Raw genomic sequence first — 55072 nt, 5'->3', positions numbered from 1 at the left:
CGGACGAACTCTATGCACGGACGCTCGAGCACTTCTCGGAGGAGGAGTTGGTCAAGCTGTCCGTCGCGCTCGGCATGATCAACACCTGGAACCGGCTGTGCGTCCCGTTCCAGGCACTTCATCCGATGCCGGCGGCCAAGGCCGCCTGATCGTCCTGATCCAGTTTTGGAGCGCCGTCGATCGGCGGCGCTCCAATTGTTTCTTCAAGGGGAGAGTTCGATGCCTGCCGATTTGCCTTCGACCTTATTGTTCCTCGGCCGCCTGCTGCTCGGCGGCGTCTTCGTTTTCGCCGGCTTGCGCAACATTCAGAATACGGCGTTCCTGACCCAGTTGATGGCCGCGCGCGGCGTGCCGCAGGCGCGGCCGGCGCTGTGGCTCGGCATCGTGCTTCAGGTCGGCGCCGGCGTGCTGGTGATCGCCGGCTTGTGGACGGCAATCGCGGCAGCGGTACTGCTGGCATTCCTCATCGTTGCCACGCCGATGTTCCATAATTTCTGGGACCATCAGGGCGCCGACCGGGCGTCGCGCATCAACGGCTTCGTCGGCAATGTCGCGCTGAGCGGCGGTTTCCTGTCGCTGATCGCGCAGTCGTTTTAGCCGCAGTTCCATGCCGACTGCGGCACTGTAGCGCCGACAGTATGGATCATTAAAACGGAACCAATCGAGCGGTTGACGCATTTCGCCCCTGTATGCCGAACATCCCGGGATGAAATATGAAAATTGCCCATGTAGCGCCGCTCTATGAATCGGTGCCGCCCAGACTCTATGGTGGCACCGAGCGCATCGTCTCGTATCTCACCGAAGCGCTTGTCGATTTGGGCCATGAGGTGACGCTGTTTGCCAGCGGCGACAGCCAGACCTCCGCGAAGCTGGTGGCTGGCCGGGAATGCGCGCTTCGCCTCGATCCGCGTCCTTTCAAATCCGAGATCGCGGCGCATCTTTCGATGCTTGCCGAGGTGCGGAAACGGGAGCGGGAGTTCGACGTCATCCACTTCCACCTCAGCCACTTCCTGCACTTTTCCTTCTTCGAGGACATGGCGGAGCGGACGGTAACGACGCCGCATGGCAGGCTGGATTATGTCGATCTGGCGCCGGCCTATGAGTGTTTCCCGCGTTTTCCCCTGATTTCCATTTCGCGCAGCCAGAAGGCGGGCCTTGCCAGCGCCAACTGGCTAGCGACGATCCATCATGGACTGCCGACCAACATTTACGAGCCGAGTTTCGAGACGACGGCGGAGGAACCCTATCTTTGCTTCCTGGGCCGGTTTTCACGCGACAAGCGCCCGGACCGCGCCATCGAGATCGCCTTGCGCTCGGGATTGAAACTGAAGCTTGCGGCAAAGATCGGCGACGACGATCGTTCCTATTTCCACAAGATGGTCGAGCCTTTGATCGACGGCGATCGCATCGTCTATGTCGGCGAGATCGAAGAGGACCAGAAGGCGGAGTTTCTCGGCAAGGCGGCCGGCCTGCTGTTCCCGATCGACTGGCCGGAGCCGTTCGGTCTGGCCGCCATCGAGGCCATGGCCTGTGGCACGCCGGTGATCGCCTGGAATTGCGGCGCGCTGCCCGAGATCATCGATCAGGGCGTAACCGGTTTTATCGCCGGATCGATGGACGACGCCGTCGCCGCGGTGCCGGACTTGCTGCGGCTCGACAGGCGAAAGGTGAGGGCCGTTTTCGAAAAGCGGTTTTCCGCCAAAAGAATGGCCGGCGATTATCTCGCCGCTTATACGCGCCTGATCGGTGTCCCGGTTGAGGCGAAGGCATCGTGAGCAACGATGTGTTCGGGCGACGACAACGAAACAAGAGGGGATTTGTGACGAATGGCCCAACTCGATGAGCGCCAGCTCGATCCCGCCGTAGCGCTTGCTTCGCTCGACGCGACCGCTCCTCGCGAGCCGCACCGGCTGTTCGCGCTTAAGCAGGGCGACTGCTTTGCGGTTGCCGATGCCTTTGGTGACATACGCGGCGCCGGTGACGGTTTCTTCCGCGACGATACACGCGTGCTCTCCGAATTCCGGCTGACCGTCGGCGGCAGGCAGACATCGCTGCTTGGCGCCTCGCTCAGCCAGGACAATGTGCTGTTCACCGCCAATCTGACCAATCTGCCGATGCAGAGCGTCAGCGGCCGCGACATTCCGCAGGGCGCGATTCATATCGAACGCGTCAGGCTGCTTTGGCAAGACAGGCTGTTCGAGCGCATCACCCTTTCCAACTACAGCCGGGAGACCTCGACAATCGGCGTTTCCCTGCACTTTGCCGCCGATTTCCGCGACATGTTCGAAGTGCGCGGCTCGACACGGCCGAGGCGCGGAATGGCCCATGTGGCCGAGATGGATGCGACATCCGTTCTGCTGCGCTACGACGGGTTGGATGGGCTGGTGCGCGTATCGGCGGTATCGTTCTCGCAGGCGCCGGACCAGTTGACGGCCGACCGTGCCGATTTCCTGGTTGCCGTAACCAAGCGCAGCCGCAAGGTGCTTTATGTCGAGGTCGGTCCCGAGATGGCGGATGCGCCCGACCGCGACCGTTTCCGCGCCGCCGCCGCCCGGGCGCGCTTTGGCATGCGGGCCAAGCGCCGCCATGGCGCGACGGTGCACAGTTCGGGCCGCGTCTTCAACGATTGGGTGGAGCGCGCCCGCGCCGATGTCGCGCTGCTGACCACGGAGCTTTCGACCGGACCCTATCCCTATGCCGGCATCCCCTGGTTCTCGACGGCGTTCGGCCGTGACGGCGTCATCTCGGCGCTGCAGATGCTGTGGCTCAATCCAGGCCTGGCGCGGGGCGTGCTGGCCTTCCTTGCCCAACACCAGGCGACGGAGACGTCGCCGTTCAGCGATTCGCAGCCGGGCAAGATCATGCACGAGACGCGCAAGGGCGAGATGGCGGCGCTGCGCGAGCTTCCTTTCGGCCGCTATTATGGCGGTGTCGACACGACGCCGCTCTACATCCATCTCGCCTGCGCCTATGCCGATCGTACCGGTGACATGGCGTTCATCGACAGCCTGTGGCCGTCGCTGTGCGCCGCGGCCGAATGGACGGAGGAGGCGGGCCGCGAGACCGGCTTCGTCACCTACCAGCGTGCCGCCGAGTCCGGCCTCGCCAACCAGGGATGGAAGGACAGTTTCGATTCCGTCTTCCACGCCGATGGCCGCATTCCCAAGGGCCCGATCGCGCTGGTCGAGGTGCAAGGCTATGTCTTTGCCGCCTTCCGGGGGCTGGCCGCACTTGCCCGTCGCCGCGGCGAGGACGACAGGGCCGATCACTGGGAGGGCCGCGCCGAGGCCATGCGGGTCGCAGTGGAACGCGATTTCTGGCTCGACGATCTCGGCTTCTATGCCCTGGCGATCGACGGTGAAGGCGAACCCTGCAAGGTGCGGACCTCGAATGTGGGCCATCTCCTCCTTGTCGGACTGCCCGAACCGGGGCGGGCGCGGATGGTCACCGATCAGCTTCTTTCCGCCTCCTTCCACTCCGGCTGGGGGCTGAGGACGCTTGCCGACGATGCGGTGTTCTTCAACCCGATGTCGTATCACAATGGCTCGATCTGGCCGCATGACACCGCCATGTGCGGTGCCGGCCTGGCGCGCTATGGCGAGCGTGAAAGCGTGGTCCGCCTAATGAGCGGCACGTTCGAGTCCGCGGTCCATTTCAACATGCGGCTGCCCGAACTGTTCTGCGGCTTTACCCGAGCGCCGGGCGAAGCACCGATCGCCTATCCGGTAGCCTGCCTGCCGCAAGCGTGGTCGGCTGGCTCCGCCTTCATGCTGATGCAGGCCTGCCTTGGCCTGGAGATCGACGGCTGGGATGGCGAAATCCGCGTTACCCGTCCCAGGCTGCCGATCGGCATCGACATGCTCACGCTTCGCCATCTGGGCGTCGGCGAAAAAGTGGTCGATCTCACCTTCCAGCGCGTCGGCGACCGGGTCGTCGCTTTCCTCGCCGACCGCCATGAAGGGCTGGTGCCGCTCATCGTTAGAACATGAACCAGATTGGGCGGAACCGATCCCGGCCTTGTGCGTTGCAAAAATGTAGGTCCGGACGGCGATCTTATCGCCGGTGGATAGTTTCAAATCGGAAACACGAACAAAACGGCCGCCGAACGGCCGGAGGTGAGTTGATATTCCAATGACAAATTACGGTGCGGACCTGCTCTGGGGTCTGATCCTTGCGAGCCTCGGTCTTTCCGCTCTTGCCGTTTTCTTCTCCATATCGCGGCAGCGTCGCAGTCACCCTCCGGCGGTCGTACATCCGGCCGGCGAGGACGTGGCCGCGGAAGCGGCGCGCAAGGTGATACGGGAGTTCGAAAAGAATGGCCAATCGGCCGACGCGGCGCTGGTGACATGGTCGCCCGAAACATTGCGCAAGATCCTGGCCGACGACCTGCCGGGGGCACAGGTTATCGTGGTGTCCAACCGCGAACCCTATATCCACAACATCAATAATGATGGCGTCGAATTGCTGGTGCCGGCCAGCGGGCTGGTGTCTGCGCTCGAGCCGATTACCCGCGCATGTGGCGGCACCTGGATTGCCTATGGCGGTGGAACGGCAGACCGTATGATGGTCGACGACAACGATCGCGTGCAGGTGCCGCCCGGCAATCCGTCCTACACGCTGCGCCGGGTCTGGCTGACGGAGGAAGAATATCAGAGCTACTATCTCGGCTTCGCCAATGAGGGTCTCTGGCCGCTTTGCCACATCGCCTTCACCCGGCCGATTTTTCGCGCCTCGGACTGGGAAGCCTATGAAGCCGTCAACCGGAAGTTCGCCGACACGATAGTCGCCGAAGCGCGCAACGAGCGGCCGATCGTGCTGGTCCAGGATTATCACTTCGCGCTGCTGCCGCGGATGATCCGCGAGCGCCTGCCCGAGGCGATCGTCATCACCTTCTGGCATATCCCATGGCCGAACTCGGAGGTGTACAGCATCTGCCCGTGGCGTGAGCGCATCCTTGAGGGACTGCTCGGCAGCTCGATCATCGGTTTCCACACCCAGTTCCACGCCAACAATTTCACCGAAAGCGTCGATCGCTTCCTGGAAAGCCGCATCGAACGGGCGGATGCGGCCATCTCCTATGGTGGGCAGACGACGCTGGTGCACGCCTATCCCATCTCGATAGAATGGCCGGCGGACCTTCTGGCAAGATTGCCTGATGTAGATGACTGCCGCGCCCGCCTGCGGAATAGGTTCGGACTGAAAGCGGATGTGAAGCTGGCCGTCGGGGTCGAGCGTCTCGACTACACCAAGGGCATTCTCGATCGGTTTCACGCGCTGGACGAATTGTTCAAGCGATACCCTGAATGGATCGGAAAACTGGTTTTCCTGCAGGTCGCGGCGCCCAGCCGCGGCACGCTCCCTGCCTACAGGCTGCTCCATGACGAATGCCACCGTTATGCCGAAGAACTCAACCAGCGTTATGGCAGCGAGGGCTACAGACCGGTGATCATGGTGGCCCAACATCACTCTCAGGAACAGGTCTACGAAATCTACCGGGCCGCTGACATATGCATGGTCACAAGCCTGCATGACGGCATGAACCTGGTCGCAAAGGAATTCGTCGCGGCGCGAGACGACGAACAGGGCGTTTTGATGCTCAGCACATTCGCCGGTGCTTCGCGCGAATTGCTGGAGGCGCTGATCGTCAATCCCTACGACGCCGCCATGATGAGCGAAGCGCTGCTGCAGGCGCTGACCATGACTTCAGAAGAACAGCGCGAACGTATGCGGCCCATGCGCGAGACCATCCGCAACAACAACGTCTATCGCTGGGCCGGCAGCATGCTTCTGGACGCTGCGCGCTTGCGCAAGCGCGGTGATCTCGACCGGGTGACCGGTGTTGGCGACCGTCCGCAAGGTATCGACAATGTCGTTCCCATGTTCGAGCGCAAACGGGTGGCACTATCATGAGCGATATCCTGCAAAAGGCTGCGAGCGAGACCCTGCAAAAGCCGCAGCCCTTGCTGACCGGCGAGTGGGCGCTGTTCCTCGACATCGATGGCACCCTGCTGGAGCATGCCGAACATCCGGACGCCGTTTCGGTCAGCGCCGAGCTTCGCTCTTTGCTGCAAGGCCTGGATCACAAGTTGGACGGGGCATTGGCCTTCATCACCGGCCGCTCCGTTGCGGCCGTGGACCATCTGTTTCAGCCTTTGAAGTTGCGCGCGGCCGGGCTTTATGGCCTGGAACACAGGCTCCTGCCGGACGACGATGTCGAAATCGCGGACGAGCCGGCGGATATTGCCGCCCTTGCCGACGAGATCGAGGCCGAGTTCGGTCGCGGGAAGGTCTATATCGAGCGCAAGGGCCGGGTGCTGGCCATCCACACGCGCGCCGCCCCGCACCTGCTTCCCCGCGCCACGCAGCTTGTCGAGCAAGCGCTGGCCGTCCTGCCAAAGGGCTATCGGGTGGTTGCCGGCAATGCCGGTGTGGAGTTGCTACCGCTCGAGGCAGCCAAGGGCGCCGCGATCCGGCGCTTCATGGATATCGCGCCATTCAGAGGCCGCCGCCCGGTCTTCCTGGGCGACGACACCTCGGACGAAAACGGCTTCGAAGCCATCAATGATGCCGGCGGAATATCGATACGGGTGAAGCCACCAGCGCATACCGCCGCGCGGTACGGGCTTGCCGGCGTTGCCGAGACGCTCGCCTGGCTGAGAGGCCAACTTTAGGTCCAGCCGACGCATCCGCGATCGTGCATCTGGAAAGGGTAAGGAAAGGAACGGTTCGATGGGACGCTTTGCACAACTGGTTCGAGAGATCACACCGAGTTGGCTTCATTCCCGCTCCTCCCGCCATGGGTCCGCCAACATTTCACCGTCCGACGCGGACTACAGCTGGCAGGAGGCGATCGACAACAAGATGTATGGAGCCGACACGCCTGACTATTCCTATGTTCCGGATAAGCCCGCTTCAGATGCCGCAAGACCGGCCGGCGACAGCTCCATGGGCGAGAAAAACATGCAGCGCGGTCCAACGAAGTCCAATTGAGGGTGAAAGCATTTCCGCGGCGGACGATCGCTACGCCGCAAATCGCAGGCCGCCGTCGCAGGTCAGGACCTGGCCGGTCATGAAGCCGTTGGAGACGAGAAACGCGATTGCGTCGGCGACATCCTCGGCGCGGCCGACGCGGCCGACCGGGGTCTTGCCGGCATAATCGGCAAACAGCGCCTGCCTCTGCTCCTCGGCCAGGAAATCCCACCAGGGCGTGTCGATGACGCCGGGCGCCACGACATTGACGCGCAGTGGCTTCAGTTCCACCGCCAGGATCGGCACCACGGTCAACAGCATGCCGTTGATGGCGGCGATGCCGGAGACGCCGGGAGTTGCGAGCTGGGCCGATACAGCCGAGATGAAGGTCACCGATCCGCTTCTGTTCAAGGTTGGCAAGGCGGCCTGCAGGCAGGACAGCTGCGGGCGGACTTTCTCGTCGACGCCGCTGCCGATGTCGCTCAGGTCAAGCGTCGGGAAGGGGCCAAGGCCCTTGCCGCCGCTGGCGGCCAGCACCAAATGGTCGAAAGGGCCGAGGCGCTCGAAGAACCCGCTGGCCTCGTCCGGCTTCGCGGCATCGAAAGTGGCCTTGTCGGCAGCGCCGTCAAGGCTTTTCCATGCGTTCTTCAGCTTCTCCTCGTTGCGCCCGGTGATGGTCACCTTCATCCCGGGACCAAGCAGTTTTCGTGCCGTCGCCAGGCCGATGCCGGATGAGCCGCCGATGACGACGGTGTGTTGGATTGTCGTGGTCATGAACGCTGTTCCTTCGATGTGGGGGAAGCCAGGCCGACGAGGTCCTGGCTCAAACTTCGCAACTGTTGTCTCGCGCTGGCGTCGTAGGCTTGGTCATCAGCGCGGGATTCCCGCAGGCCGTCGAAATAGAGGCCGCTTTTCCCGTCGAGCGCGGGTGATGTCGCGAGGTTGAGGATGGCGTCGGCGCCGGTTTCGACCGAACTCCATGGCGTCACGCCTGCCTGCCGGACCATGGTGGTGTTCATGTAGCTCGCCGGATGCAGTGCGTTGACGGTGACGCCGGCGCCCTTCAACTGCTCCGCGAGGTCGACAGTGAACAGTATCTGCGCCAGCTTGCTTTGGCAGTAGGCGCGCACGCCGTCGTAACTGCGGGTCAGCATGACATCGCTAAAATCGATCGCCTGCTGCCCCGCCGAGGCGACATTGACAATGCGCGCCGGAGCACTGGCCTTCAGCAACGGCAGAAGCTCCGATGTCAGCAGGAAACCGGCGAGATAATTGACCGCGAAGCGCAGTTCGTAGCCATCAGCGCTGACTTGGCGTTTGGCGCCTTGGCCCGCCGTTCCGATGCCGGCGTTGTTGATGAGGATGTCGAGCCGGTCCGTCTTGGCACGCACCGCCTCGGCGAGGCGGCGAACCTCGGCCAGAGAAGAGAGGTCGGCGACCACAAGCTCGGCCTTGCCGCCGGCGGCTTCGATCTCAGTGACAACAGCCTTGCCGCGCGTTGCATCGCGGCCGTGTACAAGGACACGGGCACCCGCGGCGCCGAGCCGTTGCGCGACGACGCGGCCAACGCCGTCGGTCGAGCCCGTGATGAGGATTGTCTTGTCTTTCAGGTCCATGTTCAGAGCCTCCGTTCTGTTGCTCTGGGTGGAAGATGGGACAGTTGGCGTGAGCCAAACAGTTCAAACTTTATCCTGGTATCAATACTGCTATAATAAGCGCATGGAGTCCCAACCCCGACCGGCCCCCACACACTCCGCTGAAGACAGTCGCCGGCGCGAGCTCGGTGCTTTCCTGCGCTCGCGCCGCGAAAGGCTGACGCCCTCGGCCATAGGCATCGCCACCGGCCTGAGGCGGCGCACGCCCGGGCTGCGCCGTGAGGAGGTGGCGATGATCGCCGGCGTCGGCACGACCTGGTACACGTGGCTGGAGCAGGGGCGGGAGGTCCGGCCCTCGGTCGAGGTGCTGGCCGCGCTCGCCGAAGCACTGCGCCTCGACGCCGCCGAAAAACAGCATTTGTTCATCCTGGCCGACCGCCAGCAGCCGGAACGCCGTGCCGTGGCGCCGGAAAAGGTCGACGGCCCGTTGCTGCATATGCTGCAAAGCCTGGTTCTGCAGCCGGCTTATGTGGTCGGGCGACGCTGGGACGTGCTCGCCTGGAACCCGGCGGCCGTCGCGGTGTTCGGTGATTATGGCCTGCTGGAGGGTGACGCCCGCAACATCGTCCACATGGTGTTCACCAATCCGCACCACCGGCGCCTGCTGGTCGACTGGGAGGAATTGGCGCGCACCGTGCTGGCCTCGTTCCGGGCGGCGAGCGCCCGGTATGTCGGCGATCCGGATTTTGAGCGGCTGATTGAGTTGATGACGCGCTCGAGTCCCGAGTTTCGCGCCTGGTGGCCGCAGCGCGACGTCGCGCACCGGCTGTCGGGCGTGAAGCATGTCCGGCACCCGAGCGCGGGGGCGATGACATTCGAGCATATGAGCCTGTCGATCAGTGACGGCTCCGATATGAAGCTGATCGTCTACACGCCGCTTGCCGAGCAGAACTCCGTCGCCAAGCTGCAGACATTGCTGGACGCGCTGCCGGCCGAGCGGCGCAGCGCCTGAAGCGTCAGCTTTTCGGCTTCAGCCCGTCGAGGAATAAATGCTCCAGGAACCTTGCAGCGTCCTCGAATCGGCCGTCGCCGCCACGGTTCGGCCCGAGCACGGCGCGGACCTGGACATCGAAATCAGCATAGTGCTGCGTCGTCGCCCAGATCGAGAAGATCAGGTGCCAGGGGTCGGTGCGGGCGATCTTGCCGGCGCGCATCCAGCCCTTGATGACGACGGCCTTCTCGTCGACCAGCGTTTTCAACTCCCCGGTCAAGAGCGGCATGATGCGCGGTGCGCCTTGCAGGATTTCGTTGGCGAACAGCCGGCTCTCGCGCGGGAAATCGCGCGCCATCTCCAGCTTGCGCCTGATGTAGCTGCGCAATTCGGTCAGCGGATCGCCAATGTCGTCGAGTTCGCGCAGCGGCGCCAGCCAAGTGTCGAGCAGGCGCTGCATCAGCGTCTCGTGGATGTCTTCCTTGCGGCGGAAATAGTAGAGCAGGTTCGGCTTCGACATGCCGGCGGCTTCGGCGATCTGGTCGATGGTCGACCCACGAAAACCGTTGGTGGAGAACACCTCGAGCGCCGCCTCCAGGATGAGTTCCCGCTTTTCCTGCTGGATGCGGGTCCGGCGAGGCGTGTCCGTTCCGGTGGTCACCGTTGCAAGCCCTCGTGTTGAGGGTCATCTGGACCAATTCTCTGGACCAGTTTTTCCCTAGCCTGTGGAACGCACTTCAGGTGCCGCATTTCCGCTAGTAATCCCTTGACCGCCGACAGGGCGGTGCTAACGTTTGTCCAATCGGTCAAAAATTTGCGTAGCATGAAAACGCGGCAAAGACCAAGCGTTGGGCGCACCGAAACAGGTTACAAGGGGAAGTCTTGGTCATGTCCAACCGGCTGAAAGTCACGCCGAACGATCTCAGCGCATTCTGGATGCCGTTCACGGCAAACCGGCAGTTCAAGCAGGCGCCGCGCATGATGGTGTCCGCCAAGGACATGCATTACACGACCAGCGACGGCCGCAAGGTGCTCGACGGCACCGCTGGTCTCTGGTGCGTGAATGCCGGCCATTGCCGGCCGAAGATCACCGAGGCGATCCAGCACCAGGCCGCCGAGCTCGACTATGCGCCGGCCTTCCAGATGGGCCATCCGATCGTCTTCGAGCTGGCCAACCGCCTGGTCGACCTCGCGCCCAAAGGCATGGATCATGTCTTCTTCACCAATTCCGGTTCGGAATCGGTCGAAACCGCGCTCAAGATGGCGATCGCCTATCACCGCGCCAGGGGCGAGGGTTCGCGCACCCGGCTGATCGGCCGCGAGCGCGGCTATCACGGCGTCAATTTCGGCGGCATCTCGGTCGGCGGCATCGTCACCAACCGCAAGATGTTCGGCACGCTGCTCGGCGGCGTCGACCATATGCCGCACACGCATCTGCCGGAAAAGAACGCCTTCACCAAGGGCGTGCCGGAGCATGGCGCGGAACTCGCCAACGAGCTGGAGCGCATCGTCGCGCTGCATGACGCCTCGACCATCGCCGCCGTCATCGTCGAGCCGGTCGCCGGCTCCACCGGCGTCATCCTGCCGCCGAAGGGCTATCTGCAGAAGCTGCGCGAAATCTGCACCAAGCACGGCATTCTGTTGATCTTCGACGAGGTCATCACCGGTTTCGGTCGTCTCGGCACGCCGTTCGCCGCCGATTATTTCGGCGTCACGCCTGACATCATGACCACAGCCAAGGGCGTCTCCAACGGCGTCATCCCTATGGGAGCGGTGTTCGTGAAGAAGGAAATCCACGACGCCTTCATGACCGGCCCCGAGCACATGATCGAGTTCTTCCACGGCTACACCTATTCGGGCAATCCGATCGCCTGCGCGGCCGCTCTGGGCACGCTCGACACCTACAAGGAAGAGGGCCTGCTCACCCGCGGCGAGGAACTGGCGCCGTACTGGGAAGACGCACTGCATTCGCTGAAGGGCGAGCCGAACGTCATCGACATCAGGAACATCGGCCTGATCGGTGCGATCGAGCTGGCGCCGATCGCCGGCCAGCCGACCAAACGGGCCTTCTCGGCCTTCGTCAAGGCGTTCGAGCGCGGCGCGCTGATCCGCACGACCGGCGACATCATCGCGCTGTCGCCGCCGCTGATCATCACCAAGGGCCAGATCAACGAATTGATCGACCATGTGCGTGAAATCTTGAGGGCGATCGATTGAAGAACTGGACGCGGATATCCCTCCCCTGCGAGGGGAGGGGGGCCGCGAAGCGGTCGGGTGGGGTCGGTGCGGCAGTGCGCCGACCTGATCTTTTGCTGCGAGGTCGCTCCTGATGCCCCGTACCCGCGCGAGTTTCGAAATGCGCCAGAAGGCGCGCGCGCTTCGAGTTCACGCGACCAAGGGCGAATCCCTGCTGTGGTATGAACTGCGGGAGCTGAAATCAGCCGGCATCAAGTTTCGCCGCCAGTGCCCGATTGGGCCCTATATCGTCGATTTCGCTTGCCTCGCGGTGAAGCTGATCGTTGAGGTCGACGGTGATCCGCTCGAACACGAGAGGGGTAAACGGCACGATGCCGTTCGTGACGCCTATCTGCGCTCACTCGGGTTCGATGTCTTTCGCGTTGACGAGCCCGATGTCATAAACAGCGCGTGGCATGTCGCGCGGGTGGTCAAGGAAAAGGTCGCGCGCATGTTCGGCGACCCCACCCGACCGCTTCGCGGCCACCCTCCCCTCGAGGGGGAGGGGGACGCAGGCGCTGCACAATCGATGAGGTTTTAAAGCATGGCCGCACCCGGCGAGAATCTGCGAATCAATTCAGACCGTTTGTGGGATTCCATCATGGAAATGGCGAAGATCGGTCCCGGCATTGCCGGCGGCAACAATCGCCAGACCGTGACCGACGAGGATGGCGAGGGCCGGCATCTGTTCAAGCGCTGGTGCGATGCGGCCGGGCTCGAAATGGGTGTCGACGAAATGGGCACGATGTTTGCCCGCCGAGAAGGCACCGATCCCAGCCTGCCGCCGGTCTATGTCGGCAGCCATCTCGATACGCAGCCGACCGGCGGCAAGTATGACGGCGTGCTCGGCGTGCTGGGCGGGCTTGAAGTGGTGCGCTCGCTCAATGATCTCGGCATCAAGACCAAACATCCGATCGTCGTCACCAACTGGACGAACGAAGAAGGCGCGCGCTTCGCGCCGGCGATGATGGCGTCCGGCGTGTTCGCCGGCGTGCTCGACCAGGCCGATGTCTACGAGCATACCGACAAGCAGGGGAAAAAATTCGGCGAGGAGCTCGGACGCATCGGCTGGAAGGGCACCGAGAAGGTCGGTGACCGCAAGATCCACGCCTTCTTCGAACTGCATATCGAGCAAGGACCGATCCTCGAGGACGAGGGCATCGACATCGGTGTCGTCACCCACGGCCAGGGCCTGAAATGGCTGCAGGTGACGCTGACCGGCAAGGAGGCGCATACCGGCTCGACACCAATGCCGAAGCGCCGCAATGCCGGGCTCGGCATGGCTCGCGTGATCGAGCTGGTGCACGAGATCGCCATGGACTACCAGCCGGATGCCGTCGGCGCCGTCGGCCACATGGAGGTCTACCCCAATTCGCGCAACATCATCGCCGGACGCACCGTCTTCACCATCGACATCCGTTCGCCGGAGAAGGAAGTGCTGGACGCCATGGACGGCCGCATCCGCGAAGGCATCGACACGATCTGCGAGGCGTTGGACATCCAGTACAAAATCGAGCAGGTCGGCCATTTCGATCCGGTCACCTTCGATGCCGGCTGCGTCAAGGCGATCCGGGATGCCGCCGAACGCCTCGGCTATTCCCACCGCAACATCGTTTCCGGCGCCGGCCATGACGCCTGCTGGATCAACCGCGTCGCTCCGACCGCAATGGTCATGTGCCCCTGCGTCGACGGCCTCAGCCACAACGAGGCCGAGGAGATCACCAAGGAATGGGCCAGCGCCGGCGCCGACGTTTTGTTCCACGCAGTGGTGGAGACGGCGGAGATCGTCGGGTGAACTGTCGGCGCTGTACCCCCACCCCTAACCCCTCCCCACAAGGGGGAGGGGGATCAGTAGTGCCGGCGCCTATGGCGAAAGCTTTGAAGGGTTCAGCTGTGATAGCGCGACGCCAAGCCTCCCTCCCCCTTGTGGGGAGGGATTGAGGGTGGGGGTACTCTTGGCACCGACCGGAATTGATCCTGCTGTTATCAAACGGGCCAGGGTTTTGCGTCGGAACATGACGGAAGGCGAGCGTAAGCTCTGGTCCGAGTTGAAGGAGTTCCGTCGCCTATACGGTTTACACGCCAGAAAGCAGGCACCCATCGGCCCTTACGTTGCTGACTTTGTTCTGCATGGGAAGAACCTCGTTATCGAAGTGGATGGAGAGCATCACTTCACACCGGAGCAGATGGAGAAGGATCGGATACGCGACGCATGGTTTTTCCGACAGGGCTATCGTGTGTTGCGGTTTTCGACCGGAGATCTGGCGAACTCTTTCGATGGTTGCATCGAGGAGATATTGAGGGAAGTTGGAGTCATGTAGAGGCCGGGCTTCAGCCCTGAACCGATCTGAAATACTGCCAAGACGCTCGCAAAGAAGCGCGATGAGAACAAGGGAACAAGAAAAATGACCAAAGTCATCAAGAACGGCACCGTCGTCACCGCCGACCGCACGTGGAAGGCCGATGTGCTGTTCAGCCACGGCAAGATCGTCGCCATCGGCTCGGACCTGCATGGCGACCACGAGTTCGATGCCACCGGCTGCTACGTCATGCCGGGCGGCATCGACCCGCACACGCATCTCGAAATGCCGTTCATGGGCACCTATTCGGCCGATGATTTCGAATCCGGCACGCGCGCCGCCTTGGCCGGCGGCACCACCATGGTGGTCGATTTCTGCCTGCCGGCGCCGAAGCAGTCGCTGCTCGAAGCCTTGCAGATGTGGGACAACAAGACCTCCAAGGCGTCCTGCGACTACTCCTTCCACATGGCGATCACCTGGTGGGGCAAGCAAGTGTTCGACGAAATGGCTGATGTCGTCGACAGGGGCATCACCTCGTTCAAGCACTTCATGGCCTACAAGGGCGCGCTGATGGTCGACGACGATGAGATGTATGCGTCGTTCCAGCGCTGCGCCGACCTTGGCGCGCTGCCGCTGGTGCATGCCGAGAATGGCGACGTGGTTGCGGCACTCTCGCAGAAGCTGCTCGCCGCAGGCAACAACGGTCCCGAGGGCCATGCCTATTCGCGGCCGCCGGAAGTCGAAGGCGAAGCGACCAACCGCGCGATCATGATCGCCGACATGGCCGGCGTGCCGCTCTATGTCGTGCATGTCTCCTGCGAGCAGGCGCATGAGGCCATCCGCCGGGCGCGTCAGAAGGGCATGCGCGTGTTCGGCGAGCCGCTGATCCAGCACCTGACGCTGGACGAGAGCGAGTATTTCGACAAGGACTGGGACCATGCGGCGCGCCGCGTGATGAGCCCGCCCTTCCGCAACAAACTGCATCAGGATTCGCTGTGGGCCGGCCTGCAGGCCGGATCGCTGCAGGTGGTGGCGACCGACCACTGCGCCTTCACCACCAAGCAGAAGCGCAACGGCGTCGGCGATTTCACCAAGATCCCGAACGGCACCGGCGGGCTTGAAGACCGCATGCCGGTGCTGTGGACCACCGGTGTCAACACCGGCCGGCTGACGATGAACGAGTTCGTCGCGGTGACCTCGACCAACATCGCCAAGATCCTCAACATGTATCCGAAAAAGGGCGCAATCGTCGAAGGCGCCGACGCCGACATCGTCGTCTGGGATCCCAGCGCCAAGAAGAGGATTTCCTCGAAGAAGCAGCAGTCGGTCATCGACTACAATGTCTTCGAGGGGTTCGAGGTGACCGGCCTGCCGCGCTTCGTGTTTTCGCGTGGCGAACTGTCGATCCAGGAGGCTGAGGTGAAGGCCAAGCCTGGTCATGGCGAGTTCGTCGCCCGCGAGCCGAATGCGGCGGTCAACCGGGCGCTGTCGACGTGGAAGGAAATTTCCGCGCCGCGCAAGGTCGAACGCACCGGCATCCCGGCGACCGGGGTTTGAGCTTGGCGCGTTCGGCCGCGCTCATTTCGTTGGTCTTGGCGGCAATTGCCGCTGGCCCGGCGGCAGCCGGCGGCGTGCTGGCCGGCTCCTGGGGCAATGATGTCGGCTGTGCCGGCGTCAAGGCCGGTTATCAGGACAGTGACGCTTATATCGTGCTGACCGCCGAAGGCATCGAGACCTATGGCAGCGGCTGCCGGTTCGCGCGGCAATTGACGCCGGTACTGGGCTCGCAATCGCTCAGTTCGACCTGCTCCGCCGAGGGCGAAGCGGAGACGACGATCGAAACAGTCGTGGTCACCAACAAGGGGAAGGATGGTTTCTTCGTCACCATCCCCGGTCTTGAGGAAATGGGGCCGCTGCAATCATGTTCGTGACGTTTTGGGGGTGAGCATGCGTGGTTTTGGTCTGTCTGTTGCGATGGTTCTCGTGCTGGCCGCGGGGCAAGCCTCGGCGGCGGGCATCGATCTGTCCAAGCCCTATGGCAACAAGTCCGGCTGCATCAACAAGAACGGCCAGGAAGTCTATGCGGAAGACATGCTGCTGCTGAACGATACGGAATTCATCACCGCGACCAGCGCCTGCACCTTTACCGATAAGAAGACGCAGGCTGACGGTTCGCTGGTGGTGAAGTCAATGTGCGAGGCAGAAGGCGAGGATGGTCAGTCGCCGATACAGTTCACCATCAAGCGCAGTCCCAAGAACGCCAAGAAGCTGGTGATCGCGGATGAGGATGGCACTGTGTACGGGGAAGTGTCTCGGTGCCGTTGACGCGCAAGTTCCCATCGACTCCGTCGGTTTCAGGCGACGAGCGCATCCAGTTCCGGCAACAGCACGACGCTTTCCTGTTCGTTGGGATCGGTGCGAGCAATGACGGCCGAAGACGGGGCGCCGCTCAGATTGGCCGGCAGATGCGGCACGCCGGCGGGAATGTAGAAAAGGTCGCCAGCCTTGACGACGATATGATGCTCGAGCCGTTCGCCATACCACGTATGGACTTCGCCGGAGAGGACATAGATCGCCGTCTCATGGCTCTCATGCATGTGCGCCTTGGCGCGGGCGCCGGGTGGCAGGGTGAGCAGATGCATGCAGATGCCGGAGGCACCGACGGTTTCGGCGGCGATGCCGGCGAAATAGGTCAATCCCTGCTTGCCTTCATAAGTGCTTTCAGGGCGGATAAGATGACAAGTGGGTTTGGGCGACATCGGGAAACTCCGGGCGTCGATTGAATGCGGACAAGACCAATGGGACAGGGCGAGTGGAAAACAACATCGCGATAAAAGCAATCGGATTCCAGCCGGCGCCGCAGGGACGGGACCAGGCAGGCGGCAGCCGATGACAGGGACCTCGCCAGCCGTCGTCGCGGCAAGCAAACTCGGACTGACCTTCCAGACCAATGACGGGCCGGTGCAGGCGCTGTCCAATGTCGATCTCACCATCGGCAAGGGAGAATTCGTCTCCTTCATCGGGCCTTCTGGCTGCGGCAAGACCACGCTGCTGCGTGTCATCGCCGATCTGGAGAAGCCGACCTCGGGGACGATTTCGGTCAATGGCATGACGCCCGAACAGGCACGCGAGAAACGCGCTTATGGCTATGTCTTCCAGGCAGCGGCGTTGTTTGCCTGGCGCACCATCGAGCGCAATGTCGGGCTGCCGCTGGAGATCATGGGCCTGTCCAAGGCGGAACAGGCGCAGCGCATCAAGCGCACGCTCGACCTCGTCAACCTCTTGGGGTTCGAAAAGAAGTATCCCTGGCAATTGTCGGGCGGCATGCAGCAGCGCGCCTCGATCGCACGCGCGCTGGCCTTCGATGCCGACCTCCTGCTGATGGACGAGCCGTTCGGCGCGCTGGACGAGATCGTGCGCGACCACCTCAATGAGCAATTGCTGGAACTGTGGGGACGGACCAACAAGACCATCTGCTTCGTCACCCACTCCATTCCCGAAGCCGTCTACCTGTCGACGCGCATCGTCGTCATGTCGCCGCGCCCAGGCCGCGTCAGCGATGTGATCGAATCGACGCTGCCGAAAGAACGGCCGCTCGACATCCGCGAGACGCCGGAATTTCTGGCGATCGCGGCGCGGGTGCGCGACGGGCTGCGGGCAGGGCATAGTTATGATGATTGAGGGGATGCCGGACGAGGTTCCTCCTCTCCCCAGCGGGGAGAGGGTGGCCGGAGCGAAGCGGAGGTCGGGTGAGGGGGTGGCCACCCGCGCCTTCGTCATCCTAGGGCGGAGCCAACGCGAAGCGGCGAGCGCAGACCCTAGGATGACGAAGGCGTGGTTGGCCGTTCCCGCTACGCACACCCCTTTGCGGCTGCTCCGCCCTAGGATGACGAACGCGTGGTGGGTCGCTCGCGTTACGCAGAGCGCACGCCTATCTGGCGAGGCCTGCTAATGGACACCTTCCGCGACAAGCTCATTCCCGTGACCTCGATCCTCGCTGGCGTGGTCGTGCTCTGGTATGTCTTCGCCGTCATCCTCAACACGCCGTTCCAGCGCGATCTCGACCGCCGCGCCGGTGAAACACATACCTTGAGCGAGTTCATCGGCAAGACGCTGGCGCAGCCGAAGCCGACACTGCCGGCACCGCATCAGGTGGCGGTGAATTTCTTCGAAAACACCTTCCTGCGGCCCGTCACCTCCAGTCGCAGCCTCGTCTACAATGCCTGGGTGACGCTGTCGTCGACGCTGCTCGGCTTTGCTTTCGGCACGGCGCTCGGCATCATCATCGCTGTCGGCATCGTGCATGTGGCGACGCTCGACCGCAGCCTGATGCCCTGGATCATCGCCTCACAGACTATTCCCATCCTGGCGGTGGCGCCAATGATCATCGTCGTGCTGGCGGCGGTCGGCATCACCGGCCTGATCCCGAAGGCGATGATCTCGACCTATCTGTCGTTCTTCCCGGTGACCGTGGGCATGGTGAAAGGGCTGCGTTCGCCCGAGATCATGCATCTCGATCTGATGCACACCTACAATGCCAGCCTTGCGCAGACCTTCTGGAAATTGCGCGTGCCGGCCTCGGTGCCGTTCCTGTTCACCTCGATGAAGGTGGCGGTGGCGGCGAGCCTGGTCGGCGCCATCGTCGGCGAACTGCCGACCGGTGCGGTCGCCGGCATCGGCGCCAAGCTTCTGGCAGGCGCCTATTACAGCCAGTCCATCGACATCTGGTCGGCGCTGGTCGCCGGTTCGGTGGTGGCGGCACTTCTGGTCATGGTCGTCGGCATCGCCGGACGCATCGTCGACCGCGCCATGGGCGGGAGGCCGGCATGAACTGGCTGAAACCTTCGTGGCAAGCAGTACTGGCCATCGTGCTGTGCCTGTTCGCGGTGGCGCTCGGCGCGATGTCGAGCCCGGAAGCGGCGGCACTTGCCGACCCGACAGCCAGCTTCGACTACCCCTATCTCGGAACCAAGGGCTTGATGCTCGGCCTGGCGGTGCTGGCGGCGCTGATCTCGATGGCCAGGATTCCTCCTCTTGCGGAAGCGGTGGTGCTGTTTGTCGGCGCCCACCTCGTCGCCTGGCTGCTGATATCGGGCATTACAGGTTTCGAGGGCACCGCACTGGCGCCGTACTTCCTGCTGCTCGCGGCCGCATGGCTGCTTGGCTGGCGCTGCGTGGCGGTGCTGTCGTCATTGCGTCCTTTAGCCAGTTGGGCACGGACGGGGTTGCGCCTGATCATCCCGGCCATCTTCGGCGCCTGGATCCTGATCATCTGGGAAACGGTGACGCGAGGCGCGGGCATCCCCTTCATCCTGTTGCCGCCGCCTAGCGCCATCGGCGTGCGCATCGCCGGTTCGCTGCCTGTACTCGGCGCCGATGTCCGCCAGACCATCTTCAAGGCAGTTGTCTTCGGCTATGTCGTGGGCAGCAGCGCCGGCTTCATCGCCGCGGTGCTCGCCGACCGCGTGCCGTTCCTGCGGCGCGGGCTGCTGCCGATCGGCAACATGGTCTCGGCGCTGCCGATCATCGGCGTAGCACCGATCATGGTCATGTGGTTCGGCTTCGACTGGCAGTCCAAGGCGGCGGTGGTCATCATCATGACCTTCTTCCCGATGCTGGTGAACACGGTCGCCGGCCTTACCGCCTCCGGCCATATGGAGCGCGACCTGATGCGCACCTATGCGTCGGGTTACTGGCAGACGCTGCTGAAGCTCAGGCTGCCGGCAGCCGCGCCTTTCATCTTCAACGCGCTGAAGATCAACTCGACGCTGGCGCTGATCGGCGCCATCGTCGCCGAGTTCTTCGGCACGCCTGTCGTCGGCATGGGCTTCCGCATCTCGACCGAGGTCGGGCGGATGAACATCGACATGGTCTGGGCCGAAATCGCAGTTGCAGCACTTGCGGGTTCGGTCTTTTATGGCGTGGTCGCTCTTGTCGAAAGAGCCGTCACGTTTTGGCATCCCTCTGTCCGTGGTGGATAGGGCGGTGGGTTTAAGGGCACTAACTTCAGAGGGTAATAAAATGAAAAGACTGATTATTCCTGTTCTGGCCGGCGCGATGTCGCTTGCCGCTTTCCAGGCAATGGCCGCCGACAAGGTGACGTTGCAGCTGAAATGGGTCACTCAGGCCCAGTTTGCCGGCTACTATGTCGCCAAGGCCAAGGGTTTCTACGAGGCCGAAGGCCTCGACGTCGAGATCAAGCCGGGCGGCCCGGACATCGCGCCCGAGCAGGTGATCGCCGGCGGCGGCGCCGACGTCATCGTCGACTGGATGGGCGGTGCGCTGGCCGCCCGCGAAAAGGGCGTGCCGCTGGTCAACATCGCCCAGCCGTTCAAGAAGGCCGGCATGGAACTTGTCTGCCCGAAGGACGGACCGATCAAGACCGAAGCCGACTTCAAGGGCCACACGCTCGGCGTCTGGTTCTTCGGCAATGAATATCCGTTCTACGCCTGGATGAACAAGCTCGGCCTCAAGACCGACGGCGGCCCGGACGGTGTCACCGTGCTCAAGCAGAGCTTCGACGTGCAGCCGCTGATCCAGAAGCAGGCGGATTGCATCTCGGTCATGACCTACAACGAATACTGGCAGTTGATCGACGCCGGCTACAAGCCGGAGCAGTTGACCGTGTTCAACTACTCGGCGATGGGCAATGATCTGCTCGAGGACGGGCTCTATGCGTCGGAAGACAAGCTCAAGGATCCGGCTTTCGAAGACAAGATGGTGCGTTTCGTGCGCGCCTCGATGAAGGGCTGGAAATACGCCATCGACAACAATGATGAAGCCGCAGGCATCGTCATGGACGCAGGCGGCCAGGACGAGAACCACCAGAAGCGCATGATGAGCGAAGTCGCCAAGCTGGTCGACAATGCCGACGGCAAGCTGGACCCGGCAACCTACGAGCGCACCGCCAAGGCGCTGCTCGACCAGAAGATCATCACCAAGGAGCCGACCGGCGCCTACACCACCGCCATCACCGACAAGGCGGTGAAGTAAGCCTAGTCAGCGACACACCGATCTCGAAAGCGGCGCCTCCGGCAAGAATGTCAGAGGCGCCGTTCCTTTATGGTGTTCATGACGAAGCTGGTCTCGATCGAGGCGACGCATTTCAGCCGCGCGATCTTTTCCTTGATGAAGCGCTCGTACTGTTCGAGGCTTCCCGTCACCACCTTCAGCACATAGTCGCGCGAACCGGTGACGAGGTGGCATTCCAGCACCTCCTCCCAGCCGCGGATCGCGTCCTCGAACATGACGATCTCGTCCTCGTTCTGGCGGCCGAGCCGGATGGTGGCGATGGCGACCATGCTCCAGCCGAAGGCTGAGGGATCGACCAGCGTGGTGTAGCCCCTGATGACGCCGGTTTCCTCCAGCCGCCGCACCCGCCGCAGGCAAGGCGAGGGCGACAAGCCGATCCGTTCGGCAAGCTCGTTGTTGGTGATGCGGGCGTCCGCCTGCAGCTCACGCAGGATCCTGCGGTCGAAATCATCGGCTATCTTCTGCTGCACTTTCGGTCTCTCCAGGCAATTTGTTGCGGGAATGCAGCCATGCGAGCCGAAGAATAGCAAGGACTGGCCGATCGGGATCGCATAAATTGCCGCGACACTCCTCGAGAAAGGCAGGAAAGATCATGACCGCGCCACGCCCGTCGAAAACCCATATCGGCAACCACAAGCTCCATCCGGAGACGCTGATGCTGAGCTATGGCTTCGATCCGCAGCTTTCGGAGGGCGCCGTCAAGCCGCCGGTGTTCCTGACCTCGACCTTCGTGTTCAAGTCGGCGGAGGAGGGACGCGACTTCTTCGACTACACGTCCGGGCGCAAGGAGCCGCCGAGCGGCACGGCGTCCGGCCTGGTCTATTCGCGCTTCAACCATCCCAACAGCGAGATCGTCGAGGACCGGCTGGCGGTCTACGAGGGGACGGATGCCTGCATCCTGTTTTCGTCTGGCATGTCGGCGATCGCCACCACACTGCTCGCCTATGCCCGTCCGGGCGACGTCATCCTGCATTCGCAGCCGCTTTACGGCGGCACGGAGACGCTTCTGACGCGCACGCTTTCCGGTTTCGGCATCGGCGCTGTCGGCTTCGCGGATGGCGTCGACGAGACGGCTGTGCGCGCGGCTAGCGACGCGGCCGTCGCGAAAGGCCGCGTGTCGGTCATCCTGATCGAGACGCCGTCGAATCCGACCAACAGCCTGGTCGATATCGCGCTGATGCGGACGATCGCCGACGAGATCGGCGCGGCCCAAGGGTCGACGCCGATCGTCGTCTGCGACAACACATTGCTCGGCCCGGTTTTCCAGCGGCCGATCGAACACGGCGCCGATGTCTCCGTCTATTCGCTGACCAAATATGTCGGTGGCCACTCCGACCTGATCGCGGGTGCCGCCATGGGCAGCAAGAGGGTCACCAAGCCGATCAAGGCGCTGCGCGGCGCGATCGGCACGCAGCTTGACCCGCATTCCTGCTGGATGCTCGGCCGCTCGTTGGAGACGCTGTCGATCCGCATGGAGCGGGCCAACGACAATGCGCGGCTGGTCGCCGAATTCCTGCGCGATCATGCCAAGGTCGAGAAGGTGCATTATCTGCCGTTCCTGGGCGAGGATACGCCGGCAGGCCTTGTCTACAGGGCACAATGCAGCGGCGCCGGCTCGACTTTCTCCTTCGACATCAGGGGCGGGGAGAAGGCGGCCTTCGCCTTTCTCAACGGGCTGCAGATATTCAAGCTGGCGGTGAGCCTCGGCGGAACGGAATCGCTGGCCAGTCATCCCGCGGCCATGACCCATTCGGGAATTCCGTTCGACGTGCGCCAGCGCATCGGCGTGCTGGAGACCACGGTCAGGCTGTCGATCGGTGTCGAGCACCCCGACGATCTGATCGCCGACCTGACGCAGGCGCTGGCGGCGGTCTGACGGGGTCACCTGCCCTGGAATCCGGGAAGGGCGAGCGATCGGATTCTCTTATCGGCCATCACAAAAGCGTGTGGTGGGATACATTTCGATGCTCAGCCGTTGCGTTACCGCATGCGCGCGCCGGGAGGCGCGACGGATGCGACATCCCAATCGGAGGTTCTTCATGCGCAACCTATCCTTCTTCCCGGCGCTTTCGGCGCTGGCCATTTCGACCGCGTTCCTGTTCGCATCGCCGGCTCTGGCCGCCACGGAAAAGTTCAAGGCGACGCTCGACGGCGGCCAGCAAAACCCGCCCGTCACCACGAAGGGCAAGGGCACGGCCACTTTCACGTTCGACACGGCCAAGAAGAAGCTCAACTGGAACGTCAAATATTCCGGCCTCAGCGGACCAGCAACGGGCGCGCACATTCACGGCCCGGCGGCGATGGGGGCAAACGCCGACCCGGTCATCCCATTCAAAAAGCTCAAGAGCCCGATCAGGGGATCTGAAACGTTGACGGATGCGCAGGCGGCTGACCTGGAGGCAGGCAAATATTACGTCAACATCCATACATCAGCCAACCAGGACGGCGAGATCCGCGGCCAGATCGAAAAGGCGAAGTAGGATTCCGAGAGAAAGGGGCGGGTGACCGCCCCTTTTTCATCAGGCCTTGTCGCGAATCTGGGTCATCGTCTTGGTCGGCGTGATTGCCTCGGGGTCGAGCCTGATTTCGACGATCGCCGGCTTGCCGCTGGCACGGGCACGCTCGAAGGCCGGGGCGAATTCGGCGGTCTTCTCGACGGTTTCGCCGTGACCGCCATAGGCACGGGCCAATGCCGCGAAGTCAGGATTCTTCAAATCAGTAGCGACGACGCGGCCGGGATATTCGCGCTCCTGATGCATGCGGATGGTGCCGTAGATGCCGTTGTTGACGACGACGACGACGATCGGCAGGTCATATTGCACGGCGGTGGCGAATTCCTGCCCGTTCATCAGGAAGCAGCCGTCGCCGGCGAAGGCGACCACGGTGCGGTCCGGAAACAGCTCTTTGGCGGCGACCGCCGCAGGTGTGCCATAGCCCATCGAGCCTGAGGTCGGTGCGCCTTGCGTGGCAAAGCGGCGGAAGCGGTGGAAACGATGCACCCAGGTGGCGTAATTGCCGGCGCCGTTGGTGAGGATGGCGTCGTCGGGCAACATCTTTTCCAGATAGTTCATGATCGGCCCCATCTGGACCGAGCCGGGGCCGCTTTCCGGCGGCGTCGACCAGTCGAGATAGGCGGCATGCAGCTTTGGCGTCTCGGCTGCCCAGGTCGGCGAGGCCGGCTTGCGCTTGGCGAAAGCCTCGACGAAGGCGGAGGGCGAAGCGTTGATCGCCAGTGTTGGCCGGTAGACGCGGCCGAGTTCGCCGGCGTCGGCATGGACATGGACCAGCGCCTGGTCGGGGTAGGGGCTTTTCAGCAGCGTGTAGTCGGACGACGGCATTTCGCCCATGCGGCCACCGATCAGCAGCACCAGATCGGCCTGCTTGATCGCTGTCGCCAGCTTCGGGTTGATGCCGATGCCGACATCGCCGGCATAGTTCGGATGCAGATGATCGAACAGCATCTGGCGGCGGAAGGAGCAGCCGATTGGCAGCGACCACGCCTCGGCGATCGTGCGCATTTGTGCAACCGCCTCGGCATCCCAGCGCGTGCCGCCGAGGATAACGAAAGGCCGCTTGGCCTTGGCCAACAATTTCTCCAGCGCGTCGAGTTCGGCTTCGCCGGCCCGCGTTTCGACCGGCGTGTGCGGCAAGGCGATGGGTGCCTCTACGACGCTTGTCAGCATGTCTTCCGGCAGCGAGATGACGACCGGGCCGGGGCGGCCGGATGTCGCCACCGCGAAGGCGCGGGTGACGAATTCGGGGATGCGCGAGGCGTCGTCGATCTCGACCACCCATTTGGCGATATCGCCAAAAAAGCGCTTATAGTCGACTTCCTGGAAGGCCTCGCGCTCCTTGGCGTGGCTGGCGACCTGGCCGATGAACAGGATGACGGGTATCGAATCCTGCATGGCGATGTGGATGCCGGCCGAGGCGTTGGTGGCGCCGGGGCCGCGGGTGACGAAGCAGATGCCGGGTTTGCCGGTCAGGCGGCCGTGACAATCGGCCATCATGGCAGCACCGCCTTCCTGGCGGCAGACTATGGTGCGGATCGCTGAATCGTGCAGCGCGTCGAGCACCGCCAGATAGGATTCACCCGGCACGCAATAGATGCGGTCGGTGCCGTTGGCTTCGAGCGCATCGACGATCAGTTGTCCGCCGGTCTTCATTGTCCAGACTTCTCCAGTTCGGCAAGGATCTCTTGCGTGTGCTCGCCCAGGCGCGGCGAGGGGCGCTCATAGACCAGCGGCGTGCCCGACATGACCATCGGTGCGCGCACCGACGGCAGAAGGTTGCCGTGGCCATCGTCGAGGTCGAGCCGCATGCCGCGCGCGATTGTCTGCGGATCGGCGAACATCTGGCCGATCGTGTTGATCGGGCTGGCCGGCACGCTCGCCGCTTCCAGCCTTGCCAGCAGCGGATCGCGATCAAAAACCTTCAGCGCCTCGATGATGCGTTCGCGCAGCCTGACCCGGTTGGCGACCCGGGCAGGATTGGTGGCGAAGTCGGGATTTGCAGGTAGATCGTCCAGCCCGACGGCAGCGCAGAATTTGGCGAACTGGCCGTCATTGCCGACCGCCAGGATGATGTGGCCATCCCTGACCGGCACCACTTCGTAAGGGGCGATGTTCATATGCGCATTGCCCATCTGCACCGGTGACTTGCCGGAGACGAGATAATTCAAATTCTGGTTGCCGAGCGCCGAGATCTGGGTGTCGAAAAGCGACATGTCGATATGCTGGCCTTCGCCGGTCCGTTCGGCATGGCGCAGTGCCGCCTGGATGGCGATGACCGAATAAAGGCCGGTGAAGATGTCCGAGATGGCGACGCCGGCTTTTTGCGGCTCGCGGCCGACCTCGCCGGTGATCGACATCATGCCGGCCATGGCCTGGATAATGAAGTCGTAGCCGGCGCGTGGGGCGTAAGGTCCGTCCTGGCCAAAGCCGGTGATCGAGCAATAGACGAGGCGCGGGTTGATCTTGCGTAGGCTGTCATAGTCGAGGCCGTACTTCTTCAGGCCGCCGAGCTTGAAGTTTTCGATCAGCACATCCGAAGTCGCGACCAGCCTGCGCACGGTCTCAGCGCCCTCCGGCGTCGAGAAGTCGATGGCGATGGAGCGCTTGCCGCGATTACAGGAATGGTAGTAAGCGGCCGACAGGTTCTCGCCGTCCTTGCCCATGACGAAGGGCGGGCCCCATTTGCGGGTGTCATCGCCACCATCGGGGCTTTCCACCTTGATGACATCGGCGCCAAGATCGGCAAGCAATTGCCCGGCCCAAGGCCCGGCAAGGATGCGGGCGAGTTCAACGACGCGGACGCCTTTCAGCGGGGGTTCGGCCATAAATCACCGTGGTTGCTGCAATCACCTTGATTGCTGCGAATGCAGAGCCTCTACCAAGCCCTGCAATGGCTGTCACGGCTCTTGCGATAGGCCAATCCCTTCAACCCTTCAGCACGCCGTCGGCCCAAGTCGCAAAATCGTTCATGATGATGTCGCGATTCACCTCGTTCAGGCTTTCGTGGCGGGTGTCGGCGTAAACCTTTGAAACGAGATTCGAAAAACCCATTCCGCGCATGCGATCGGCAAGATGGGTGATCCCTTTGCCGTAGTCCGATGCGGGATCCTTCTCGCCACCGACGATGCCGATGCGGAGATCGCGCCGGATACCGGCAAAGCCGGCATCCCTGCCGCCATTCAGCGCCATGCCGACGACGTCGCGCCACATCGACACCGAGGCATCCCAGCCGCACAGGGGATCGGCGATGTATTTCGCCACTTCCGCTTCGTCGCGCGACAGCCAGTCGAACAATGTGCGGTGGTTGGGCACCGCCTTGCCCCAGGCCTGGAAGGTGAGTTTCGGCAACAGCCGGGACGGAACATCCGAGCCCAGCCGGAACCGTTCCCAGGCAAGGATGCCGAGCGCCAGCTGGCCGAGCAGGCCAGCTGAGAAATTGCCGTTCCAGATCGCGGCGGCATGAACGCGCGACGAGTGGCGCAGCAGGTAGTTCAGCGCCACGGACGCACCCATCGAATGACCAAACAGGATGACCGGCCGGTTCGGCTGTTCGCTGGCGATGACATCGTGAATGGCGTCGACGTCGGCGATCACCTTGGCCGGACCGTCCTTGCCCGCGAACCTGCCGAGCGGGGCATCGGGGGCCTTGGTCGCACCGTGGCCACGATGATCGTGGACATAGACGTGGAAGCCGCGTGCCCCGAGGAAATCGGCGAAGCGGGCATAGCGCGCGGCGTGCTCGGCTAGCCCGTGATTGATCTGGACGACGGCACGTGCCCGGCCATCGGCCTGCCTGACGAAAAGATTGAGGTCGGCCCCGGTCGGCGAGGCAACCACGCGCTGCTGGCTGAATGACATGCCGCTCGGTCTCCAGGCTCTGGCCACCACCGTGGCGCCGGCTTTGTTTGCGCCGGTGCCGGTTGTGCGTCAATCCGCCCTGCCTGCTTTCGCAGACCATGTTTCTTGCGTTTGGCCAGCAAAATATCGCAATTCTGACATGGAGACAGCTTCAGTCTGTCGCCCACTTCTTCAGCCGGGGATTTTCCATGCGCATTGCTGTCGTTTTCGGATTGGCCACGTTGGCGGCGTCGCTGGCCGGGGCGGCGCGTGCCGACGTCAAGATGAGCGGCTCCTTTGTCGCCGACGCGGCCTGTCCGGCGACGCAAGCCATCAAGAACGGCAAGAACCCCGGCAATGTCTCGACTGATGCCGGACAGAGCTACCAGCTGCTTGCCGGCAATAAGGAGGCGCCGACGCATTATCTGATCCTGGTGCCGGGCGCCGATCCGGAGCGCCGCTGGGTGAAGGTCACCTGCGGCCATGTCTCCGGGAGCAGCGCGGTGACGGTGCCGGCCGCACCGGGTGGGCAAGGCAAGCCGGCGGCATCGGGAAAACCCGAATACGTGTTCGCGCTGAGCTGGCAGCCGGCCTTTTGCGAAACCAAGTCGAACAAGACCGAATGCAAGGCGCAGAGTGCCAACGACTTCGACGCGACGCATTTCACCTTGCACGGCCTGTGGCCGCAGCCGAACGGCAATTTCTATTGCCAGGCGACGGCGGGCGATAAGGCCAACGACAATCCGGCTCACTGGAAGGACCTGCCGCCGGTCAATCTGGACGCGGGCACACGCACGGAACTCGACAAGGTGATGCCGGGGACAGCTTCGAAGCTCGAACGGCATGAGTGGATCAAGCACGGCACCTGCTACGGCAAGAGCCAGCAGGAATACTTCTCCGACGCGCTTAGTCTGATGCGGGCGGTGAACGGCTCGCCGGTCCGCGATCTCTTTGCCAAGAACATCGGCGGCAAGCTGACGGCGGACCAGATCCGCGGCGCCTTCGACACTGCCTTCGGCGCGGGAGCAGGGGACCGCGTGCGCGTGTCCTGCGTCATCGATCCGTCGAGCGGCCGGCGGCTGATCGGCGAGTTGACACTCGGCCTTGCTGGCTCGATCGGTCCCAACAGCTCGCTGAAGGATCTGCTGCTGGCTTCGGTGCCGACCAACAAGGCCGGCTGCCCGACCGGCACGGTCGATGCGATTGGGTTCCAGTAAGCGCGGGCTCCGGGCGGTACCGGCAGCGCGCACTTGTCCACGTGACCGGCCAGATATGGCAAAAGCGATTGCCGTTCGCCGCCGCATCGCCTACATAGCGGCCAACCTCCACTCAATTCGACAAATCCAGTCAGTTTTCTGGATCAGTCAGTTTTTCAGGGAAAGCGCGCGTGGCACGCCAGTTCATCTATCACATGGCCGGCCTCAACAAGGCCTACGGCACCAAGAAGGTGCTCGAGAACATCCATCTGTCCTTCTATCCGGACGCCAAGATCGGCATCCTCGGCCCCAACGGGTCGGGCAAGTCGACGATCCTCAAGATCATGGCTGGGCTCGACAAAGAGTGGAACGGCGAAGCCTGGCTGGCTGAAGGCGCCACCGTCGGCTACCTGGCGCAGGAGCCGGCGCTCGATCCGAGCAAGACCGTGTTCGAAAACATCATGGAAGGCGTCGCCGCCAAGACCGCCATCATCGAGCGCTACAACGAATTGATGATGAACTATTCCGACGAGACGGCCGACGAGTCGGCCAAGCTCCAGGACGAGATGGACCGGCTCAACCTGTGGGATCTCGAACAGCAGGTCGAGATGGCGATGGAAGCGCTGGGCTGCCCGCCCAAGGATTCGGAAGTCACCAAGCTTTCGGGCGGCGAGCGCCGCCGGGTAGCGCTTTGCCAGCTCTTGCTGCGCCAGCCCGACCTTCTGCTGCTCGACGAACCGACTAACCATCTCGACGCCGAAACCACGGCGTGGCTGGAAAAGCACCTGCGTGCCTATCCGGGCGCCGTGATGATCATCACCCACGATCGCTACTTCCTCGACAATGTCACCGGCTGGATCCTCGAACTCGACCGTGGTCGCGGCATTCCCTATGAGGGCAACTACACCAAGTACCTCGAAGCCAAGGCCAAGCGCCTCAAGCAGGAAGGCCGCGAGGATGATGCCCGCCAGCGCGCCATCGGCCGCGAGCGCGAGTGGATCCAGTCGAGCCCGAAGGCGCGTCAGACCAAGTCCAAGGCGCGTATCCAGGCGTTCCAGGATCTGCTGGATGCAGCCGACAAGCGGCGTCCAAGCGATACGCAGATCGTCATTCCGCATGGCGAGCGGCTCGGCAATGTGGTGATCGAGGCGGAGGGCCTGTCGAAGGGCTTTGGCGACACGCTCTTGATCGACGGCCTGGAATTCAAGCTGCCGCCCGGCGGCATCGTCGGCGTCATCGGCCCGAACGGCGCCGGCAAGACGACGCTGTTCCGTATGATCACCGGCCAGGAAAAGCCGGACGCGGGCTCCGTGCGCGTCGGCGAGACGGTCAAGCTCGGCTATGTCGACCAGAGCCGCGATGCGCTCGATCCGTCAAAGACCGTGTGGGAAGAGATTTCCGGCGGCGCCGAAGTGGTCAAGCTTGGCAAGTTCGAGGCCAACACGCGTGCTTATTGCGCGTCGTTCAACTTCCGTGGCGGCGACCAGCAGCAGAAGGTCGGCAATCTGTCCGGCGGCCAGCGCAACCGCGTGCACTTGGCCAAGATGCTGAAGACCGGCGGCAACGTGCTGCTGCTCGACGAACCGACCAACGATCTCGATACGGAAACGCTGGCGGCACTCGAAGACGCGCTGGAAAACTTCGGCGGCTGCGCGGTCATCATCTCGCACGATCGCATGTTCCTCGACCGCCTGGCGACGCACATCCTCGCCTTCGAGGGGGACAGCCATGTCGAATGGTTCGAGGGCAATTTCGAGGATTACGAGCAGGACAAGATCCGCCGGCTTGGGCCCGATGCCGTAAACCCGCACCGCATGACCTACAAGAGGCTGACGCGGTAGAGGAACAGTTCCGTTGCGGGAGATCGTCGTTTGACCTAAATTGGGTTGACGGAGCTTTCCATGATCACAGTCAAACTGCCGCAAAAGACCGAAAAGCTGCTGGCCGACATGGCCGAGGCCAGTGGCCGTACGACCGATCAGGTCGCCGTCGACGCGATTCTCGAGGCCATCGAGGATTGGCAGGACTCCAGGATTGCCGAGGAACGGGTCAGGAATGACGACGGCGTTCGTATCCCGCTGGAGGAGATGATCCGCCAGCTCGAACTTCGTGAAAGCGACGAGCGTAGCAAGAAGCCTGCCGCTGAATGACTTGGCGTGTCGAGTTCACGCCGCGCGCTAAAAAGGATATTGAACGGCTTTCGACGAAGGACCAGCGCCGTGTCCTCGAATTCCTCGCCGGGCGAGTTTCGGCGCATCCCGATCCAAGAGTTCTTGCCAAACGCCTGACCGCAACCAAAGAAGAAGCTTGGCGGTTTCGCGTCGGCGACCACCGGATCATCGTCCAGTTCTGGGATAGCCGCCTTGTCGTCCTGGTCGTGGAAATAGGCAACCGTCGCGAGGTCTATCGATGAACAGCAGCGCTGTTTCGCAAAAGCCCGATTGGTCCGCCGCCCAATATCTGAAATTCGAGGACGAGCGCACGCGGCCGGCGCGTGATCTCGTGGCACAGGTGCCGGTGGATTTCCCGCGCCGGGTGGTCGATATCGGCTGCGGGCCGGGCAATTCGACCGAGCTGCTGGTCGAGCGCTGGCCGGATGCGCGGGTGAGCGGCTTCGACACGTCGCCCGACATGATCGAGAAGGCGAGGGCGCGTCTGCCCGAGGTCACCTTTGATCTGGCCGATGCATCGAAGTGGCAGCCGGCTGAGCCGGTCGACGTGATCTTCGCCAATGCGGTGTTCCAGTGGCTGCCCGAGCATCCCGCGGTGTTCCAGCGGCTGATGGGCTTCCTGGCGCCGGGCGGCGCCTTGACCGTCCAGATGCCCGACAATATGGGCGAGGACTCGCACCGCCTGATGCGGGAAACCGCCGCCGAAATGCCGTTTGCCGCCAAGATGAAGGGCGCGGTGCGCGCGCCCTTGCCGCCGGTGTCGTTCTATTATGACCTTCTGTCGCCGCTCAGCGATCGGCTGGACATCTGGCACACGATCTACAACCACCCGCTTGCCGACGCCGAAGCGATCGTCGAATGGGTGAAATCGACCGGCTTGAAGCCCTTTGTCGACCCGCTCGATGCGGACGAGAAGACGCTGTTCCTCGACAGCTATACGGCCAAGATCGCCAAGGCCTATCCGAAGACGGCGAGCGGCAAGGTGCTCTTGCGCTTTCCGCGCATCTTCATCGTCGCCAAGCGGGCCTGATTATCCACGTTGCACGACGCTCAATGCCGCCGCTTGACGGGGTTTCGCCGCCATGCGCATTTCATCCCGATGGGATGAAATGCCCGTGTGGCAGGTTGGGCCCGCGTGGCGGGGGTGATGACACCGAAAAAGATGCTCTTCGGCGGCGGCGTGTGCGCGGCGGCACTTCTGGCGTTCTCGATCTCGGCCGAGGCCAAGCGGGCGCGCTGCTTCACCAGCGATGACGGCTATTTTCCGTGCAGCTATCGCGCGATCGATGATGCCGGCAGCTTCCGCATCTCGGCGCCGGGCTATCCGACCTATGTCCTGGAGATCGACGAGCCGGGCTTTGCCTATGGCTATGTCAATCTCGGCCGCCGCAATGTGCCGCTGCCGGGGCAGTTCGTGCGCAGCCGCGACGACGGTGCCTGCTGGAACAACCCACAGACCAGCACCAAGCTGTGCGCCTGGTGAGTCCGGCTTAAGCCGGCGTAAACCGCCGCGGTGAGAAAACTGTTGCGCCGGAGCGTTCCGGCGCCCACATGGAGCCCGCAACGCCTGCGGATGGGACGGACTGGATATATGCATCGCGTCATCATCAGCGGCATCGGCGTAGAAATCCCTGAAGCCAAGATCACCAATGAAGAACTGGTCGCCAGCTTCAATGCCTGGGTCGACATGGAGAATGCGCGCCGTCTGGGCACCGGCGAGCCGCTGCTGCCGAAATCGGACAGCGACTTCATCGTTCACGCCTCGGGCGTGCGCACCCGGCATGTCATCGAGCGCGAGGGCATTCTCGATCCGACCCGGATGGCGCCACGCATTCCGGCACGGCCCGACGATGCGCTGTCGCTCGAAGCCGAGTTCGGTATCGCCTCGGCCAAGAAGGCTCTCGACCATGCTGGCCTAGAACCATCCGACATTGACCTGGTGATCTGCTCGGCCTCGCATCACCAGCGGCCCTATCCGGCGATCGCCGTCGAAATGCAGGAGGCGCTGGGCACCAAGGGTGCCGGGTTCGACATGGGGCTTGGCTGTTCGTCCGCTGCGGCGGCCCTTCACATGGCGGTGAATTTGGTGCGCTCGGGCGCGCACAAGCGCATTCTGGTGACGACGCCGGAAATTATCACCGGTCATCTCAATTTCCGCGACCGGCAGACGCATTTCATCTTCGGCGACGCCTCGGTGTCAATGGTGGTCGAAGGGCTGGCGCAGGGCGACAAGCGGCCGGGGCGCTTCGAGGTGCTCGACACGCGCATCTGGACGCAGATGTCGAACAACATCCGCACCAATCTGGGCTACCACACCCGCACCGCCCAGGACGATCCCTACATGATCAACCTGGAAGGCAATCTGATCAAGCAGGTCGGCAACAAGGTGTTCAAGGAAGTCACCGTCGCCGGGCAGAAGTTCATCGTGGAATTCCTCGCCGAGCATGGGCTGACGCCACAGGCGGTCAGGCGCTTCTGGCTGCATCAGGCCAATGCGCGGATGAACGCCATGATCCTGAAACTGTCATTCGGCCACGAGGTCGATCACGACCGCGCGCCGATGGTGCTTGAACGGCTGGGCAACACGGCGGGCGCCGGCGCCATCGTGGCGCTGTCGGAGAACCATGCCGACATGAAACCCGGCGATTTCGGCCTGATCTGCGCCTTTGGCGCGGGGTATTCGATTGGCGGCGCGCTGCTGAGGATGCTTTGAGCTTGTCGCGTCAGGCTGGCGCGAACGGCACCAGCATCGGCACTCGCCTGGCGTAGTCGTCATAGGCACTGCCCAACTCGCCGCGCAGGAAGCGTTCCTCGAGCTTTGCCTTCATGACGATGCCGATGGTCAGCAGGATGGCCCCGGCAACACCCCAGACAGTGCCTTTCGCCGCCATGGTGGCAAGGATGGCCAAAAGCAGTCCTGTGTAGATCGGATGGCGGACGAGGCCGTACGGGCCGGTGTCGACGACACGGTGCCCGACCTTGGCGGTGACAGTGCCCGACCACAAGCGGCCGAGATGCAGGCGCGCCCACCAGCAGAAGGCGAAGCCGACGGCAATCAGTGCGACGCAAATCCAGGCTTCGGCAAGGTTGGGGAACCACAGGCGAAGCCGGCCGACATAGTTATGCGCCGGAATGAAGAGCAGGATGGTGCCGATCATCAGAGCCACGCGGTAAGGCGCCTCGGCCCGGAAGCCGGCGCGCTTCTCGGCTTTGTCGGCCCAGAAGGCGGCAGCGGCCCACGACACCACCCAGATCAGCCAAAGCAGCGCGATTGCCGTCCCGGGACGCATGAGACCCTCCGCGGACTTGGTTCGAAGGCATCATCTAGCCGGCATAGCGCGGCAGCAATGCGGCGCTGTCTGGGAGTGGTTCCATTTCAGGCAGGAAGATCGTGACCCGCAACGGACCTCATTCATTGGGACAGCCAAACATCCACTGCACGCCGAAGGCGTCGACCAGCATGCCGAAGCTGGTTCCCCAATATTGCCTCGCCAGAGGGACGGTGATCCGGCCGCCCGAACTCATTCGGCCGAAAAGCTCCTGCATGGCGGCCAGGTCGTCGAACTCCAGCATCATGGCGGAGCCCTTCATCGGCTCCGCATCGTCATTATCGGAAGCGTGAAACAACACTCCCGCACCTTCGAACCGCGCGTGCAGGACCTTTCCGCGCATCGCTTCGGTTCGCACCGGCATGTCGTTGTCGCCCCAGCGCAGCAGGATCGTCCCTCGGCCAAGGCCGCACTGTTCGTAGAAGGCCAGTGCCGGCTCGCAATTGGTGGTGAAGAACAGGGAAGGGGAGAGCCGCATCGGTTAACTCCTGTTGATCGCAACGGACAGATCAGTGCGCGGCGGCGGTGGCGGCAGCGATGAGCGCCTCGCCGGAATATTGCCTGCTACCGATACCCCAGCCTCCGTCGGGTGCGTTGACGATGTTGATCCAGGTGTTTTCGGGCTGGTGCTCCGGCACGCAGAGATCGGCGACAATCGCGGCTGCAGCGATGATAAAGTCCTTGCGGGCTTCGACCGAGCCGAGACCGATGTTCGGCAGCTTCAACTCGACCATGACGACAGGCCGATTGACGCCGCCGGCGTAGATGCGATGGAGCGGCAGCACATGGACCGTGCCGCCGACGATCGCGGTGAAGAACGGATTGCCGGTGGCGCCCGAGGCTTCGATGAGGGCGCCGCTGAGACGCGGCAGGATCTCGCGCTCACCCGTCGGGGTCAGTATGCCTTCCGGCGCGGTCACGGTTATCGGCATTTGGCTCTCCATTTTGCTGGTTTCCATGGCTTTCCGACTGACATGTCTTCCGGCTTGCCATGTTTCGTATCGATTGGTACGTTATATCGAAAAGACGAGTCAATGGGTTTCGTATCGATCGCTATGAATACTTCGGAAAAGCCCCGTGGCGGCCGGCCGCGCGCATTCGATCCCGACCGGGCACTGGATGCGGCGATGCATCTGTTCTGGGAGCATGGCTATGAGGCGACGTCGCTGGCCATGCTGCGCGAGGCGATGGGACTGACGCCGCCGCAAATCTACAACGCCTTCACCGACAAGGAGACCTTGTTCCGCAAGGCGCTGACGCGCTACCACGAAACCGAGATTGGGTTTGCGCTGGAAGCGCTGAGCGCGCCGGTATCGACGCGGGAAGCGATCCGGCGGTTGCTGCTCGGCGCGGCGGAGGCGTATTCCAGGCCCGGCAAGCCTGGTGGCTGTCTGTTCGTCAGCGGCGCGTTGGCAGCCTCGCCACAGGCGCAAGCCATTGCCGATGAACTCAGAACCTATCGCAAGGCGAGTGAAGCGGCGATTGCAGATCGCCTGGCCAGGGGCAGGGCGGTGGGCGACCTGCCGGCGGACCTGTCGGTCGAGGGGTTCGCCAAATACCTGGCTGGCGTCATGAACGGCATGTCGATCCAGGCGCGGGATGGGGCTTCGGTCGAAGAGTTGCGCGTTTTGGCCCAAACCGCTCTTGCGGCCTTGCCGGCCGAAGGGCAAAACCAAGCGGCGTTATCCAAGGAATGAAGCCATGCTGAATCTCTTCCCCGAGGCTGAAAAGCCGGCCGAAATCATCCCCGCGCGAAAGCTTGTCGCCAAGACGGCAGCACTTTACGTGGCGCCATCGGATCATTTTCAGACGCGCCCGGTGGATGAATTGCGGCTGGGTTTCGACGGTATAGCGGGCGATTTCCATGCCGGGCAAACGCGGCGTTCGGGCGGGCGCGAACCCTGGTATCCGCGCGGCACAGAAATGCGCAACGAACGGCAATTGTCCATCGTGGCGGCGGATGAACTTGCCATCGTCGCCGAACGGATGGGCCTGGCCGAGATCAAGCCGGAATGGATTGGCGCCAATCTGGTGATCGAAGGCGTGCCGAACCTCTCCATGCTGTCGTCCGGTACGCTGCTGTTCTTCAAGGGCGGCGTGACGATCAAGGTCGACGCGCAGAACGGCCCCTGCCGTATCGCCGGCCGATCGATAGCCGAAAATACCGGAATGGCCGACATTGAAGCCGGCGCGTTGTTGTTCCCGAAGATGGCGAAGCGGCTGCGTGGCGTCGTCGCCTGGGTCGAGAAGCCGGGAACGATCAGCGTTGGCGAAGAGATTTCGGTGCGCGTGCCGGAGCAGTGGATCTATTCGGCATAGCTATGCGGCAACCAAAGGACAGGGGCTACGCCGCCGGGGCGGCGTAGCCCAGGCCCACTAGGCGTTAGCTTTGCGGTTCTTCCTGGCGCCTTGCGCCATAACGGAAACCTCATCCCACTTTTCCCAGGTGGCGATGCGGTTGGCGTATTCCTGTTTGATCATCGGCAGGCCGCCATCGCCCAAGAACACCCTGAGCGGCGGCTCGGCGGAGTCGACAATGGCCAGCATGGCCGGCCCGGTGGCCTCGGGATCGCCGGCGACCGAATTGGCGCGGCGCTCGGCCATCTTGGCGCGGGCGGGCGCGTAGGCCTCGATCGGTTGGGAGACCTTGGCCGACGGGCCGGCCCAGTCGGTGGAGAAACCGCCGGGTTCGACCAGCGTCACATGGATGCCGAATTCCGCGACCTCGATGCTCAGCGACTGGCTGAAGGCTTCCAGCGCCCATTTCGAGGCGTGGTAGAGGCCGAGCGAGGCAAAGGCATTGACGCCGCCGATCGACGAGATCTGGATGATGTGGCCGGACCGCTGCGCCCGCATGATCGGCAGTGCGGCCTGGGTGACCCACAGGGCGCCGAAGACATTGGTTTCGATCTGGTCGCGGGCTTCCTGTTCGCTGACCTCCTCGATGGCGCCGAAATGGCCGTAGCCGGCATTGTTGATGACGACGTCGAGCCGGCCGAAGCGCTTGTGCGCCTCGGCGACAGCGGCATCGACGGCTTTCTTGTCGGTGACGTCGAGCTTTATCGCGGCAATCTTGTCGCCGTATGTCTCGACGAGATCGGCGAGCGTGCCGGCATCGCGGGCGGTCGCCGCGACGCGGTCGCCACGGGCGAGCGCGGCCTCGGCCCAGACGCGGCCAAAGCCTTTCGACGATCCGGTGATGAACCAAACCTTGTTTGTCATGATGTAGAGTCCTTGCCCCTGCGGGCGTGATTTCGGATAAAAGCGGAGGCATCTCCGCTTTCGCCCATATACGGTCTATCGCGTGATTTTCCAGAGGAGAGGAAAATCTTTTTGAACAAAACGCCCGGTCGATCAGGGATAATTCACCTGAGACGACCATGCCGGGTCGTCGTGCTTCTCCCAGTAAAGTGCCATCAGCCGGGTGGTGATCGCGCCGATCTTGCCGTCCGCGACCCGGGCGCCGTCGATCTCCGTCACCGGCATGATGCCGCCGGCGGTAGAGGTGATGAAAACCTCGTCGGCGTCACGCAGCGCGGCGACGCTGACGTCGGCCGGGGCGGCAACAAGACCTTCCTCAGCGCAGAGATCGAAGACGGTGCGCCTTGTGATGCCGGGCAGAACGCCTGTGGCCGGGGTCGACAGTTTGCCGTCCTTGACGCGGAAGACGTTGAAGCCCGGACCTTCGGCGACATTGCCGTTGAAGTCGAGGATCAACGCGGTCTCGGCGCCGCGGTCGTAGGCGTCGTAGAGACCGCGCACCAGATCGAGCCAGTGGTAGTTCTTGATCGCCGGGTCGATCGAGGCCGGCGGGATGCGCACCTTGTCGCTGATGGCGACACGCAGGCCGCGCCGCAACTGCTCGGCATTGGCGACCGAGCCGAACGGCACCGCGAACGCCATGAAGCGGTTGACCGCCTGGCGCGGATCGCGGCTGAAGGTGGGAGAGGCGCCGCGCGTGCACAGCATTTCGACATAGGCGGCGCGATGGCCGGACAGCGCCACGCAATTGTGCAGGATTTCGGTCACGCCTTCGCGGTCGAAGGGGATCGTCATGCGCAGCTTTTCCAGCCCGCCGAAGAAGCGGTCGAGATGCAAATCGAGGCGGAAGAAGCGACCGTTCCAAACATGCACGGTGTCGTAGGTGGCGTCGGAATGCAGAAAACCCCAGTCCAGCACCGAGATCTTGGCTTGCGACATCGGCAGGTATTGGCCGTCGAGGAAAGCGACGCCCTCGGGGTAGGAATGCGGGTCGATGTGGCGAACGCCAACCACGGGCAGTTGCTTCTCGTCCATCGTCTGCCTCATTGGAGCCCCCTGTCGCGCAAGGCGAGGTCAGCAGGCTAGCGGTGCTGGCCAGAAGGCATAGAGCCACCCGCTCGGCGCTGTTCGGCCTCCGTGATGATCTGAACGATACATTGGATTGGAATTGCCCTACCATTCCGGTTCCGAACAGGAGGGGAAGATGGACAAGGTTGGGGTCGTCATGGCAGCCATGATGATGTTCGCTGCCGCGGGCGAAGCCAGCGCCCAGTGCGCGCGGGAGGGTGAAGAACTGTGCCAGGGCGGCCAGACCTATCGCTGCGAAAAAACCGGCAGCGAATTGACGCCGATCTTCCAGAATGTGCCTTGCGCGGTGCCGTCGCTGAGCGGCACCTGGGTAGGCAGCGGCCACCAGAGCCCGGCCGGCGATGCCGGGGCCGACTGGTCGATCTCCATGACGATCGAGGATGGCGGCGCGTCGATCGACTATCCGTCGCTCGGCTGCGGCGGATCCCTATCCCAGACGTCCAGGGACGATACGTCGGCGGAATACCACGAGAGCATCACCTACGGTCAGGACAAATGCATCGACGGCGGCGACATCACCGTCAGGTTCTTCAAGGGAAATCTGTCCTGGACGTGGGTTGGCCAGGCGGACGGCCAGCCCTACAATGCCGTCGCCGTCCTGAAGCGGCAGTAGCGGCCGTTCATTCCTCGTCGTCGGCGTCGAGCAGGCGTGTCGCGCGCCAGCGCGTGAGCACGATGTTGGTCTGCTCGATGACGAAGAAACGCGCCGAGTCGCGATCGTACCCTTCGGCCAGAAGTTTCTCGTAGTCGGTGTGCATGTGGCGGATATGGGCAATCGTCGCCAGCCATACAGCGATGCCCGGCGGCAAGGTTTTCATGTGGACCGCGCCGGCGTCTGTGCGGATCTTCTCCATGTCGGCATAGGGCGCCAGCGGCAGCAGTGCCGTCAGCGCCTTGGCGATGGCGCGGCGTCGGCCGGTAGGCGCCGTCATCGCCGCACCCGATTGGCCTCGTCGCGCCCTTCGATGGTCGCCTCCGATATGGCGTCGGTCGAGGCAAAATAAGGCTTGATGTCGATGACCGGCGTGCCGTCGAGCACGTCGATGGCGTCGAGATCGATGCGGCCGGTGTTTTGGTCGAGTGCGACGAGCCTGGCCATATGCAGCCCGATGGGGTTCGGGCGGGCAGGGGAGCGCAGCGAAAACACGCCTCTCGCTTCAGCCGCATGGCGCGGTTTCTGCACAATCAGATCACGCGGCGCGTGATGCAGCCAAGAGAGGATGATGACGTGGCTGGCGCGCTCCAGTCCTTGCAGGCCATCGCGATAAAGCGCGTCGATGGTCAGCACCGCGGGCTGTCCGGTTTCGCGCGCGGCACGCATGTTCTTCGGGCAGGACTCCCGCGTTATCCATGGCGAGGCGATGCGGCCGATGAAGACGATGCCGCCATCCGGCGGCATCGATGCCGGATCGTTTTCCAGCCTACGCTCGCCTTCGCGTTCCTCGAACATCTCACGCGATCCGGTCATTCTGCTCATCTTTTTGTTGGTGCATGTCGCTATCTCAAAACCGCGACACACTTTTAAGCGACATGCATCGAGAATCACGCAAGCGCCATTTTCTTGTCCGGAAGCGACATAGCGCTTGCAAGGTTTTCAAAATCGACATAAACATATGTTTATATCTTTTCAAAGAGAATACGCTGATGCATGTCTCGCTCGACACCATGGTGGATACATTGAAGGCGGCCGCCGAATCCAGCCGTCTGCGTATACTGGCACTGTTGTCGCGCGGCGACCTCACCGTTTCCGACCTTACCGAAATTCTCGGCCAGTCGCAGCCGCGCGTTTCGCGGCACCTGAAGCTCTTGCTGGAAGCCGGGCTGATCGGCCGCTACCAGGAAGGGTCTTGGGCCTTCTTCCGCCTGTCGGATGCGGATTCCGCGCGGGACTTCGTCATGGGGCTGGTTTCCGGCATTCGCGGTGCCGATCCGCAGGTCGTGCGCGATCTAGAGCGGCTGGCCTCGGTCAAGCGCAAGCGGCAGGACCGGGCGGTCGAGTATTTTTCCGTGAATGCGGCGAGTTGGGACCATATCCGCTCGCTGCATGTGCCGGACCGCGCCGTCGAAGCCGCAATGCTGAAGCTGGTCGGCAAGCGGCCGTTCCAGTCCATGCTGGATCTCGGAACCGGCACCGGGCGGCTGCTCGAAATCTTCTCGCCGCTCTACCGGCGCGGTGTCGGCATCGACATGTCGCGCGAGATGCTGACCGTGGCGCGCGCCAATCTCGACAAGGCCGGCGTTTCGAATGCGCAGGTGCGGCAGGGCGACATCTTCGCGCCGCCGGTCGAGCGCGATGCCTTCGATCTCGTCACCATCCATCAGGTGCTGCACTATCTCGACGATCCCGCCCGCGCCATCCATGAGGCGGCGCGGCTTTTGCGCCCGGCCGGGCGCCTGGTCATCGTCGACTTCGCGCCGCACACGCTGGAATTCCTGCGCGACGAGCACGCGCATATGCGGCTCGGCTTTTCCGACCGGCAGATCGCCGACTGGTTCGAGGAAGCCGGCCTCGATCTCGAAGATAGCCAGGAATTCGAGCCGCGCGGCGGTAACGAGGCCAGGCTCACGGTGAAACTCTGGCTCGGCCGCGACCGGCGCCTGCTGATCGCCGATCCTTCCAACGACAGCAAGCAGATAAGGGAAATCGCCTGATGAACCAGTTCCGCTTTTCCCGCCGCCCCGACATCGGCGACAAGGTCAGGGTTTCCTTCGAATTCTTCCCGCCGAAGACCGACGACATGGAGGCCAAGCTTTGGGACACAGTCAAAAGGCTGGAGCCGCTGAAGCCGAAATTCGTCTCGGTCACCTACGGCGCTGGCGGCTCGACACGTGAGCGCACCGCGCGCACCGTGAAGCGCATCCTGACGGAGACCGATATTCCTGCCGCGGCGCATCTGACCTGCGTCGGTGCAACGCGCGAAGAGGTCGACGCGGTCATCCAGGATTACAAGTCAATCGGCATCAACCGGTTCGTGGCGCTGCGCGGCGACCCGGCCTCCGGCGTCGGCGAACCCTATCGCCCGCACCCCGGTGGCTACGAGAATGGCGCGGAGCTGGTCGCCGGGCTTAAGTCGATCGCGGATTTCGACATCTCCGTCGCGGCTTACCCGGAGAAGCATCCGCAGAGCCCCGATTTCGCCACCGACATCGAGATGCTGAAACGCAAGGTCGACAATGGCGCGACGCGCGCCATCACTCAGTTCTTCTTCGACAATGATCTCTACGAGCGCTATGTCGAGCGCGCCCGCCGCGCCGGCATCTACATCCCCATCGTGCCGGGCATCCAGCCGGTTCACAGTTTCAAGCAAGTCGCGAACTTTTCCGCGAGGGCGGGCGCGCATGTGCCCGGCTGGCTGGCGGAACGGTTCGAGGGCCTTGACCGAGACCCGCAGACGCATGCGCTTGTGGCGTCGGCGGTGGCCGCCGAGCAGGTCATGGATCTGGTCGAGCGCGGTGTCGGCGATTTCCACTTCTACACGATGAACCGGGCCGATCTGGTCTTTGCCATCTGCCATATGATCGGCATCCGCTCGCATGAGGCGGCGGCCGCTGGATCAGCCGCCGCATGAGCCAGGCTCAACAACAAAAGGCCGGGAAAAACCCGGCCTTTTGAATTGGTTGGACTATTTTTTGGGTGCTGGTCTTCCCCGCTTTGGCGGTCAGGGAAGGAAGCCCATAATGAGCGCTCCGATAAAGGCGAACGCAGCACAGATCATCAATGCGTTGATAGGCCTCGTAAGTCCCATGACATAGCCTCCTCTTAAAGAGCTATGCCTAGGAGTCTAGGTTCATTTGTGCCACAGGCAAGCGGAAAATATGCTGCATTGCGACGTGATTGTGAAATTTGCGACCCGCCTTTTGCCGTTAGGCATTGAAACTCCTAGGCAAAAACCGGCTTCGGGCCTGTGAATAAATTATGGCGGTGATGTGTCTCTGTCGTGTCATGGCAGCGCTACCCCCGCGAAAGCCGAATTCGACTTTCGCGATGCGGCGCGTCCAGTTGGACGCACGGCTAACGTCTTCCGAACAGTCGCCCGTCGATGGTGATGAGGCCAAGGGCGATCAGCACCACGCCGCCGATTTCGAACAGTTCGAGCCGCTCGCCAAGGAACAGGAAGCCGAGCAGCATGGCGCTGGCCGGCACGATGAGCGTGACCAGCGAAGCGTTGGTGGCGCCGGCCGAAGCGACGATGTTGAAATAGAGGATGTAGGCGAAGGCGGTGGACAAAAGCGCCAGCGCCAGCACCGCGGCCCAGACCGGCGGCGAGGCCAGGAACAGGCCTGATGGACCATAGGTGAAGAGCACGATCGGGATCATGATGATGGTCGAGGCGGTCAATTGTCCGGTGGCGATGACCGGCGATGGCACGCCCTTGAAGCGACGAGCGACCATCAGGGCGATGCCATAGGACAGCGAAGCGCCGATCAGCGCGAATTTGGCCCAGACCGGGCCGCCGAGTCCTGCAAGCAGCCCGGGGCCGATCATGACAGCCGTGCCGGCGATGCCGAGCGCAATGCCGGCGAGCTTGTTCCAGGAGAGCTTTTCGTCCGATGTCAGCGCATTGGCGAGGATCAATGTCCAGAACGGCGTCGTCGCGTTGAGCACCGAGGCGATGCCGGCGCCAAGCTCCGTCTGGCCGGCGAAGATCAGCGAGAAGGGCACGACGTTGTTGGTGAGTGCCAGCAGGAAGAACAGGCCGGCATGCGGAAGCGCGAGGCGGAAGGAGGGGCCACGCAGGCCGAGATAGATATGCAGCGCGACCGCCGCGATGGCGACGCGAAACAGCACCAGCACCAGCGGATGGAGTTCCGCCACCGCGATGCGGGCAAAGAAGAACGAGCCGCCCCAGATCGCACCGAGCAGCAGGAGCTGCCCCCAGTCCTTGAGCACCATCGGCCCGCGTGATGCAGTCGGCCCGGCTATCGCCATGTGAATCGTTCTCCCCCAGACGGCCTGAATGCCAGTCGGTCAGGCGAAACGCATATCGGGTCGGGCCACAAGGGCCACCCGAAACCTGATTGATGTCGAGCCTTCATGCCAAGACCTAGCGCCGCTGCGTCAGGGCCGCGAGACACAGAATTGTTTTCATTAGCCGCTAGCTTGGATTAATTGTGCGCAGGCTAGGTCAAGGATTCGTCGATGCAGCGATTCGAAAATGCCCGCGAGGCGGCACTGGCGCTTCGTCCGGACGATCCGGTCTATTGCTTCCGCCCGCGGGTGTTGATGGCCGATGCCAAACAGTTCATGGGCATGTTCCCCGGCAAGACCGCCTATGCGGTCAAGACCAACGGCGAGCAGATCGTGCTGAAGACCCTGGTGGAGGCCGGCGTCAAGGCTTTCGACGTGGCTTCGCCGGGGGAGTTCGCCGCCGTGCGCGCGGTGTCCGCCGATGCCGAGATGCTCTACATGCACCCGGTCAAGGCGCAGTCGGACATCAAGCTGGCGCTGGAGAAGTACGGCATTCGCGTCATTTCGCTCGACCATGAGGACGAGATCACCAAGCTGACCCGCGTGGTGCGGGCGCTCGACGTCGATCCGGGCTCGATCAGCGTCTTCGTGCGGGTGCAGACCAAGGGGCTTGCCGCCTACGAACTGTCGAAGAAGTTCGGCGCCGGGCCGGCCTATGCCGTCGAACTCGCCGAGCGGCTGAACCGCACCGGCTACAAGGTTGGTCTGTGTTTCCATGTCGGCAGCCAGATCGAGGATCCCGACACCTATGAGCGGGCGCTAGCGTCGGCCGACTGGGTGCGCAACCGGCTGACCTTCGATATTGCCGGGCTCGATGTCGGCGGCGGCTTTCCCGCCGAATACGGCCATGACCCGAACCGCAAGCAGATCGAGATGCCGTCGCTCGGCCAGATCATGTCGCGACTGTCGGGCGATCTCAAGGAGTACCAATTCGATCAGATGCCATTGGTGGCCGAGCCGGGCAGGGTGATCGTGGCGCGCTGCCTGTCGCTGATCGTGCGCGTGCTGCTGCGCAAGGGCAAACGGCTCTACATCAATGACGGCATCTGGGCATCGCTGTCGGACTCATGGACCGGCAAGATCACGCTGCCGGCGCGTTTCATCCCCGACCCGGCGATCCGCTCGCGCAATGGCGAGGAAAAGAACATCGTGCCGTTCAAGGTGTGCGGGGCGACCTGCGATTCCGTCGACATCCTGTCGCGGCCCTTCTGGCTGCCGGAGACGGTCGACACCGGCGACTGGATCGAGATCGGCCATATCGGCGCCTATTCGCTGTCGCTGAGGACCCGCTTCAACGGCTTTTACCCAGACACCTTCGTCGAGGTGACGACGCCCTTCGACGAGGGCGACGTGCCGCAGGGGTTCGCGAGTCTGGAGACGATGGCGGATTAGGGAATAGGGAATAGGGAATAGGGAATAGGGAATAGGGGCGGCAGTCACTGCTTTCGGAGTAATTTTCTACTGCCTACTGCCTACTGCCTACAATTTCCCCAGCAGATCCGGCGTCGGCCAGCCATCCACGGGCAGGCCAAGCCGCATCTGCTCCTTGCGGATCGCTTCGCGGGTGTTGGTGCCGAGAATGCCGTCGACGGTGCCGACGTCGTAGCCCCTGGCTTCGAGCTTTGTCTGCAAGGCCTTCATCTGCTCGTTGTCGAGACCAGTTTCGGGATGGCGCGGGTCGAATTGCTTTGCCCCGCCCAGCCGTGCGGCGAGATTTGCCGCGGTCAGCGCATAGGTGAAGGACTGGTTCCACTCGAGATAGACGTCGAAATTGTCATAGGCGAGGAAGGCCGGGCCCTTGCGGCCCATGGGCAGCGCCAGGCCGGCCTTGAGGCCGTTGTCGATGAGCGGCGTACCGTCGGGGTTGGTGACGCCCCATTGGGCCCATTGCGATAGCGGCAGCTTGTTGGTGCGGCCGGTCTGGTCCCACGGCATGTCTTCGGGCACGCGGACTTCCTGGATCCAGGGTTCGTCGCGTTTCCAGCCCCGCGACAGCACCTTGTTGGCGGTGGTCATGATCACGTCCGGCACGCTGCCGCGCAGGTCCACCTTGCCATCGCCATCGCCGTCGACGCCGCGCGCCAGATAGTCGGAAGGCAGGATCTGCGTTTGGCCGATCTCGCCGGCCCAGGCACCCCTTACGTCGGCCGGCACCACGCCGCGATCGATCAATTGCAGAAGCGGTATCAACTGAGGCCGGAACAGTTGCGGGCGGCGGCAATCATGGGAAAGCGTCACCAGGGCGCTCAGCGTGTGGAAATCGCCCTGCACGGCGCCGAAATCGGTCTCCAGCGCCCAGAAGGCGGCGATGATCGGCGCCTGGACGCCGAACTGCTGATCGGCGCGGGCGAAGACATCGGCGTATTTCGTCAGGTTCGCCGCACCTTGCTTCAGCCGGTAGGCCGAGATCATGCGGTTGGAGAATTCGATGAAGGTCTGGGTGAAGACGCCCTGGGCGCGGTCGCGTGCCAGAACCTTCTCGTCTATGGTGGCGTCCTCCAGTGCGTCGAGACCGACGGGGCCGACGCCAGCCGCCTTGGCTTCCACTGCCACGCCCTGCTTCCAGGCTTCGAAGTCGCCGCCGCATTCCTGCGCCATCGCCGGCAAGGCCGTGGCGCACAGGATCAGCGCAGCGAGGGCTCGAGAACGCAGTCGCATCAGCTTCCTTTCGAAACGAATGGGGGCATTTTGTCGTGCTTCGCCGGGAAGCCCAACGCCCTGAATTACCGGCGGTTGCACTCTTTACCGCAGGCAGTGTCGAAAGCAGGCGGCAGCCCCGGTGTCAACGGTTCTTCTGCCCTAGCCTCTTGTTGCAGCCGACTTCGCTGCCGTTGAACCCGGTGTCAACGGTTCTTCTGCCCTAGCCTCTTGTTGCAGCCGACTTCGCTGCCGTTGAACCCGGTGTCAACGGGTGTTTTGCCGCAGCCACTTGTTCCAGGCGGCTTCGCTGCCGTTGAAGACGTTGATGTCGGACTTGCCGGTCATGCCCGGAACGATGCCGGTTCCGGTGTACTGCCAGAAGGTGAAAGGGTGACTGCCATACTTTTCGCGCGGATGGCCGGCGACGGAGCGCAGCCAATAGGGATAGCCGCGGAAGCCCGACAGCTCGTTGTCCTCGAAGAAGTCGACCGAGGTGTAGATGATCGGCTTCTTGCCGTAGTGCCGTTCGACGATTTCGAGGAAGGTGCTCATCTCCGCGCGCACGGTGGCCGCGTCGGGACGCAGCCTGCAGGTCGGCGATTGCGGGTTCCATTCCATGTCGAGAACCGGCGGCATTGCCGAGCGATCGACGGGGACGTTGCGGATGAACCAGCGCGCCTGCACGGCAGCCGGGGTGCAGAAATAGTAGAAGTGATAGGCGGCTCGCGGAATCCCGTTGGCCTTCGTGCGCGCCCAATGCTCATTGAAATACTCGTCGAAACGGTCACCGCCTTCGGTCGCCTTGATGAAGGCGAAGGAGATGCCGCCGGCCCTTGCTGCCGGCCAGTCGACCGAGGTCTGGTATTTGGAGACATCGGTGCCGTGGATCGCGTAGCTCCACGGCGCGCCGCTTTCCCATTCATGCGGCTTGGAATCGGCAAAGCGCGGCGCGCGCACGGCGACCGCCAGGCTGTTCGACGCGGACGGCGACAGCGGCGAGAGGTCGTCAATGGTCGAACAGGCGCCAAGCAGCGTCAGTATGAAAAAGACCGCAAGACGGCGCATCGCAACTCCCGAGCCGGATTCAGCCGGTCGCTGATGGGTCTTGTTGCGGGTGGCCCCCTCGACTGGCCTCTCCGAGCGATCGCCCCACAGCATCGCCCCAACCTATCCTGTGATCGCCGATCATGGTTGATAATCCGTTGACGGCGCTCGACAAGCACCATGATTTGCGAAAGCAATGGCGGCAAATCGATGACAACAGTCGGGCAGGGCCTTGGAGGAAAAGAAAAGAAATGCGGATCGTTGTCAAGATCGTCAAAGGGCTGCTTGGCCTGATCGTGCTGGCGATCGCAGCGCTTTTTGCCTGGCTTTATATCGCGCCGCCGGAATTGATCCGCGTCGGCTCTGGCTACTCGGCCAAGATCGTCTGTTCGAACGTCTTCATCGCCGGTCGTGACGCCAATGAGGTGCTAGCCGTCGATGTGCAGGCGCCAGGGCACCCGCTGCTGCGGCTGATGCGGGTCTCGGTGGACAAGAACAGGGGAACGGTCTCCGCGGGCTTGCTTGGTTTCCTCGGCAAGAGCGTCGCCGTCGCCCGTGATGGGCTGGGCTGCGCTTCGGTCCCCGACGGCGACGTCGGCAAGGTTCGGCGGACGGCAATCCATGCGGAGCCCTCGGCGGTCAGCCAGGATGCGCTGTGGCCGGAAGGTGAGCGGATCGAGGCATCACAGGACCCGCTGATTGCTGAGTTGCTGGACGATGCGGCACTGACCGGCCCTGGGATGCGTGCGGTGGTGGTGGTCAAGAACGGTCGTGTCATCGCCGAGCGCTATGGCGACGGCTTTTCCGCCAAGACGCCGCTGCTCGGATGGTCGATGACCAAGACGGTGAACGCCGCCATCGTCGGCACGCTGGTCAAGGACGGCAAGATGACCTTTACCGACAAGGGACTGTTCGGGCCGTGGAAGGCGGACGGCCGCAGTGCCATCAGCCTTGCCGACATGATGGCGATGTCGAGCGGGCTGGAGTTCAATGAGGATTATGGCGACGTCGCCGACGTCACGCGCATGCTCTATCTCGAGCCTGACATGGCGGGCTTTGCCGAATCAAAGCCGCTGGCGGCCGAGGTCGGCAAATTGTTTTCCTATTCGAGCGGCACGGCGGTGATGCTGTCGCGCCTCTGGCAGGAAGCGATCGGCGACAAGGCCAAGGCGCTGACCTGGCCTCGCACGGCGCTGTTCGAGCCGCTCGGCATGCACAGCGCGGTGCTCGAGACCGACGAGCAGGGCACCTTCGTCGGCTCGTCCTATCTCTACGCAACCGCGCATGACTGGGCGCGCTTCGGTCAGTTCCTGCTGCAAAGCGGGGTGTGGAACGGCAACCAAATCCTGCCTGCCGGCTTCGTCGACTGGATGCGGGAGCCGGCATCGGCGTCGAAAGTCTACGGCAAGGGCCAGGTGTGGATCGAGGCCCCGGGCGATGAGGAAAACCCCGGCGCCGGCGTTGCCGCCGGACTGCCCAAGGACACCTATTGGATGGAAGGTCATGACGGGCAGACGGTCGCCATCATTCCCTCGGAGCAACTGGTGGTCGTGCGGCTGGGGCTGACGCCGGCCAAGCTCGGCTACCGGCCGCAGACGATGGTGGGCGCGCTGGTGAAGGCGCTGCATTAGAACTAGCGCACCGCAACTCTTGCTATGCAGCTGTCGCCAAAGGCTTGGCGCGATCAACCCGCGCCCGCTCGTCGGGTGAGTTCATGACCTGCCAAAGATCGCTGCGGCGCTGGACGTTCAACCAGAAGTCCGGGCTGTTGCCGAATACCCGCGCCAGAATGAGCGCGGTGGCGGCCGTCATGTTGCGGCGGTCGTTGCACAATTCGTTCACATGCTTGCGCTGGACCCCCATCGCCTCGGCCAAAGCCGCCTGCGTCAGGCCAAGCGGCTGCATGAATTCTTCCGTGAGAATTTCGCCAACCGTTACTGGCTTGCGTGCGGTCATCAACATGTCTCACCTCACCTACGGCTGTGGTCGTCGAGATAGATGTCCGGCGGCCGCCGTCCCAGCGGAAGACCAGCCGCCATTGCTTGTTGACGCGTATTGAATGGAAGCCTTCGAGATTGCCGCGCAGCTTCTCGAAATGGTTGCTGGGCGGCACACGCAAATCCTGATCGATCATCGCGTCGTCAATCATCTGGAGCTTGCGGAACAAACGGCTTTCGAGATCGGACGGAATGTTGCGAGAGTGGGTGTCTTCCACGAAGAAGGCCCGCAGCCATTCATCCCTAAAACCGACGATCATCACATGTTTCCATGCATGTGAGATAATGTACCGTTCTCGGGGTCATCTGGCAATGTAGATCCGACTGATCGCGGCTGCCTCGCCCTTGCATGCGCTTGCCACGGCAATATTCAGATGGCGATCTTGATAACCGCCAGCCAGGCATAACCGCGATAAAGCGTGCGGAAACGGAAGCTTGCGCTGGTTCGCCGAGATTCCGAATCCAGGATCTCGCGCAGCGATTCACGCGGCGCGACGTGGAATTTTTTGAGCCAGCCGCGCAGCAAGGCCCGGAACCAGGGTGGCAGGCCTTCCTGCTGGCCGAAATCGACAATGTGCAGCGAACCGGTCGGTGACAGCGCGGCAAGTGCCGCCGATACCGTCTTTTCCCAGCCGGGGATCATCGACAGCGAGTAGGACACGAAGATGCGGTCGAACCGTTCGATGCCGAAGAGTGCCTTCGCATCGAAGTCGGTGGCGTCGCCCCTTGCCAGCAGGACGCGGCCGGACAGGCCATCGCGCGTCATTGCGGCGCGCGCCGTCTCCAGCATTTCGGCAGAGATATCGAGGCCGAAGAAGCGCGCGTCGGGATAGCGGCGCGCGGCCTGGATGATGTTGCGGCCGGTGCCGCAGCCGAGTTCAAGCACGGTGCCGCCGGCCGGCACATCAAGCTCCGCGATCAGCCGGTCGCGGCCGAGCAGGTAGTATTTGCGGGTCAGGTCGTAGATGTGGCGCTGCCAGCGGTAGACGCCGTCCATCAATTCGGCATGGTTTGCCTTAAATTCGGGGCTGGCCGGCAGCTCGCTCGTGCTCATGCCGCGCGCTTCACATAGAGGTGGAAGCCGCCATAGATGGCCGAGCGGTCGCGGGCCGAGAATTCCCGCGAGGCCTCGTCCTGATAGGCCCACTGGTCAAGCAGCGAACTGGAGACCCGGCCGGGCAGCAGGCTGGGCTCGGCGGCGGTGCGGAAGATGACGCGGGCGCCGGCCGACGCGGTGCGCGTGATTTCCGCCCACAGTGCGTTAAGCTGTTCATCGGTCATCCAGTCCTGCGCATCGAGCAGGATGAATCGGTCGACCGCGCCCGCATCCTTGCCGGCGAGGAATTCGATCAAATTGGCATGGTGGATGGCGACGCGGTCGACATTGCCGCGGATGGCCTCGTAGTTCTGCTTTTCGAGATAGGCGGGCAGGGCGGCCTCGCCGGGGTTCGGATAGCGCCGGGCGAAGGCCTGCCAGGCGAAGTAGTTGTTCCGCAGCGGAAAATCGCAAGCGAGCTTTTCCAGCCGGGCTTTCAGCACGCTGGCCATCGTGCCGTCGCCCGAGGTGATCAGCGAATCGTACTGCGCCGGCGGAATGCCGAGGCCGAACAGCGAGGCCTTGCGCGACGTCGCCCATTTCAAGAGCTTCCTGTCGAAGACCGGCGCCAACTCCTCATGGAAGAAGCGACGCTGCTCGCCGATATCGCGAGCCTGCATGATACCCGCTGGGTCGACGCCGAAGAACTTTGCCGTGCGATGGCCCATGGCGATGAACAGGCCAAGCAGGCCGGTCTGGTAGAAATTGCCGTCGAAGACGGCGATGCGCCTGATGCCGCGCCAGTTGCGGCGCTCCCAGTAGTGTCGGCTGACCGGGTCGAGATGCGGCGCGATGAAACGGTCGTAGGCTTGCGAGTTGTGGCTGGTGTCGGCGGCGCCGAAGAAGCGGAACAGATCGCCCTGCGAAGGCAAATGACGCACCGCCTCCAGCTTCATGCGGTTCAGCGCGATGTGGGCGGTGTTGAGGTCGACGGCATCGACCCGTGCCGGTGAGCGGGTGAGGTAGGCCAGGATGTTGCAGCCGCCCGAGGCGATGGTGACGACCCGGTGACCCTGGTCAAGCTGCATCGCCTCCATATCGACGTCGGGGTCTTCCCAGATCTGCGGATAGACGAGGCCGGAAAACAGGAAGGCGAACAACCGCTCCGAAATGCCTGCCTTCGACAGCGGACGGTTCTGGTAGACGGCCTTTCCAACTTCCTTGCCGCGGCGAAAAACCAGATCTGCGGAGACGTCCGTCATGGAAGATGATTCCCCATTTGCTTTGCCGCAAGCGGGTAACCCAGGGTGATGACAGGCCGGTGACAGCCTGTTGATGCCTGCTTACGGCTTGCCAAATCCGCCCGGCGTCGGCGTCGTCAGGATGACGGCTTCACCCGGCTGAAGCACGGTCTGGTCGCAGGCCTTGAGGACTTCAATGGTTCCGTCCTTGCGGCGGACCTTGGTCGAGCCGACCTCGCCGTCGCCGCCTCCGTCCAGGCCTTGCGGCGGACGGTTGCGGTGCGACGACAGGATCGCGCATTCCATCTTTTCGAGGAAGCGGATGGTGCGCTTGGTGCCGTCGCCAGCGTTCCATTTGCCCTTGCCGCCGGAACCTTCCCGAATGTGGAAATCCTCGAGCAGCACGGGAAAGCGCAGCTCCAGCACTTCGGGATCGGTGAGGCGCGAATTGGTCATGTGGGTGTGGACCCCGGAGGTGCCGGCAAAGCCGCGGCCGGAGTTCATCTGGCCGGCCGGCGAGCCGGAGCAGATCGTCTCGTAATATTGGTACGTCTTGTTGCCGAAGGTCAGGTTGTTCATCGTGCCTTGCGCGTTGGCCATGGCGCCCATGGCGCCGAACAGCGCGTTGGTGACGTGCTGCGAGGTCTCGACATTGCCAGCGACGACGGCGGCGGGGTAGGCGGGTTTCAGCATGCAGCCATCGGGAATGATGATGTTGATTGGCCGCAGACACCCGGCATTCATCGGGATCATGTCCTCGACCATGACGCGGAAGGCATAGAGCACGGCCGCGCGGGCGACCGGCTCGGGCGCGTTGAAATTGTTCTTCATGACCGGCGACGTGCCGGTGAAGTCCACGGTCGCCTCGCGCTTTTTCCGGTCGACCGTGATCTTGACCTTGATGATCTGTCCGGTGTCGGTCGGGTATTCGTACTGCGAACTGTCTGGCAGCCGCTCCAGCACGCGGCGCACACTTTCGGCGGCATTGTCCTGGACATGGCCCATATAGGCCTCCACGACATCGAGGCCGAAATGCGCGACCATCTTGCGCAGTTCGGCGACACCCTTCTCGTTGGCGGCAATCTGCGCCTTGAGGTCGGCGATGTTCTGGTGCGGATTGCGGGCCGGGTAAGGATGGTCGGTGAGCAGCGTCTCCAGCTCCCTCTCGCGGAAGCGGCCACGATCGACGATGCGGAAATTGTCGAACAGCACGCCTTCCTCGTCGACGGTGGTGGCAAGCGGCGTCATCGAACCGGGTGCCGTGCCGCCGATGTCCGCATGATGGCCGCGCGAGGCGGCCCAGAAGAGGATTTCCTCCCCCCTTGATGGGGAGGTGGCGGCGAAGGCGGCGGAGGGGGTCGGTGCGGCAGTGCTCGACGTTCTGGCAGTGCCTTCTGAGAGGACCCCACCCGGCCGCTGCGCGGCCACCCTCCCCTCGAGGGGGAGGGAAAACACCGGCGTCACGACAGTGATGTCGGGCAGGTGCGTGCCGCCATTGTAGGGCGCGTTGAGGGCAAAGACGTCGCCGGGGTGGATGTCGCCGGAATTCAGCCGGATGATGGTTTCGACCGAACGGTCCATCGATCCGAGATGCACCGGCATGTGCGGCGCATTGGCGACCAGCGCACCGGTGCGGTCGAAGACGGCGCAGGAGAAATCCAGCCTTTCCTTGATGTTGACGGAGTAGGCGGTGTTCTGCAGCGTCACGCCCATCTGTTCGGCGATCGACATGAACAGGTTGTTGAAGACCTCCAGCATGACCGGGTCGGCTTCGGTGCCGAGCGCTGCCTGCCGGCGCTTTTTCTCGACGCGGCGCAGGAGCACATGGTTCCTGGGGGTGATTTCAGCGTGCCAGCCCGGCTCGATGACGATCGTCTGGTTCGGTTCGATGATCAAGGCAGGACCTGCAACCGTATTTCCCGGCCTCAGCGCCTCGCGGCGGAAGATGCCTGAAGCACGCCACTCACCCTCGGTGAAGATTTCGCGGGTCTGCGAAGGGCTTACGGCAAGGTTTTCGGTTTGCGATTCACTCTCGTCGCGGCCAGTGCCGCCGGTATCGGTGCCTTCGACGCCGACGATCTCGACGATCATCGGCTTGTCGTCATAGACGAAACCGAACTGCGCCTTGTGGGCGATTTCGAAATCGCGCTTGGCCTGGAAAATCGAGTCTTCCCCGAAATTCACCGGCAGTGTCGTGTCGGTGCCGTCATAACGAATATGCAGCACGGGCTTCGCGGCAACCGTATCCTCGGCGATGCCTTGTGCCGCGAGTTCGGCGATGACGGCTTTTTTCAAGGTGGCAATGAGGTTGCCGATCTCCGTTCTGGACTCTTCGGCAAGCGGCTTCAGCAGCGCCTGCTGGCGCGAGGCAAAAACCGAGGACAGGCCAATGCCGTAGGCCGACAGCAGGCCGGAGAAGGGGTGGATCAGCACCGCCTCCATGCCGAGCGCGTCAGCGACCAGGCAAGCGTGCTGGCCGCCTGCGCCACCGAAGCAGTTCAGGAGATATTCGGTGACGTCGTAGCCGCGCTGGACGGAAATCTTCTTGATGGCGTTAGCCATGTTCTCAACGGCAATGGTGACGAACCCTTCGGCGACCGCCTCGGGCGTACGGCCATCGCCGATTTCGGCGGCCAGCATGGCGAATTTTGCCTGCACCGTCTCGACATCGAGCGGCTGGTCCTGGCCGGGTCCGAAGATGGCCGGGAAGAAATCGGGCTGCAGCTTGCCCAGCATGACATTGGCGTCGGTGACGGCGAGCGGGCCGCCGCGCCGGTAGGCGGCCGGGCCGGGATTGGCGCCAGCCGAGTCAGGTCCGGCACGGAAGCGGCCGGCCTCGTAATGCAGGATCGAGCCGCCACCGGCGGCGACGGTGTGGATGCGCATCATCGGCGCGCGGATGCGCACTCCGGCGACCTCGGTGTCGAAGGCGCGCTCATACTCGCCGTCATAATGGGCGACGTCGGTGGAGGTGCCGCCCATGTCGAAGCCGATGACCTTGCCGAAACCGGCGAGCCTGGCTGTCTCGACCATGCCGACGACGCCGCCGGCCGGGCCCGAGAGCAGCGCGTCCTTGCCCTGGAACATGTCGGCGGCGGTCAGCCCGCCGGACGACATCATGAACATGAGGCGGGGGGATTGGCTGATCTCCCCCCTTGTGGGGGAGATGCCCGGCAGGGCAGAGGGGGGCGTGACAGAACGAGGCGTCGGCGGGACAGCGCCCCCCTCTGTCGGCTTCGCCGACATCTCCCCCACAAGGGGGGAGATTGGCGCCGCGCCCAACTCTCCCGCCACCCTCCGTACATATCTCGACAGGATCGGCGACAGATAGGCGTCGACCACCGTGGTGTCACCGCGGCCGACCAGCTTGATCAGCGGCGAGACCTCATGGCTGACCGAGACCTGGGCGAAACCAAGTTTGCGGCAGACTTTTGCCACCGCCTTCTCGTGGTCGGGATATTTCCAGGCATGCATGAAGACAATAGCCACGGCATCGATGCCATCGGCTTTCGCCTGTTCGATCGCCGGCCGGCAGGCGCCGATGTCGAGCAATTGTTCGACGCGGCCATCGGCGCGCACACGCTCGTTGACCTCGATGGCGCGCTCGTAGAGCTGTTCGGGAAGGAT

The 55072-nt window shown here is 63.2% G+C and carries 57 protein-coding genes and 1 pseudogene (2 of these 58 running past the window's edge); 35 read left to right on the top strand and 23 right to left on the bottom strand.

Annotation, left to right across the window (positions count from 1 at the left end):
• The 7 genes from NKG99_RS06625 to NKG99_RS06595 form a co-directional block, all read left to right on the top strand.
• Positions 1-149: the end of a carboxymuconolactone decarboxylase family protein gene (locus NKG99_RS06625; RefSeq protein ID WP_352865497.1), read on the top strand. The gene continues 310 nt to the left of window position 1, outside the view; 149 of the gene's 459 nt are visible here — the last part of the coding sequence; its start codon lies off the left edge, out of view; the stop codon is at positions 147-149.
• A gap of 70 nt (positions 150-219) precedes the next feature.
• On the top strand, positions 220-597 hold the full coding sequence (locus NKG99_RS06620; RefSeq protein WP_352865494.1) for a DoxX family protein: 378 nt from the start codon (positions 220-222) through the stop codon (positions 595-597).
• A 116-nt stretch (positions 598-713) separates the two neighbouring features.
• Entirely contained in the window at positions 714-1775 is a 1062-nt protein-coding gene (locus NKG99_RS06615) for a glycosyltransferase family 4 protein (RefSeq protein WP_352865492.1), read from the top strand.
• A gap of 51 nt (positions 1776-1826) precedes the next feature.
• Positions 1827-3989 (top strand): amylo-alpha-1,6-glucosidase, encoded by a 2163-nt coding sequence (locus NKG99_RS06610; protein ID WP_352865490.1) that lies wholly within the window; start codon positions 1827-1829, stop codon positions 3987-3989.
• Positions 3990-4131: 142 nt separating this feature from the next.
• Positions 4132-5910 carry an alpha,alpha-trehalose-phosphate synthase (UDP-forming) gene (locus NKG99_RS06605; RefSeq protein ID WP_352865488.1) on the top strand — a complete coding sequence of 593 codons (1779 nt, stop codon included), beginning with the start codon at positions 4132-4134 and terminating at the stop codon, positions 5908-5910.
• On the top strand, positions 5907-6671 hold the full coding sequence (otsB, locus tag NKG99_RS06600) for a trehalose-phosphatase (protein ID WP_352865486.1): 765 nt from the start codon (positions 5907-5909) through the stop codon (positions 6669-6671). Before NKG99_RS06605 ends, otsB begins: the two co-directional genes overlap by 4 nt.
• Positions 6672-6729: 58 nt before the next feature.
• Positions 6730-6990, top strand: coding sequence for a hypothetical protein (locus tag NKG99_RS06595; RefSeq protein WP_352865483.1), 261 nt, complete (start codon positions 6730-6732; stop codon positions 6988-6990).
• 30 nt (positions 6991-7020) lie between these two features.
• Here NKG99_RS06595 and NKG99_RS06590 read toward each other — a convergent pair whose 3' ends face one another.
• Both NKG99_RS06590 and NKG99_RS06585 read right to left on the bottom strand, forming a co-directional pair.
• On the bottom strand, positions 7021-7743 hold the full coding sequence (locus NKG99_RS06590) for an SDR family oxidoreductase (RefSeq protein WP_352865481.1): 723 nt from the start codon (positions 7741-7743) through the stop codon (positions 7021-7023).
• Positions 7740-8585, bottom strand: coding sequence for an SDR family oxidoreductase (locus NKG99_RS06585; RefSeq protein WP_352865480.1), 846 nt, complete (start codon positions 8583-8585; stop codon positions 7740-7742). Before NKG99_RS06585 ends, NKG99_RS06590 begins: the two co-directional genes overlap by 4 nt.
• A gap of 103 nt (positions 8586-8688) precedes the next feature.
• On the opposite strand from NKG99_RS06585, the gene NKG99_RS06580 reads away from it, so the two are divergent.
• Positions 8689-9576: a helix-turn-helix transcriptional regulator gene (locus NKG99_RS06580; RefSeq protein ID WP_352865478.1), complete on the top strand. Its 888-nt coding sequence runs from the start codon at positions 8689-8691 to the stop codon at positions 9574-9576.
• 4 nt (positions 9577-9580) lie between these two features.
• On the opposite strand, the gene NKG99_RS06575 is transcribed toward NKG99_RS06580, so the two are convergent.
• Positions 9581-10216, bottom strand: coding sequence for a TetR family transcriptional regulator C-terminal domain-containing protein (locus NKG99_RS06575; protein ID WP_352865475.1), 636 nt, complete (start codon positions 10214-10216; stop codon positions 9581-9583).
• A 227-nt stretch (positions 10217-10443) separates the two neighbouring features.
• Between NKG99_RS06575 and aptA the strand changes: the two genes are divergently transcribed.
• The 7 genes from aptA (at position 10444) to NKG99_RS06540 (ending at position 16415) form a co-directional block, all read left to right on the top strand.
• Positions 10444-11772 (top strand): omega-aminotransferase AptA, encoded by a 1329-nt coding sequence (gene aptA / locus NKG99_RS06570; protein ID WP_352865473.1) that lies wholly within the window; start codon positions 10444-10446, stop codon positions 11770-11772.
• A gap of 139 nt (positions 11773-11911) precedes the next feature.
• Positions 11912-12331 (top strand): endonuclease domain-containing protein, encoded by a 420-nt coding sequence (locus NKG99_RS06565; RefSeq protein ID WP_352865471.1) that lies wholly within the window; start codon positions 11912-11914, stop codon positions 12329-12331.
• A gap of 3 nt (positions 12332-12334) precedes the next feature.
• Complete coding sequence (locus NKG99_RS06560; protein ID WP_352865469.1) at positions 12335-13585, top strand: Zn-dependent hydrolase; 1251 nt, start codon at positions 12335-12337, stop codon at positions 13583-13585.
• Positions 13586-13745: 160 nt separating this feature from the next.
• Positions 13746-14111 (top strand): endonuclease domain-containing protein, encoded by a 366-nt coding sequence (locus tag NKG99_RS06555; RefSeq protein WP_352865466.1) that lies wholly within the window; start codon positions 13746-13748, stop codon positions 14109-14111.
• An 84-nt stretch (positions 14112-14195) separates the two neighbouring features.
• Entirely contained in the window at positions 14196-15647 is a 1452-nt protein-coding gene (gene hydA / locus NKG99_RS06550) for a dihydropyrimidinase (RefSeq protein WP_352865463.1), read from the top strand.
• 2 nt (positions 15648-15649) lie between these two features.
• On the top strand, positions 15650-16021 hold the full coding sequence (locus tag NKG99_RS06545) for a hypothetical protein (RefSeq protein ID WP_352865460.1): 372 nt from the start codon (positions 15650-15652) through the stop codon (positions 16019-16021).
• Positions 16022-16037: 16 nt separating this feature from the next.
• Positions 16038-16415, top strand: a complete 378-nt coding sequence (locus NKG99_RS06540) for a hypothetical protein (RefSeq protein ID WP_352865458.1) — start codon at positions 16038-16040, stop codon at positions 16413-16415.
• Between the two features lie 29 nt (positions 16416-16444).
• Here the strand turns inward: NKG99_RS06540 and NKG99_RS06535 are convergent, their stop codons facing one another.
• The gene (locus NKG99_RS06535) at positions 16445-16849 is read right to left on the bottom strand and encodes a cupin domain-containing protein (protein WP_352865457.1); all 405 of its coding nucleotides are present in this window, start codon (positions 16847-16849) and stop codon (positions 16445-16447) included.
• A 130-nt stretch (positions 16850-16979) separates the two neighbouring features.
• Between NKG99_RS06535 and NKG99_RS06530 the strand changes: the two genes are divergently transcribed.
• The 4 genes from NKG99_RS06530 (at position 16980) to NKG99_RS06515 (ending at position 21083) form a co-directional block, all read left to right on the top strand.
• The gene (locus NKG99_RS06530; protein ID WP_352865454.1) at positions 16980-17771 is read left to right on the top strand and encodes an ABC transporter ATP-binding protein; all 792 of its coding nucleotides are present in this window, start codon (positions 16980-16982) and stop codon (positions 17769-17771) included.
• A gap of 270 nt (positions 17772-18041) precedes the next feature.
• The gene (locus NKG99_RS06525; protein WP_352865452.1) at positions 18042-18920 is read left to right on the top strand and encodes an ABC transporter permease; all 879 of its coding nucleotides are present in this window, start codon (positions 18042-18044) and stop codon (positions 18918-18920) included.
• The gene (locus NKG99_RS06520) at positions 18917-20071 is read left to right on the top strand and encodes an ABC transporter permease (protein WP_352865450.1); all 1155 of its coding nucleotides are present in this window, start codon (positions 18917-18919) and stop codon (positions 20069-20071) included. Before NKG99_RS06525 ends, NKG99_RS06520 begins: the two co-directional genes overlap by 4 nt.
• A gap of 40 nt (positions 20072-20111) precedes the next feature.
• Complete coding sequence (locus tag NKG99_RS06515; RefSeq protein ID WP_352865448.1) at positions 20112-21083, top strand: ABC transporter substrate-binding protein; 972 nt, start codon at positions 20112-20114, stop codon at positions 21081-21083.
• A gap of 50 nt (positions 21084-21133) precedes the next feature.
• On the opposite strand, the gene NKG99_RS06510 is transcribed toward NKG99_RS06515, so the two are convergent.
• Complete coding sequence (locus tag NKG99_RS06510) at positions 21134-21592, bottom strand: Lrp/AsnC family transcriptional regulator (protein ID WP_352865446.1); 459 nt, start codon at positions 21590-21592, stop codon at positions 21134-21136.
• A 122-nt stretch (positions 21593-21714) separates the two neighbouring features.
• Between NKG99_RS06510 and NKG99_RS06505 the strand changes: the two genes are divergently transcribed.
• Positions 21715-22998, top strand: a complete 1284-nt coding sequence (locus tag NKG99_RS06505; protein WP_352865444.1) for a cystathionine gamma-synthase family protein — start codon at positions 21715-21717, stop codon at positions 22996-22998.
• A gap of 163 nt (positions 22999-23161) precedes the next feature.
• On the top strand, positions 23162-23602 hold the full coding sequence (locus NKG99_RS06500; RefSeq protein ID WP_352865441.1) for a CHRD domain-containing protein: 441 nt from the start codon (positions 23162-23164) through the stop codon (positions 23600-23602).
• Between the two features lie 39 nt (positions 23603-23641).
• Here the strand turns inward: NKG99_RS06500 and NKG99_RS06495 are convergent, their stop codons facing one another.
• From NKG99_RS06495 to NKG99_RS06485, 3 genes are all read right to left on the bottom strand, one after another.
• Complete coding sequence (locus NKG99_RS06495; protein ID WP_352865439.1) at positions 23642-25288, bottom strand: thiamine pyrophosphate-binding protein; 1647 nt, start codon at positions 25286-25288, stop codon at positions 23642-23644.
• Positions 25285-26460, bottom strand: a complete 1176-nt coding sequence (locus NKG99_RS06490; RefSeq protein ID WP_352865436.1) for a CaiB/BaiF CoA transferase family protein — start codon at positions 26458-26460, stop codon at positions 25285-25287. The genes NKG99_RS06495 and NKG99_RS06490 overlap by 4 nt, the downstream gene beginning before the upstream one ends.
• Before the next feature lie 100 nt (positions 26461-26560).
• Entirely contained in the window at positions 26561-27493 is a 933-nt protein-coding gene (locus tag NKG99_RS06485) for an alpha/beta fold hydrolase (RefSeq protein ID WP_352865433.1), read from the bottom strand.
• Between the two features lie 188 nt (positions 27494-27681).
• On the opposite strand from NKG99_RS06485, the gene NKG99_RS06480 reads away from it, so the two are divergent.
• The 7 genes from NKG99_RS06480 to NKG99_RS06450 all read left to right on the top strand — a co-directional run bounded on the left by NKG99_RS06480 (position 27682) and on the right by NKG99_RS06450 (position 33552).
• Positions 27682-28689, top strand: a complete 1008-nt coding sequence (locus NKG99_RS06480) for a ribonuclease T2 family protein (protein WP_352865430.1) — start codon at positions 27682-27684, stop codon at positions 28687-28689.
• Positions 28690-28859: 170 nt separating this feature from the next.
• The gene (gene ettA / locus NKG99_RS06475) at positions 28860-30509 is read left to right on the top strand and encodes an energy-dependent translational throttle protein EttA (protein WP_352865427.1); all 1650 of its coding nucleotides are present in this window, start codon (positions 28860-28862) and stop codon (positions 30507-30509) included.
• Positions 30510-30569: 60 nt separating this feature from the next.
• Positions 30570-30818 (top strand): DUF6290 family protein, encoded by a 249-nt coding sequence (locus NKG99_RS06470; RefSeq protein WP_352865424.1) that lies wholly within the window; start codon positions 30570-30572, stop codon positions 30816-30818.
• Positions 30815-31081: a type II toxin-antitoxin system RelE family toxin gene (locus tag NKG99_RS06465; protein WP_352865421.1), complete on the top strand. Its 267-nt coding sequence runs from the start codon at positions 30815-30817 to the stop codon at positions 31079-31081. The genes NKG99_RS06470 and NKG99_RS06465 overlap by 4 nt, the downstream gene beginning before the upstream one ends.
• The gene (gene tam, locus NKG99_RS06460) at positions 31078-31869 is read left to right on the top strand and encodes a trans-aconitate 2-methyltransferase (RefSeq protein ID WP_352865418.1); all 792 of its coding nucleotides are present in this window, start codon (positions 31078-31080) and stop codon (positions 31867-31869) included. Before NKG99_RS06465 ends, tam begins: the two co-directional genes overlap by 4 nt.
• 117 nt (positions 31870-31986) lie before the next feature.
• The gene (locus tag NKG99_RS06455; RefSeq protein ID WP_352865415.1) at positions 31987-32322 is read left to right on the top strand and encodes a hypothetical protein; all 336 of its coding nucleotides are present in this window, start codon (positions 31987-31989) and stop codon (positions 32320-32322) included.
• Positions 32323-32430: 108 nt separating this feature from the next.
• The gene (locus NKG99_RS06450) at positions 32431-33552 is read left to right on the top strand and encodes a beta-ketoacyl-ACP synthase III (protein ID WP_352865412.1); all 1122 of its coding nucleotides are present in this window, start codon (positions 32431-32433) and stop codon (positions 33550-33552) included.
• A gap of 10 nt (positions 33553-33562) precedes the next feature.
• Here NKG99_RS06450 and NKG99_RS06445 read toward each other — a convergent pair whose 3' ends face one another.
• From NKG99_RS06445 to NKG99_RS06435, 3 genes are all read right to left on the bottom strand, one after another.
• Complete coding sequence (locus tag NKG99_RS06445) at positions 33563-34129, bottom strand: methyltransferase family protein (protein ID WP_352865410.1); 567 nt, start codon at positions 34127-34129, stop codon at positions 33563-33565.
• Between the two features lie 118 nt (positions 34130-34247).
• The gene (locus tag NKG99_RS06440) at positions 34248-34646 is read right to left on the bottom strand and encodes a VOC family protein (RefSeq protein ID WP_352865407.1); all 399 of its coding nucleotides are present in this window, start codon (positions 34644-34646) and stop codon (positions 34248-34250) included.
• Positions 34647-34677: 31 nt separating this feature from the next.
• Positions 34678-35100, bottom strand: a complete 423-nt coding sequence (locus NKG99_RS06435; RefSeq protein WP_352865405.1) for a hypothetical protein — start codon at positions 35098-35100, stop codon at positions 34678-34680.
• A 102-nt stretch (positions 35101-35202) separates the two neighbouring features.
• Here NKG99_RS06435 and NKG99_RS06430 point away from each other — a divergent pair, with 102 nt between their 5' ends.
• Together NKG99_RS06430 and NKG99_RS06425 are read left to right on the top strand one after the other, a co-directional pair.
• Positions 35203-35865: a TetR/AcrR family transcriptional regulator gene (locus NKG99_RS06430; RefSeq protein WP_352865402.1), complete on the top strand. Its 663-nt coding sequence runs from the start codon at positions 35203-35205 to the stop codon at positions 35863-35865.
• A 4-nt stretch (positions 35866-35869) separates the two neighbouring features.
• Positions 35870-36487, top strand: coding sequence for an MOSC domain-containing protein (locus NKG99_RS06425; RefSeq protein ID WP_352865400.1), 618 nt, complete (start codon positions 35870-35872; stop codon positions 36485-36487).
• Positions 36488-36544: 57 nt separating this feature from the next.
• Here NKG99_RS06425 and NKG99_RS06420 read toward each other — a convergent pair whose 3' ends face one another.
• On the bottom strand, positions 36545-37390 hold the full coding sequence (locus tag NKG99_RS06420) for an SDR family oxidoreductase (RefSeq protein ID WP_352865398.1): 846 nt from the start codon (positions 37388-37390) through the stop codon (positions 36545-36547).
• Positions 37391-37522: 132 nt separating this feature from the next.
• Entirely contained in the window at positions 37523-38476 is a 954-nt protein-coding gene (locus NKG99_RS06415) for a D-amino acid aminotransferase (protein WP_352865395.1), read from the bottom strand.
• A gap of 157 nt (positions 38477-38633) precedes the next feature.
• On the opposite strand from NKG99_RS06415, the gene NKG99_RS06410 reads away from it, so the two are divergent.
• Entirely contained in the window at positions 38634-39131 is a 498-nt protein-coding gene (locus tag NKG99_RS06410; RefSeq protein WP_352865392.1) for a hypothetical protein, read from the top strand.
• A 7-nt stretch (positions 39132-39138) separates the two neighbouring features.
• Here NKG99_RS06410 and NKG99_RS06405 read toward each other — a convergent pair whose 3' ends face one another.
• Both NKG99_RS06405 and tsaA read right to left on the bottom strand, forming a co-directional pair.
• Entirely contained in the window at positions 39139-39450 is a 312-nt protein-coding gene (locus tag NKG99_RS06405) for a DUF2293 domain-containing protein (RefSeq protein ID WP_352865389.1), read from the bottom strand.
• Entirely contained in the window at positions 39447-39986 is a 540-nt protein-coding gene (gene tsaA, locus NKG99_RS06400; protein WP_352865386.1) for a tRNA (N6-threonylcarbamoyladenosine(37)-N6)-methyltransferase TrmO, read from the bottom strand. Before tsaA ends, NKG99_RS06405 begins: the two co-directional genes overlap by 4 nt.
• Before the next feature lie 176 nt (positions 39987-40162).
• Between tsaA and NKG99_RS06395 the strand changes: the two genes are divergently transcribed.
• Positions 40163-41170 carry an ArsR/SmtB family transcription factor gene (locus NKG99_RS06395; protein ID WP_352865383.1) on the top strand — a complete coding sequence of 336 codons (1008 nt, stop codon included), beginning with the start codon at positions 40163-40165 and terminating at the stop codon, positions 41168-41170.
• The gene (gene metF, locus NKG99_RS06390) at positions 41170-42087 is read left to right on the top strand and encodes a methylenetetrahydrofolate reductase [NAD(P)H] (RefSeq protein ID WP_352865380.1); all 918 of its coding nucleotides are present in this window, start codon (positions 41170-41172) and stop codon (positions 42085-42087) included. Before NKG99_RS06395 ends, metF begins: the two co-directional genes overlap by 1 nt.
• A gap of 443 nt (positions 42088-42530) precedes the next feature.
• On the opposite strand, the gene NKG99_RS06385 is transcribed toward metF, so the two are convergent.
• On the bottom strand, positions 42531-43448 hold the full coding sequence (locus NKG99_RS06385; RefSeq protein WP_352865377.1) for a DMT family transporter: 918 nt from the start codon (positions 43446-43448) through the stop codon (positions 42531-42533).
• 210 nt (positions 43449-43658) lie between these two features.
• Between NKG99_RS06385 and NKG99_RS06380 the strand changes: the two genes are divergently transcribed.
• Complete coding sequence (locus NKG99_RS06380) at positions 43659-44879, top strand: alanine racemase (protein ID WP_352865374.1); 1221 nt, start codon at positions 43659-43661, stop codon at positions 44877-44879.
• A gap of 87 nt (positions 44880-44966) precedes the next feature.
• Here NKG99_RS06380 and NKG99_RS06375 read toward each other — a convergent pair whose 3' ends face one another.
• Both NKG99_RS06375 and NKG99_RS06370 read right to left on the bottom strand, forming a co-directional pair.
• On the bottom strand, positions 44967-46145 hold the full coding sequence (locus NKG99_RS06375) for a lytic murein transglycosylase (protein ID WP_352865371.1): 1179 nt from the start codon (positions 46143-46145) through the stop codon (positions 44967-44969).
• Positions 46146-46391: 246 nt separating this feature from the next.
• Positions 46392-47192 carry a glycoside hydrolase family 25 protein gene (locus tag NKG99_RS06370; RefSeq protein ID WP_352865368.1) on the bottom strand — a complete coding sequence of 267 codons (801 nt, stop codon included), beginning with the start codon at positions 47190-47192 and terminating at the stop codon, positions 46392-46394.
• 230 nt (positions 47193-47422) lie between these two features.
• Between NKG99_RS06370 and NKG99_RS06365 the strand changes: the two genes are divergently transcribed.
• On the top strand, positions 47423-48802 hold the full coding sequence (locus tag NKG99_RS06365; RefSeq protein ID WP_352865365.1) for a serine hydrolase domain-containing protein: 1380 nt from the start codon (positions 47423-47425) through the stop codon (positions 48800-48802).
• A gap of 22 nt (positions 48803-48824) precedes the next feature.
• Here the strand turns inward: NKG99_RS06365 and NKG99_RS06360 are convergent, their stop codons facing one another.
• The 5 genes and pseudogenes from NKG99_RS06360 to NKG99_RS06340 all read right to left on the bottom strand — a co-directional run.
• The gene (locus NKG99_RS06360) at positions 48825-49133 is read right to left on the bottom strand and encodes a HigA family addiction module antitoxin (protein WP_352865363.1); all 309 of its coding nucleotides are present in this window, start codon (positions 49131-49133) and stop codon (positions 48825-48827) included.
• An 8-nt stretch (positions 49134-49141) separates the two neighbouring features.
• Positions 49142-49428: pseudogene (locus NKG99_RS06355) on the bottom strand (type II toxin-antitoxin system RelE/ParE family toxin).
• Positions 49429-49538: 110 nt separating this feature from the next.
• Complete coding sequence (locus NKG99_RS06350) at positions 49539-50222, bottom strand: class I SAM-dependent methyltransferase (protein WP_352865361.1); 684 nt, start codon at positions 50220-50222, stop codon at positions 49539-49541.
• Entirely contained in the window at positions 50219-51466 is a 1248-nt protein-coding gene (locus NKG99_RS06345; RefSeq protein WP_352865359.1) for a BtaA family protein, read from the bottom strand. The genes NKG99_RS06350 and NKG99_RS06345 overlap by 4 nt, the downstream gene beginning before the upstream one ends.
• A gap of 81 nt (positions 51467-51547) precedes the next feature.
• Positions 51548-55072 carry the 3' portion of a hydantoinase B/oxoprolinase family protein gene (locus NKG99_RS06340; RefSeq protein WP_352865357.1) on the bottom strand. 342 nt of this gene lie beyond the right edge of the window, so the window shows 3525 of its 3867 coding nt (coding positions 343-3867); the start codon falls outside the window, past its right edge — the gene reads right to left on this strand; its stop codon occupies positions 51548-51550.

It is taken from the genome of Mesorhizobium sp. M1409, from assembly GCF_040317535.1.
GTDB lineage: Bacteria > Pseudomonadota > Alphaproteobacteria > Rhizobiales > Rhizobiaceae > Mesorhizobium.
The sequence above is the reverse complement of the archived record's forward strand: the minus strand, read 5'-3'. Positions and strand labels throughout refer to the sequence as shown.

What these genes read in the sequence shown, in the direction of transcription:
- NKG99_RS06620 (WP_352865494.1), top strand. Translation starts at nt 220, where the DNA reads ATGCCTGCCGATTTGCCTTCGACCTTATTGTTCCTCGGCCGCCTGCTG.
- NKG99_RS06615 (WP_352865492.1), top strand. Translation starts at nt 714, where the DNA reads ATGAAAATTGCCCATGTAGCGCCGCTCTATGAATCGGTGCCGCCCAGA.
- NKG99_RS06610 (WP_352865490.1), top strand. Translation starts at nt 1,827, where the DNA reads ATGGCCCAACTCGATGAGCGCCAGCTCGATCCCGCCGTAGCGCTTGCT.
- NKG99_RS06605 (WP_352865488.1), top strand. Translation starts at nt 4,132, where the DNA reads ATGACAAATTACGGTGCGGACCTGCTCTGGGGTCTGATCCTTGCGAGC.
- otsB (WP_352865486.1), top strand. Translation starts at nt 5,907, where the DNA reads ATGAGCGATATCCTGCAAAAGGCTGCGAGCGAGACCCTGCAAAAGCCG.
- NKG99_RS06595 (WP_352865483.1), top strand. Translation starts at nt 6,730, where the DNA reads ATGGGACGCTTTGCACAACTGGTTCGAGAGATCACACCGAGTTGGCTT.
- NKG99_RS06590 (WP_352865481.1), bottom strand. Translation starts at nt 7,743, where the DNA reads ATGACCACGACAATCCAACACACCGTCGTCATCGGCGGCTCATCCGGC.
- NKG99_RS06585 (WP_352865480.1), bottom strand. Translation starts at nt 8,585, where the DNA reads ATGGACCTGAAAGACAAGACAATCCTCATCACGGGCTCGACCGACGGC.
- NKG99_RS06580 (WP_352865478.1), top strand. Translation starts at nt 8,689, where the DNA reads ATGGAGTCCCAACCCCGACCGGCCCCCACACACTCCGCTGAAGACAGT.
- aptA (WP_352865473.1), top strand. Translation starts at nt 10,444, where the DNA reads ATGTCCAACCGGCTGAAAGTCACGCCGAACGATCTCAGCGCATTCTGG.
- NKG99_RS06565 (WP_352865471.1), top strand. Translation starts at nt 11,912, where the DNA reads ATGCGCCAGAAGGCGCGCGCGCTTCGAGTTCACGCGACCAAGGGCGAA.
- NKG99_RS06560 (WP_352865469.1), top strand. Translation starts at nt 12,335, where the DNA reads ATGGCCGCACCCGGCGAGAATCTGCGAATCAATTCAGACCGTTTGTGG.
- hydA (WP_352865463.1), top strand. Translation starts at nt 14,196, where the DNA reads ATGACCAAAGTCATCAAGAACGGCACCGTCGTCACCGCCGACCGCACG.
- NKG99_RS06540 (WP_352865458.1), top strand. Translation starts at nt 16,038, where the DNA reads ATGCGTGGTTTTGGTCTGTCTGTTGCGATGGTTCTCGTGCTGGCCGCG.
- NKG99_RS06535 (WP_352865457.1), bottom strand. Translation starts at nt 16,849, where the DNA reads ATGTCGCCCAAACCCACTTGTCATCTTATCCGCCCTGAAAGCACTTAT.
- NKG99_RS06530 (WP_352865454.1), top strand. Translation starts at nt 16,980, where the DNA reads ATGACAGGGACCTCGCCAGCCGTCGTCGCGGCAAGCAAACTCGGACTG.
- NKG99_RS06525 (WP_352865452.1), top strand. Translation starts at nt 18,042, where the DNA reads ATGGACACCTTCCGCGACAAGCTCATTCCCGTGACCTCGATCCTCGCT.
- NKG99_RS06520 (WP_352865450.1), top strand. Translation starts at nt 18,917, where the DNA reads ATGAACTGGCTGAAACCTTCGTGGCAAGCAGTACTGGCCATCGTGCTG.
- NKG99_RS06515 (WP_352865448.1), top strand. Translation starts at nt 20,112, where the DNA reads ATGAAAAGACTGATTATTCCTGTTCTGGCCGGCGCGATGTCGCTTGCC.
- NKG99_RS06505 (WP_352865444.1), top strand. Translation starts at nt 21,715, where the DNA reads ATGACCGCGCCACGCCCGTCGAAAACCCATATCGGCAACCACAAGCTC.
- NKG99_RS06500 (WP_352865441.1), top strand. Translation starts at nt 23,162, where the DNA reads ATGCGCAACCTATCCTTCTTCCCGGCGCTTTCGGCGCTGGCCATTTCG.
- NKG99_RS06495 (WP_352865439.1), bottom strand. Translation starts at nt 25,288, where the DNA reads ATGAAGACCGGCGGACAACTGATCGTCGATGCGCTCGAAGCCAACGGC.
- NKG99_RS06490 (WP_352865436.1), bottom strand. Translation starts at nt 26,460, where the DNA reads ATGGCCGAACCCCCGCTGAAAGGCGTCCGCGTCGTTGAACTCGCCCGC.
- NKG99_RS06485 (WP_352865433.1), bottom strand. Translation starts at nt 27,493, where the DNA reads ATGTCATTCAGCCAGCAGCGCGTGGTTGCCTCGCCGACCGGGGCCGAC.
- NKG99_RS06480 (WP_352865430.1), top strand. Translation starts at nt 27,682, where the DNA reads ATGCGCATTGCTGTCGTTTTCGGATTGGCCACGTTGGCGGCGTCGCTG.
- NKG99_RS06470 (WP_352865424.1), top strand. Translation starts at nt 30,570, where the DNA reads ATGATCACAGTCAAACTGCCGCAAAAGACCGAAAAGCTGCTGGCCGAC.
- NKG99_RS06465 (WP_352865421.1), top strand. Translation starts at nt 30,815, where the DNA reads ATGACTTGGCGTGTCGAGTTCACGCCGCGCGCTAAAAAGGATATTGAA.
- tam (WP_352865418.1), top strand. Translation starts at nt 31,078, where the DNA reads ATGAACAGCAGCGCTGTTTCGCAAAAGCCCGATTGGTCCGCCGCCCAA.
- NKG99_RS06455 (WP_352865415.1), top strand. Translation starts at nt 31,987, where the DNA reads ATGACACCGAAAAAGATGCTCTTCGGCGGCGGCGTGTGCGCGGCGGCA.
- NKG99_RS06450 (WP_352865412.1), top strand. Translation starts at nt 32,431, where the DNA reads ATGCATCGCGTCATCATCAGCGGCATCGGCGTAGAAATCCCTGAAGCC.
- NKG99_RS06445 (WP_352865410.1), bottom strand. Translation starts at nt 34,129, where the DNA reads ATGCGTCCCGGGACGGCAATCGCGCTGCTTTGGCTGATCTGGGTGGTG.
- NKG99_RS06440 (WP_352865407.1), bottom strand. Translation starts at nt 34,646, where the DNA reads ATGCGGCTCTCCCCTTCCCTGTTCTTCACCACCAATTGCGAGCCGGCA.
- NKG99_RS06435 (WP_352865405.1), bottom strand. Translation starts at nt 35,100, where the DNA reads ATGCCGATAACCGTGACCGCGCCGGAAGGCATACTGACCCCGACGGGT.
- NKG99_RS06430 (WP_352865402.1), top strand. Translation starts at nt 35,203, where the DNA reads ATGGGTTTCGTATCGATCGCTATGAATACTTCGGAAAAGCCCCGTGGC.
- NKG99_RS06425 (WP_352865400.1), top strand. Translation starts at nt 35,870, where the DNA reads ATGCTGAATCTCTTCCCCGAGGCTGAAAAGCCGGCCGAAATCATCCCC.
- NKG99_RS06420 (WP_352865398.1), bottom strand. Translation starts at nt 37,390, where the DNA reads ATGACAAACAAGGTTTGGTTCATCACCGGATCGTCGAAAGGCTTTGGC.
- NKG99_RS06415 (WP_352865395.1), bottom strand. Translation starts at nt 38,476, where the DNA reads ATGAGGCAGACGATGGACGAGAAGCAACTGCCCGTGGTTGGCGTTCGC.
- NKG99_RS06410 (WP_352865392.1), top strand. Translation starts at nt 38,634, where the DNA reads ATGGACAAGGTTGGGGTCGTCATGGCAGCCATGATGATGTTCGCTGCC.
- NKG99_RS06405 (WP_352865389.1), bottom strand. Translation starts at nt 39,450, where the DNA reads ATGACGGCGCCTACCGGCCGACGCCGCGCCATCGCCAAGGCGCTGACG.
- tsaA (WP_352865386.1), bottom strand. Translation starts at nt 39,986, where the DNA reads ATGACCGGATCGCGTGAGATGTTCGAGGAACGCGAAGGCGAGCGTAGG.
- NKG99_RS06395 (WP_352865383.1), top strand. Translation starts at nt 40,163, where the DNA reads ATGCATGTCTCGCTCGACACCATGGTGGATACATTGAAGGCGGCCGCC.
- metF (WP_352865380.1), top strand. Translation starts at nt 41,170, where the DNA reads ATGAACCAGTTCCGCTTTTCCCGCCGCCCCGACATCGGCGACAAGGTC.
- NKG99_RS06385 (WP_352865377.1), bottom strand. Translation starts at nt 43,448, where the DNA reads ATGGCGATAGCCGGGCCGACTGCATCACGCGGGCCGATGGTGCTCAAG.
- NKG99_RS06380 (WP_352865374.1), top strand. Translation starts at nt 43,659, where the DNA reads ATGCAGCGATTCGAAAATGCCCGCGAGGCGGCACTGGCGCTTCGTCCG.
- NKG99_RS06375 (WP_352865371.1), bottom strand. Translation starts at nt 46,145, where the DNA reads ATGCGACTGCGTTCTCGAGCCCTCGCTGCGCTGATCCTGTGCGCCACG.
- NKG99_RS06370 (WP_352865368.1), bottom strand. Translation starts at nt 47,192, where the DNA reads ATGCGCCGTCTTGCGGTCTTTTTCATACTGACGCTGCTTGGCGCCTGT.
- NKG99_RS06365 (WP_352865365.1), top strand. Translation starts at nt 47,423, where the DNA reads ATGCGGATCGTTGTCAAGATCGTCAAAGGGCTGCTTGGCCTGATCGTG.
- NKG99_RS06360 (WP_352865363.1), bottom strand. Translation starts at nt 49,133, where the DNA reads ATGTTGATGACCGCACGCAAGCCAGTAACGGTTGGCGAAATTCTCACG.
- NKG99_RS06350 (WP_352865361.1), bottom strand. Translation starts at nt 50,222, where the DNA reads ATGAGCACGAGCGAGCTGCCGGCCAGCCCCGAATTTAAGGCAAACCAT.
- NKG99_RS06345 (WP_352865359.1), bottom strand. Translation starts at nt 51,466, where the DNA reads ATGACGGACGTCTCCGCAGATCTGGTTTTTCGCCGCGGCAAGGAAGTT.